The organism is Paractinoplanes durhamensis (assembly GCF_016862175.1).
Classification (GTDB): Bacteria; Actinomycetota; Actinomycetes; order Mycobacteriales; family Micromonosporaceae; genus Actinoplanes; species Actinoplanes durhamensis.
This window is the reverse complement of record NZ_BOML01000005.1, coordinates 1-57,671: the sequence shown is the minus strand read 5'-3', so window position 1 is coordinate 57,671 and position 57,671 is coordinate 1. Positions and strand designations below refer to the sequence as shown.

Here is a 57,671-nt window from a genome sequence, read left to right as displayed (position 1 = left end):
CCGGGACGGCGGCCTCGGAGCCGGCGCCGCCCTTCTGCACCATCACCGCGAAGGCCACGTCGCCCTGGTAACCGATGAACCAGGAGTGGGTGTCCTTGCTCGTGTCGTCGAACTCGGCGGTTCCGGTCTTGCCGAAGACCGGCTTGCCCTTGACGTCGCGCAGCGCCGTGCCGGTGCCACCGGTGACCACCTCGCGCATCATCGACCGCAGGGCGGCGACCGCCGCCGGGTCCAGCGGCGCGCCGTCCGCCGCGGCCTTGGCCGGCGCCGGGTCGAGCACGAGCTTGGGCTGCTTGAACTGCCCGCGGGCGACCGCGGCCGCGACCGATGCCATCGAGATCGGGCTGACCGCGGTGGCACCCTGGCCGAACGTGGCGGCGGCCAGCTCGGTCGGGGTGGCGGCGGCCGAGATCTTGCCGCTGAAGGCGTCGATGCCGAGGTCCCACTGGCCGCCGAGGCCGAGCGCGGTGGCCGCCTCGTTGAGCCCGGCCGCACCGAGCTTGGGTGCGAGCCCGACGAACGCCGTGTTGCACGACTTCGAGTAGTCCTCGTGGAACGGCACCGAGCCGAGCACCTCACCGCCGGAGTTCTTGAACTCGCGGCCGTCGACGGTGGCGGTCTTGGGGCAGGCGACCGGGGTGTCCGCGGTGACGGCCTTCTTCTGCAGCAGCCCGTACGCCGAAACGGTCTTGAAGGTGGAACCGGGCGGCACCTGCCCGGTGAGGGCGGTGTCGACCGTGCCGCCGTCCGGCCCGTTCGCCACCGCGAGCACCGAGCCGTCGCTGACCTTGATGGCGATCAGCGAGCTGGGCTGCTTCTGGGTGGCCAGGGCGACGTCGGCGGCGTTCTGGGTGGCGGTGTCGAGGCTGACCTTGATCGGCTTGCCGTCGACCGGCTTGGTGCTGAACAGCTGCGCGTCGCTGACCGTGCCGTCGGCGGCCTCGCGGGCGATCACCACCGAGATGCCGGAGGTGCCGCGCAGCGCGGTGTCGTACCGCTGCTGCAAGCCGCCGTGCCCGACGACGTCGCCCTGCGCAACCGCGTCGGGGTTGGCGTCGATGTCCTCGCGGGTGGCCTCGTCGGCGGTGCCGAGCAGCGCCCGGGCGAAGGCCCGGGTCGGCGCGAGGTTGCGGGTGCCCTCGTTGAAGACGGTGCCCTTCAGCGGCCGCACCGCGTTCCGGATCTTGAGATAGTCGGGGCGGCGCAGCGTTACCAGATCGATGAAGTCGGTCGGGTCGGCGTTCTTGACCCGGTCGGCGAGGTTGGACATGTCGACCGTGACCTTGATCGACTTGAAGGCGGTGTCCAGCGCCTTCTGCACCTGTGCCAAGTTTTCGATCTTCTGCGGTTCGAGGCCGACCGTGACCACGTCACGCGGCGTGACCAGCGCGGTGCCGGCGGCGTCCAGGATCGCGGCCCGTTTCGAGGCGATCCGGCGGACTTTCAGCTTGTCGCCGGTGGTCAGCTCGCTCTGCACGATGGCCGGCTCCCACACCACCCGCCAGCCCTTGGTGTTCTGCTTGGTGAGCCGGACCGTGCTGCTGTAGGACCAGGGCGTGCCGCCCGGCAGGGTCCAGTCCAGCTTGATCTCGGAGGAGGCGATGTCGCCGGTCGTCTTCGGGTTGCCCACCGTGGTCAGGACCAGCGACTGTTTGGCCAGGTCACCGGAGAGTTCCTGCAGCTGGGTCACCACGTCGTCGGCCGCGACCTTGCCGCCGTCCGCGCCCACGAAGCCGACCGAGCTGAGGTTGCCGCTGCGCCACCCGGCCAGGAAGTCTTTGATCGTGCCGTCCGGGCCATCCTTGGAGCAGGCTGCTAATCCGCCCGCGACCAGCGTCATCACGGCCACGAGAGCGACCGGACGGTAACGGGTCAGTTGCCGGCGGTGGAGCATAGGAACCCCTTTCCTGGGTACGCCTTGGGGCGACGCTACGGAACGGTAACTAAGAAGCGCACGTCCTGTGGACCCGCGGTGGGTGACGTGGAGCAAATTCGGCGACGATCGGCCCGAACCCACGACGCGTGTGATCCCGGCGGAGTTGTCCGCCGTAGGCTGTGGGCACAGGTTCGAACCCACAGTGCCGTGGGTGAGGGGAGCGCCATGTCTGTCGCCGACGAGGCTGCGACGGAGTCCGATCAGACCGTCGATGAGCTGGATCTGTCCCAAGGTCCCGGGCTGGCCCTGACCGGCCGGCTGGGCGCCTCCGAGGACGGTGAGATCGACGAGTCGCTGCCGAACGGTGAGCGCCTCGTCGCGCAGGCCGTCGAGGTAGCCGGTGCCGACCATGCGACGGCGTCGCTGGTCGGCCGATTCTGGCGGTTCGCGCCGGATGAGGAGCTGGTCGGGCTCGATCCGCAGGAGATGTTCGCCGCCGCGGTCGAGCACCGCGATCTCGCCACCGTGCGATTGCCCGGTGAGCTGAAGCTGGCGATCACCCCGCCGACCGGCGAGCAGTGCCATACCGTCGTGCAGATCGTCACCGACGACATGCCGTTCCTGGTCGACTCGGTGATAGCGCTGCTGACCGCGCACCAGTTGCAGGTGCACCTGATGGTGCACCCGTTGATCGTGGTGCGCCGGGAGCCGCTCGGTGCGATGGCCGAGCTGGCCGCCGATGTGGAGCCGGACGACGCGATCGACGGCGACCTGGTGGAGAGCTGGATCCGGATCGAGATCGACCCGATCCGCCGGGACGAGGCGCGCGAGCAGCTGCTCAACGAGGTGCGCCGGGTGCTCACCGACGTGCGCGAGGCGGTCGAGGACTGGCCGCGGATGCGCCAGCGGGCCCTGGTGATCGCCGACGAGCTGGCCACCGCGCGCGGCTCCGAGATCAAGCTGCCGGTGCCGGACAAGGACGTCACCGACTCGATCGAGCTGCTCAAGTGGCTCGCGCACGACCACTTCACGTTCCTGGGTTATCGGGAATACCGGCTGGACGCCGATGTGCTCAACGCGGTGCCGGGCACCGGCCTGGGCATCCTGCGCGGCGACTCGAACCCGCGCGAGCTGTCCACGATGACCCCGGAGGCCTACCAGCGGGCCCTGGAGAAGCGCCTGCTGGTGATCACCAAGGCCAACTCGCGGGCCACCGTGCACCGGTCGGCCTACCTCGACTACATCGGTGTGAAGCTCTTCGACGACCGCGGCCAGGTGATCGGCGAGCGCCGCTTCCTCGGCCTGTTCTCGTCCTCGGCCTATCGCACCAGCGTGCGCGAGCTGCCGGTGGTCAAGCGCAAGGTGATGGAGGTGCTGGACCGCTCCGGCCTGTCCCCGCGCGGGCACTCCGGCAAGGACCTTCTCCAGATCCTCGAGACGTACCCGCGGGACGAGCTCTTCCAGATCAAGACCGACGACCTCTACGAGGCCGTGATCGGCGTGCTCCGCATGGCGGGCCGTCGTCAGCTGCGGCTCTTCCTGCGCCGCGATGGGTACGGTCGTTTCATCTCCTGCCTCATCTACCTGCCGCGGGACCGCTTCACCACCGGTAACCGCCTGCGCATGCAGGAGATCCTGCTCCGCGAGCTGAACGGCATCGGCGTCGACTACACGACCCGGGTCACCGAGCGGATGCTCGCCCGGGTGCACTTCATCGTGCGCACCGACCCGGCCGACCCGCCCGGTCAGGTCGAGCCGAACGACCTGGCCGAGATGCTCGCCGACGCCACCCGGATGTGGGACGACGACTTCTCCCTGGTGCTGGAGCGCAAGCTGGGCGAGGAGCCGGCCCGCGACCTGTTCACCCGGTATTCGCACGCCTACCCGGACAGCTACAAGGACGGCCACACGCCGTACGAGGGCATGCAGGACCTGGCCAAGCTCGAGCTGCTCGAGGAGCCCGGTCAGCTGGAGATGCACCTCTACCGCAAGCGGCGCCCGGGCAAGACCGGCGAGCCGGAGCCGGACGACCACGACGTGCGGTTCAAGGTCTACCGGTACGGCGAGCCGATGATGCTGTCCGCCGTCCTGCCGGTGCTGCACTCGCTGGGTGTCCAGGTCGTCGACGAGCGGCCGTACGAGATTCGCCGCACCGACGGCACCGTCTACCTCTACGACTTCGGGCTGCTCCCGCCGGCCGCGCACCGCGAGCTGGCCGAGGTGCGGCCGCAGGTGGAAAACGCGTTCGCGGCGGCCTGGCGCGGCGAGGCCGAGGTGGACGGGTTCAACGAGCTGGTCCTGCGGGCGGGTCTGACCTGGCGTCAGGTGGTGGTGCTCCGGGCGTACGCCAAATATCAGCGACAGGCCGGCGGCGTCTTCTCGCAGCGTTACATCGAGTCGACCTTCATCGCCTACCCGGAGATCGCCCGCCTGATGGTGCGGCTCTTCGAGACCCGTTTCTCGCCCCGGCTGGAAGCCGGCGAGACGGAGCGAGGCCGGCTCGCCGGTGAGCTCGTCGACAAGATCACCGAGCTGCTGGACGGGGTGGACAGCCTCGACCAGGACCGCATCCTGCGCTCCTACCTGACGCTGATCCAGGCCACCCTGCGCACCAGCTTCTTCCAGCGTGGCCCGGACGGCCGGCCCAAGTCCTACGTGGCGTTCAAGCTCGACCCGCAGGCCATTCCCGACCTGCCGCAGCCGCGCCCGAAGTTCGAGATCTTCGTGTATTCGCCCCGGTTCGAGGGTGTGCACCTGCGCTTCGGCGCGGTCGCCCGCGGTGGACTGCGCTGGTCGGACCGGCGTGAGGACTTCCGCACCGAGGTGCTGGGCCTGGTCAAGGCGCAGATGGTGAAGAATGCGGTGATCGTTCCGGTCGGCGCGAAGGGCGGGTTCGTCCTCAAGCAGAAGCCGGGCGACCGCGACGAGGCGGTCGAGTGCTACAAGCGCTTCATCACCGCTCTGCTCGACGTCACCGACAACATCCTGGCCGGCAAGATCGTGCCGCCGCGGGACGTGGTGCGGCACGACCACGACGACCCCTACCTGGTGGTGGCGGCGGACAAGGGCACCGCGACGTTCAGCGACATCGCCAACGAGATCTCGGTCGGCAAGGACTTCTGGCTCGGCGACGCGTTCGCCAGCGGTGGCTCGGCCGGCTACGACCACAAGAAGATGGGCATCACCGCGAAGGGTGCCTGGGAGTCGGTCAAGAAGCACTTCCGCGACCTGGGCACCGACACCCAGACCGAAGACTTCACGGTGGTCGGCGTCGGCGACATGAGCGGCGACGTCTTCGGCAACGGGATGCTGCTCTCCCAGCACATCCGGCTGGTGGCCGCGTTCGACCACCGGCACATCTTCCTCGACCCCGACCCGGATGCGGCGACGTCGTTCACCGAACGGCGGCGCCTGTTCGACCTGCCGCGGTCGTCGTGGGCCGACTACAACGCCGCGCTGATCTCGGCCGGTGGCGGCATCTATCCGCGGTCGGCGAAGTCGATCCCGATCTCGGCCGAGGTGCGGGCCGCGCTCGACCTCGGCGACGCCACCGCGCTCAGCCCGACCGAGCTGATGCGGGCCATCCTGCGGGCCCCGGTCGACCTGCTGTTCAACGGCGGTATCGGCACCTACGTGAAGGCGACCGGCGAGACGCACGCCGACGTCGGCGACAAGACCAACGACGCGATCCGGATCAACGGGGCGCATCTGCGGGTCAAGGTGGTCGGCGAGGGCGGCAACCTGGGTCTCACCCAGCGCGGCCGGATCGAGTTCGCCCTGGCCGGTGGTCGGATCTACACCGACTTCATCGATAACACGGCCGGCGTCGACTGCTCCGACCACGAGGTCAACATCAAGATCCTGCTGGGCGGTGCGGTCACCGAGGGCGACCTGACCCTGCCGCAGCGGGACGAGTTGCTGGCCCAGATGACCGACGAGGTCGCCGCGCTGGTCCTGCGGGACAACTACGAGCAGGCGATGGCGCTCGGCAACGCCCGGGCGCAGGCCCACTCGCTGCTGCCGGTGCACCGGCGGATGCTCGACGAGCTGGAGGCGAGCGGACAGCTCAACCGCGAGCTGGAGGCCCTGCCGTCGGACGCCGAGCTGGCCGCGCGCTACGAGGCGGGCGACGGGCTGACCGCACCCGAGTTCGCGGTGCTCCTGTCGTACGTCAAGATCTCGCTGGAGCGTGAGGTCCTCGCCGACGAGCTGGTCGACGAGGCCTGGACCAGCGGCGTGCTGGCACGCTATTTCCCGACGCCGCTGCGCGAGCGCTTCGCCGGCCGGATGGCCGGCCACCGGCTGCGCCGGGAGATCATCTCGACGGCGCTGGTCAACGAGGTGGTCAACCGCGGGGGTACGTCGTTCGTCTTCCGGGCGATGGAGGAGAGCGGCGCGTCCGCGGCCGACGTCATGCGGGCGTACGTGGTGGTCCGCGACTCCTACGGGCTGGCCGAGATCTGGGCCGCGGCCGAGGCCCTGGACAACAAGGTGGCCACGGACGCGCAGACGCTCGTCTTCCTGGAGTCGCGGCGTCTGCTCGACCGGGCGGTCCGCTGGCTGGTCAGCACCCGCCGCTCGCCGATCGACGTGGCCGGCGAGGTCACCAAGCTGCAGCCCGGTGTCCGCGCACTGCTGCCCGAGCTGCCCGAGCTGCTGCGCGGCGTCGAGCGCCGCTCGATGGACGAGCACGTGGCCACGCTGATCGACAAGGGCGTGCCGCTCGACATCGCCGAGCCGGTGACCTGGTGCAACTACGGCTTCGGCCTGCTCGACGTGCTGTCCGCGGGTGCCCTGACCGGCCGGGACACGACCGAGGTGGCCAAGGTCTACTTCGTCCTGTCCGAGCGCTTCCAGATCGACCAGCTGCTGACCCACATCGCGCGGCTGCCGCGCGGCGACCGCTGGCAGACCCTGGCCCGGATGGCGTTGCGTTACGACCTGTACGCCGCGCTGGCCGCCCTCACCGTCGAGGTCCTGGAGTCGACCGAGTCGTCGACCCCGGCCCCCGACCGGGTGTCCCAGTGGGAGCACGTCAACGCGGCGTCGATCGCCCGGGCCTCGAACGCGATGGGCAACGTCGAGGACACCCCGGCCGAGCTGGCCGCGCTGTCGGTCCTGCTCCGCCAGATCCGCACCCTGGTCAAGACCTCGTCGGCGACCAGCTAGACCTGTTTTGTTCGCGCCGGCCCGATGCCGCATGCAGCGGGCCGGCGCGGATTTGCAGGAGGCCGGATCTCAGGACGTCGGTGCCCAGTCCCGCCCGAACCAGCGGCGGATCCGCTCGGTGCCGAACGTGTTCTTGTCGGCGGCCAGGTCCGGTGAAGGCCCCTGCAGGCCGCCGATCGGGCGCTGCCCCGAGACGAACGTGACCTCGACCTTCGCCACCTGGTCGCCGCCCATCTCCAGGTAGCAGACGCCGCGGCCGCCGTACTCCTCGTCGGCCGTCTCGCCCTTGATCGTGGCGACGACCCGGGCCGCCACCACGGCCGCCTGGCCCTCGGCGAAGACACCCGCCTTCGGCGTGCCGACGCTGGTCACGTCGCCCACCGCGTACACCTCGGGGAATGAAGTTTCCAAGGTCAGCGGGTCGACCGGGATCCAGCCGTCGACGGCCAGACCCGACTCGGCGACGACCTGCGGCACGCGGTGCACCGGGACGCCGAGGAACAGGTCGTACGGCATCTCGTCGCCGTCGCTGAGCACCGCGACCTTGCGCTCCGGGTCGAGCGAGCGAACCAGCTTCTCCGGGTGCCACCCGATGCCCCGCTCGGCGAACGCGGCCAGCACCGCCTTGGACGCGTCCGGCGACGGCGGGATCGGCGCGCCCAGCGGCATGACCAGCGAGATCTCCGAGGCGTCGCGCAGCCCGCGCTCGGTGAGGAACTCGTGCACGAGCAGCGCGGTCTCGCTCGGCGCCGGTGGGCACTTGAACGGCGTCGACGTGACCGCGACCAGGACCTTGCCGCCGGTGAAATCGTTCAGCGCGTCCCGCGCCGCGAACGCGCCCGGGATCGTGTAGAACTCGTTACCGCCCTCGACCAGGCCGGGCGTCGCCGCCGGGTGCAGGTCGGCGCCGAGCGCCACCACGAGGATGTCGGCCTCGAACGGCCCGGCGCTGGTCTCCACCCGTTTCGCGACCGGGTCGATCGCGGTGATCTCGGCGCCGACGAAGCGCACGCCCGGGTTGACCATGTCGGCGTATCGATGCAGCACATGCTCGGCGCCGACCCGCCCGAACATGACGTCCAGCTTCGAGAAGCCGAACACGAACCCTTCGCTCTTGTCGATCAAGGTCAGCTCGACCGCGTCGCCACATTCCTTGGCCACGACGGTCGCCAGCTCGAGCCCGCCGAAGCCGGCTCCCAGAACCACCACACGTGTCGTCACCTGCGAAGGCTATCCCGTTGATCTTGAAATAGGACTCCACCGAGGCGGTGCTGCGTTCTGTACCCCAGGGGGGTATAGACTGGATCCGTGCCTCAGGTTATTGAGCTGGAGATCGGCGGGATGACGTGCGCGTCGTGCGCGTCCCGCATCGAGAAGAAGCTGAACCGGCTCGACGGTGTGACGGCGACGGTCAACTACGCCACCGAGAAGGCGCGGGCCACCGTGCCCGCCTCGGTCACCGCGGCCGACCTGATCGCCGTGGTCGAGAAAACCGGGTATTCCGCTGCCGAGCCGACGCCGATTCCCGTCTCCGTCGTCGCCGCCCGTGATCCACTTCGCGATCGGCTTCTCATCTCGGTCGTGCTCAGCCTGCCGGTGATCGTGCTCGCCATGGTCCCGGCCTGGCAGTTCGACTACTGGCAGTGGCTGTCGCTGGTGCTGGCGTCGCCGGTCGTCGTCTACGGCGGCTGGCCGTTCCACCGCGCCGCCTTCGTCAACCTGCGGCACGGCGCGGCCACCATGGACACCCTCGTCTCGATCGGCACCCTCGCCGCGTTCGGCTGGTCGCTGTGGGCCCTCTTCCTCGGCGACGCCGGCATGCCCGGCATGACCCACCCGTTCTCCCTCACCGGGAGCGACGGCGACGCCATCTACCTCGAAGCGGCCGCCGGGGTGACCACGTTCCTGCTGGCCGGCCGCTACCTGGAGGCGCGGGCCAAGCGCCGCGCCGGCGACGCCCTGCGGGCGCTGCTCGAGTTGGGCGCGAAAACGGTCACGGTGCTGCGGGACGGCGCCGAGCGCGAGATCGCCGCGGCCGACCTGCGGGTGGGCGACCATTTTCTGGTACGCCCGGGGGAGAAGGTCGCCACCGACGGCGTGGTGCTCGACGGTTCCTCGGCCCTCGACATGAGCCTGCTGACCGGCGAATCGGTGCCGGTCGAGGTGCGCCCCGGCGACCCGGTGACCGGCGCGACCGTGAACGCCGGCGGCCGCCTGGTCGTACGCGCCACCAAGGTCGGCGCCGACACCCAGCTCGCCCAGATGGCCCGCCTGGTCGAGGACGCGCAGAACGGCAAGGCGGCCGTGCAGCGCCTGGCCGACCGCATCTCGGCGGTGTTCGTCCCGGTCGTGATCGCCCTGGCCATCGGCACCCTCGGCTTCTGGCTCGGCACCGGCCGCGGCGCCACGGGTGCCTTCACCGCCGCGGTCGCCGTGCTGATCATCGCCTGCCCCTGCGCCCTCGGCCTGGCCACCCCGACCGCGCTGCTGGTCGGCACCGGCCGCGGCGCCCAGCTCGGCATCCTGATCCGCGGCGTCGAGGCCCTCGAATCGACGAAGAAGGTCGACACGATCATCCTCGACAAGACCGGCACGGTGACCACCGGCCGGATGTCGGTGGTCGCGGTCGTCCCGGACGACGACGAACTCCTGCGCCTGGCCGGCGCGGTCGAGGCGGCCTCCGAGCACCCACTCGGCCGGGCCGTGGCGGCCGCGGCGCGTGATCGCGGCCCGCTGCCACCCGTGACTGACTTCCACGCGACCGCCGGCGTCGGGGTTCGCGGCCGGGTCGGCGACGTCCTGGTCGAGATCAGCGCGGGCACGCCGCCGCCTTCGGCCGATCTTCCGACCGTCCGGTTGTCGCATTCGGGGGCCGCGCCCGACCTTGCCACCGTGCGGCTGCCGCAGGCGCCCGCGACCGGCCTGCCGGCCGCGGCGACCTGGGTCGAGGTGCGAGTGGACGGTACGGCGCGGGGGTGGATCGCGCTTGCCGATGCGGTCCGCCCCACCAGCGCCGCCGCCATCGCCGACCTGCGGAAGCTGGGCCTCGAACCGATGCTCGTCACCGGTGACGCCGCCGCGGTGGCCGAGGCGGTGGCGGCCGAGGTCGGCATCGACCAGGTCTTCGCGGGCGTGCTCCCGGCCGGCAAGGTCGACGTGGTCAAGCGCCTGCAGGCGAACGGTCGCACGGTGGCCATGGTCGGCGACGGCGTGAACGACGCGGCCGCGCTGGCCCAGTCCGACCTGGGCCTGGCGATGGGCGCCGGCACCGACGTGGCCATCCAGGCCAGCGACCTGACCCTGGTCCGCGACGACCTGACCGCCGCGGTCGACGCGGTCCGGCTGTCCCGCCGCACCCTGTCGATCATCCGGGGCAATCTCTTCTGGGCATTCGCGTACAACGTGGCCGCCCTGCCACTGGCCGCCGCCGGCTTCCTCAACCCGATGATCGCCGGCGCCGCCATGGCCCTGAGCTCGATCTTCGTAGTCCTCAACAGCCTCCGCCTACGCCGCTTCACCCCACGCTGACGTTTCGAACCACCCGGCCGCTCTCAACGTGTGTAGGTAACAGGGGCAGAGAGTGATTGGCTCCATCGATATGATGGGAAGTCGCGGTTCGGGAACGGGGAGGAAACGTGGCCGGCGGAGTGCAGATAGACACCGACGGGGTCGGTGATTTCGGTACGGGTATGCAGAAGGAAGCAACCGACGGTTTCGCTGAGATCGCCGGACGCGGTGCCGACCTGCACCGGCAGGGCGTGGGCTTCGGTGCCCGGATGACGCCGAGCGACATCGTCACCCAGGCCAAGGTCCGTTACGCGGAGGCGTTGGCGCACAGCGAGGCCAACCTGCGCGCCTACCAGACCGCAGCCGCCGTGTTCGCCGAGGTGGCCGAGCAGATCGCGACCCAGTTCGCGGCCGTCGACGTCAACTCCGAGCAGGCACAGAAGCAGGTTCAATACCTGATGTCCCAGGCGGCCGACGCGGCCAACCGGGCGCTGTCGATCGACGTCCCGAGGGGCGCGGTCTGATGCCCGGGGCGAATTGGGAAAACTACAACCTGCCGGCGATCTGGGCGATGCTCGAGCCGGACAACGTCTGCACCGGCGCCGACAAGGTGCTTGCCTGGGATTCGCTGGCCACATCGGTGCAGGGTCAGCATGACCGGTTGAAGGCGGCCGGTCAGAAGCTGGCCGACGCGTGGCCGCCGGGCCAGAACGAATCAGCCAAGATTTTCCTCGGCCAGATCGACAAGCTGCTCGACTCCATGAAGGACACGCTGACCAGCGCGGAGAACACGCACGCCGGGTTGCGCGGTGTCATGGGGGCGATCAGTAAGGCGCAGGCTGACGTCCGGCAGTGGTCGGTGGACCGCGAAGGGGTCAGCACCGACCTGATGCCGCGATTCATCGACCACGCCGAGGACGAGTACGACGCCAAGGCGCAACAAACGATGCGGGAGATGGAAGCCGCGATCGCCGATCACAGCTCGCAGATCACCGCGCCCGCGCTCTACGAGTTGAAGGCCGAGTACCGCGGCGGCCCCGGCATTACGCCACAGGGCGGTGGCAACACTTCTCTGGACGGTTCTGGCTCTGTCGTCCGCGCAACGCCGACGCCGGTCCCGGTGCCGCATGACCCAGTCCTTCCCGATCCCATAACCGGCTCGGATCCCGGTGGTTCCGGTTCCGGCTCAGGGGTGGGTTCCGGGTCAGGCGTGGGTTCCGGGACAGGAACTGACCCGTCGCTGGGCATCGGCCCTGGTCTCAGCGGCGTCACCACCCCGCTGCCTGCCTCGTCGCCGCTTACCGGTCCGACTTCCACGCTGGGGTTGCCGACCGTCGCGGGACCGGGTAGCGGTGGCTTGCCCGGTGGGCTGCCCAGCGGATTGGGCCTGATTCCGGGCGGCGGTCTGGGCGCGGGCGGTGGCCTGGGTGCCGGCGGCCTCGGTATGCCCGGGATGCCGGGTGGCCGAGGTGGCGCGGGCGGCCGCAAGGCGGTGTCGATGCGCCGCGGCCTGCCGTCGGGCGCAGTGCTCGGCGAAGGCGGGCTGGGCGGCGGTCGTGGCGGTGCTGGTGCCGGTCGCGGTGGCGTGGGTGCCGGCGGTCGCGGCGCCGGCGCCGGACAGGCGCCGATGGGCGGCCAGGGGCGCCGTGAGCGTCGTGGGGAGAACGGGGAGTCGTTGATCAGCGGGGAAGCGGACGAGCAGTGGGAAACCGCCGAGGGCGTGGCGCCGGTGATCGCGCCGGACGACACCCCGGTGCGACACGATCCCGGCCCCGGTGTTCTTGGCTTCGGTCGATGATCGGACGTGCTCTGTTCGGCGCCGCGGCCGCTCTCACCATGGTGGGGGTGACCGCGGCGCCGGCCTTGGCCGACTCGACCCGCGATCAGCAGTGGTATCTGACGGATCTGAAGATCGCCGAAGCCCACAAGATCACCAAAGGGGCCGGCGTCATCGTTGCGCTGATCGACTCCGGTGTGGATCCCAAGCATCCCGACCTCGCCGGCGCACTGCTTCCGGGCCTGGACACCACCGAAAGCAACCTGGCCGGTCGTGAGGGCACCGAGGATACCGACGGCCACGGCACTGGAATGGCCGGCATCATCGCTGGGCGTGGACACGGTGCCGGCGCCGGAGTGCTCGGCATCGCTCCGGCGGCGAAGATCCTGCCTATCGCCACCGGCGGTACCGGGTTTCAGTCGTCCTCGTTCATGACCAAAGCCGTCGACTTCGCGATCAAGCAGCATGCCGGCGTGATCAACATGTCGTTCGGCGGGGCCGACGACGACACCGTGCATGACGCGATCCGCAAGGCTCAGGCCGCCGACATCGTGTTGGTAGCGGCCGCCGGCAATGACAACTCCATCGGCAACACGGCCGGTCAATACCCGGGCAGATACCCCGAGGTGCTGGCGGTCGGGGCGTACGGCAAGGACCGGAAGATCGCGTCGATCTCCATCACCGGACCGCACGTCGATCTCGTGGCTCCCGGCGATCAAATCATGAGCACGTCGATCTTCGATCGCGGCTACGAGGTGAGCGGCGGTACCAGCGATGCCACCGCCATGGTCAGCGGGGCGGCGGCGCTGCTGCGGGCCAAATATCCGGACATGAGTGCGGCCGAGGTCGTTCATCGGCTCACCGCTACCGCTGATGACGCCGGGCCGGCCGGACGTGACGACACCTACGGAAATGGGTTGTTGGACGTCGTCAAGGCGCTGACGGCGGATGTAGCGCCGCTGCCTGCGGCCGGAGCGTCGGCCGCTCCGTCGGATGACGCGGCGCAGGCGGCTCCGCCCGCCGCATCCGACTCCGATGATCTGCCCGAACCCGTTGGTGTGCTGGTGCCGGCGCTGATCGTGGCCGGTGTTGTGCTGCTGATCGGGGTGGTCGTGGTGGTGTTCATGATGCGGCGGCGTCGGTCCGGCTGACGCGTGGATCTCCTGGAACGGCGTGAGCCGGGCTGCGGCTGACTGCTCCCGAAGTCTGGCCGCGCCCGGCTCACCGTTTCTGTCGCCAGTGCTCGGGCTGGTCCCGTTAGCTCGAGTCCTCGCGACGTCCCCAGATCCACCTGCGAACATCACGCTACGTGCCGGCTTGGTGCGTTTGGAAGCGTTCCGTACCCGAATTGGCCGTTCGGCTAAGCCGATCTGGGCGACAGATCCGGAAATTACCGGACACCAGGGCCTTTAAACTGACTTGTGATTACGCAGGGTGATGGCGGGCTAGTGCTACCCGCGGTGATCAATCGTCTCTGCGGACGGAGTCGATCAGGGTCAGGATCTGGCGTAGGGCGGGGCGTAGGACGCGCAGGCGGGACAGGCTCACCAAGCGGTCGATCAGGGGCACGGCGCCGTCGATCAGGCGGCGGGTTCGGCGTTGGCCAGGAGATTTGTCGTAGACCCAGAACAGGATCACGCCCATCCAACCCAGCCACAGCAGCTCCGGCAGCTCCTTGCGCAGCTCGGGGTCGAGCTTGGCGGTCGAGCCCTCGAGCACGTCCCGGAAGATGGCGATCGACGCGTCCCGGGCCGGGGACGACTCTCTCGAAAAAGGGCTCAGCGGGGAGGACGGCTCGGCGGCCGTCTTGAAGAAGGTGGCGGCGAACGAGTGGTACGGCTCGTTCACGTCGATGCCGGCGTGCATCACGCCGCGCAACCGGGCCGCGAAGTCCTTTTCGTCGGCGAGGAGAGCCGTTGTCGCCAGTCGGTGTTCGTTCTGGTTGCGGTCGTAGAACCCCTGGATCAGGTGTTCCTTGGAGTCGAAGTAGTAGTAGGCGTTGCCGACCGCTACCCCGGCCTCCTTGGCGATCACCCGCATGGTCGTCTCCGCATATCCCCGCTCGCGGAACAACCGCAGTGCCGTCTCGAGGATCAGCTGCCGGGTCTGCTCGCCCCGGGCCCGCCGCACGGGACCGGGGGAGCCGGGTTCAGCGGCAGCGGTCGTCACATTGGTCACCGTAGTCCGCCGGGCCGGCCCGGTCCGGCCTTGGGGAGCGGGTCTGTTCACAGGTCGCCGGGGCGTCTCGGTCCGGCCCCGGGAAGTAGACCGCCGGATCCGTTTGGTCCGGCTCTGGGGACTGGGCCGCGGGGGCTGCTCCCCGCGGTCCTGGGGCGTGGGTCGCCGGGCCTGTTTGGTCCGGCTCTGGGGAGTAGGTCGCAGGGGCCGATCCCCACGGGCCTGGGGAGTAGGCCGACGGGACTGCTTGGTGCGGCCCAGGGGCGTAGGTCGCGGGGATTGCTCGGTTCGGTCCTGGGGAGCGGGTCTGGTCGCGGACTGCGGAGGCGGCTGCGATGAAACGGCGGGCGGCCGGCAGGAGTCGCGGGGAAGAGAAGCGTTCGGCGGTGGCTCGGTAGCCGTCCAGGGCCCACAGGCAAGCGAGCCAACCGGCGTCGCCCATGTAATAAGCGCCGTCGTCGGCGACCACGGTGAGATCGCGCAGCGTGGCCTCGTGGTCGAGGGTCGGAAAGCGCTCTCGCGCCTCGGGTGAACCGGCGGGGACGAAGGTCAGCGGCACCAACTGGGGACGGCCGGCCAGCCAGCGGCGGGCGGTGCGGCAGATCGGGCAGCCCTCGTCGAAGAGGACGGTGAAGGAACCGACCCGGCCGGCCCCGTGACCGGCCGGGTCGGAGAGTGGGCCGGTGGTCATGCCCGGACCGGGTGGATCGGCAGCCGGCCGGTCGGCGGCAGCGGCGGCTGGGGCTGCGGGTGCAGCTGGCGCAGCCGGCCGCGGCGGTAGCGGCCGAGGAAGAAGACGTTGCAGAAGTGCAGGATGCCGAGCACCAGCAGGACCAGGCCGATCTTGGTGGAGAGCGTTTCCAGGGCCTCGCTGGCGTCGGTGACCTGCGCGCCGGACCGCATCGCGAACGTCACGTAGCCGAGGTTGAGCAGGTAGAAACCCATCACCAGGAGCTGGTTGACGGCCTTGGCGAGCTTCTCGTCGGCGAAGACGTCGGCGAGGAAGACCAGCCCGTTGCGGGACAGCGTGGTCGCCACCCAGACGGTCAGCCCCACGCTGACCAGCAGGTAGACGAGGTACATCCAGACCTTCGGGTCCATCGGACCGCCTTTCTCGAACGTGTTCAACTTACGGGCTCAGAGTACGGCCCATAGTTGAACGCGTTCAAGAGATGTGACGAGCGAGTCAGATGAGGCCGAGAACCTCGGCGGCGACCCGTGCACTCGCCCGGCTCGCGCCGTAGGTGGTGACGAAGGCCCGGACGCCCGCCGGCCGCCACGACGAGGGCCAACCCATCTCGACCACTCCGACCGGAACGGCCGCGGCGAGGGCCTCGATCAGCGCCCGCTCCACCGCGAGCCGGTGCACACGGCGTCCGACCACCACGATCGGCCGTCCGCCGGCCCGAGCTACCAGCTCCGCCGCGCCGGCTGAGGCCGCGACCACCTCGATCTGCTCGGCCGTCGGCGGGGGAGATGCGGGCGGGGGAGACGCGAGCGGGGGAGATGCGAGCGGGGGAGATGCGAGCGGGGGAGATGCGGGCGGGGGAGACGCGGGCAGGAACGGTGCCAGGCCCCACGGCACTCGTCCCGCGGCGATCGAAGGCGTGGTGACCAGCTGTATCACCAGCGGTGATGCGAGATCGGCCGGATTTCCCTCGACCCGGAGGGCACGCCTGGCGGCGCCGATTCCCAAGCCTTCGTCGGGGTCGCGCGGGCTGCCGGGCGCCACGGCGCGGGACGCCATTCCGGCCGTACGGGAAAACGCTCTCGCCAAGCGCGAAAGCGCGAGTCGCCCGTCCCGGACCGCAAGAACGATCTCGGCCGCGATGGTTTCGACGAGCTCGCCGTTCACCCGGGCGCCGAGGCAGAGCAGGTCAGCGCCCGCGGCCAGGGAGCGCACCGCGGCTTGCGTGATCTCGCCGGCCCCCGCCATGTCCAGAGCGTCGGTGACGATGACTCCCTCGAAGCCGAGATCGCGCAGCAGTGCGAGCGCTCCCCGGCTGAAGGTGGCCGGATCGTTCCCGGTCAGCGCGGGCACCCGGATGTGCGCCGTCATCACCGCGTGGGCCCCGGCGGCGACCGTGGCCGCGAACGGCGGCAGGTCCCGTTCCCGCAGCACCGACAGCGGCACGTCCACGGTGGGCAGCTCGAGATGCGAGTCGGTGACGGTCGCGCCGTGCCCCGGGAAGTGCTTCGCGCAGGCCGAGACCCCGGCCTCCTGGAGGCCGGTCACGGCCGCCGCCGCGTGCCGCGCCACCAGCGCCGTCGACGCCCCGAACGACCGGGTTCCGATGATCGGGTTGTCGTCGGCGGTGTTCACGTCGACCACCGGGGCCAGATCGAGGGTGACCCCGGCCGCGACCAGATCCGCGCCGATCGCCGCGTACACCGCCCGGGTGAGATCGGGATCGTCGACCGCGCCGAGCGCCGCGTTCCCCGGATAGGGGCTGCCGGTCCGGTGGGCGAGGCGGGTGACGTCGCCGCCCTCCTCGTCGAGCGCGACCACCACGTCGGCCCGCACCGCGCGCAGGTCCGCGGTCAGCGCCGCGAGCTGTTCCGGCGCGTCGACGTTGCCGCCGAACAGGGTGAACCCGGCCAGGCCGTCGGCGAGCAGCGATCGGGCCCACGGCGGCGCGGCCGGCCCCGGAAACGCGGCCAGAAGGGTGCCGAGAGCGAGCCGGCGTAGCTCCTGATCGATGACCATGCTGTCCTTCCGACGACGCAAGGCTGGCTGATCGGCCCCGCGAGCTGCCATGATCGCTCCGAGTCGATGACGTGCACTGCGGACGGCGACGGTGCTGACCGTTACGCTGCGGCTACGACATCGGGGGCTCGGCAGTCCAACAGAAAATAATCCTTGATCAGTAGGGGACGTAGTCATGGCCGCTACCCGCCTTCCGGGCACGCCCCGGCTGCTGCGCGCACTCAACGACCGCGCGGCGCTGGAACTGCTGCTCGACCGGGGCCCGTTGACCCGCGCGCAGCTCGGCGAGATGACCGGACTGAGCAAGGTCACCGCTTCGCAGTTGGTGGAGCGGCTCGAGCAGCGGGGCCTGGTGCGCCGGGTCGGCGAGCAGGCCGGTGGTCGCGGCCCGAACGCTCAGCTCTACGCCGTCACTCCCGGTAGTGCCCACGTGATCGGTGTCGACGTCGGCCCGGAGCGGGTCGTGGCCGCCTGCGCCGACATCACCGGCGCCATCGTGAGCCGGGTCGAGCAGTCCACCAAGGACACCGACGACCCGGTCGGCGTGGTGCACAACGCGGTCGTGCAGGCCGCCACCGAGGCCGGCACCGACATGAGCTCGGTCCGCCGGGTCGTGCTCGGCACCCCCGGCCTGGTCGACCCGGAGAGCGGCGAGATCTCGTTCGCCTGGGACCTGCCCCGCTGGCACCGCGGGCTCCTCGACGACCTGCGCCGCGACCTGAGCACGCCGGTCGTCTTCGGCAACGACGTCAACCTGGCCGCGGTGGCCGAGCAGAGCACCGGTGCCGCCAAGGGCATGCGGGACTTCGTGCTGATCTGGATCGGCCGCGGCGTCGGCCTGGCCAGCGTCATCGACGGGCGGCTGCACCAGGGCTCGACCGGCGCGGCCGGCGAGATCGGCTACCTGCCGGTGGCCGGCGCCGAGGTGCCCCGGCACCAGTCGAAGCGGGCGCAGAAGGGCGGCGTGCGCGGCGCGTTCCAGAGCATCGCCGGTGCCGACGCGGTCCGGGCGATCGGCAAGAAGTACGGCTTCCGCGGCAACGAGGCGTCCGACGTGATCCGCGCCGCGGTGGAGGCGGGCGAGGCCGGCGAACAGGTCCTCGACGAGCTGGCCGAGAAGCTGGCCCTCGGCGTGGCCGCCACCTGCGTGGTCCTCGACCCGCCGCTGGTCGTGCTGGCCGGCGAGGTCAGCCAGGCGGGCGGCGCGGCGCTGGCCGAGCGGGTCGAGCGCGAGGTGGCGGCGATCACCCTGGTCACGCCGAAGGTGGTGATCACCGAGGTGGCCGAGGAGCCGGTTCTGCACGGTGCCCTGCACACCGCCCTGGACGCCGTACGGGACGAGGTCTTCGGGTCGACGACGGGGTGAGCCCGGCGGGGTGGGCGGGCGTGGAAGGATGAACACGTGCTCGAACCTGCCGTGCGTATCCCGCCTCACGACGACACCGTTATCGCGTTCGACCGGGTCAGTGTCATCCGTAATGGCAACTTCCTGGTCCGGGGATTGTCCTGGCAGGTGGAGCTGGACGAGCGCTGGGTGATCCTGGGCCCGAACGGCGCCGGCAAGACGACGCTGCTCAACCTGGCGTCCGGCCGGGTGCACCCGTCCCGCGGCGTGGCATACGTGCTGGGCGAGCGGCTCGGCCGCACCGACGTGAACGAGCTGCGGATGCGGATCGGGCTGTCCACCGGCCAGTTCGGCGAGCGGGTGCCGCCCGACGAGCGGGTCCTCGACGTGGTCGTCACCGCCGCCTGGTCGGTGGTCGGCCGCTGGCGGGAGACGTACGACCCGCAGGACGAGGGCCGCGCCCGCCAGCTGCTCGGCCAGCTCGGCATGGGTTCGCTGGTCGACCGCGAGTTCGGCACGCTGTCCGAGGGTGAGCGCAAGCGCACCCTGATCGCCCGCGCGCTGATGACCGACCCCGAGCTGATGCTGCTCGACGAGCCGTCGGCCGGCCTCGACCTGGGCGGCCGGGAGGATCTGATCGCCCGGCTCACCGAGCTGGCCCTCGACCCGGATTCGCCGGCCATGGTGCTGGTCACCCACCATGTCGAGGAAATCCCGCCCGGCTTCACCCACGCGATGCTGCTGCGCGAGGGCACGATCACCGCCGCCGGTCCGCTCGGCGAGGTGATGACCGCCGACAACCTGTCCAAGACCTTCGGCGTGCCGTTGACCGTCGACCGCTTCGGCGACCGCTTCACCGCCCGTGCGGCATGACCGCCTGCACCGAGCGGCACTCAGCCGCAGTTGCGGACGGCCTCGCCGGCGAGGGCCAGAAGGGCATGCCTGAGGAAGAGAGGGCCTGAGATGGCACCGCGGATCGTGGTGGCGGGCAGCGCCAACATGGACCTGGTCGGGCTGGCCGAGCGCCTGCCGCTGCCGGGCGAGACGGTGCTCGGCGACGACTTCGTGATGATGCCCGGCGGCAAGGGCGCCAACCAGGCGACCGCCGCGGCCCGGGCCGGCGGGCACGCCGTGTTCCTCGGCGCGATCGGCTCGGACGCGTTCGGGGTGACCCTCAACGCCCGGCTCAACGCGGCCGGCGTGGATGTCGGGCACGTGCGCACCAGCTACGGCGCCTCCGGCGTCGCGGTGATCATGGTGGACCGGGCCGGGGAAAACTCGATCCTGGTCTCGCCCGGCGCGAACAGCTCGTTCACCGACCTCACCGAGACCGAGGCGAAGGTGATCGCGGGCAGCGACGTGCTGCTCTGCCAGCTGGAGATCCCGGTCGACACGGTCATCGCGGCCTGCCGGGCGGCCCGGGCCGGCGGCACCCGCACGGTCCTGAACGCCGCCCCGGCCCGCGAGCTGCCGCCGGAGCTGCTGTCCGAGGTCGACCTGCTGGTGGTCAACGAGCTCGAGGCCCAGACGATCACCGGCTCCGCCCGGCCGGACATGGCCGGCCTGCTGGCCCTGGTGCCGCGGGTGGTGCTCACCCTGGGTGGCGCGGGTGCCCGCTACGCCGAGCGGGACGGCCGCGACGAGACCGTGCCCGCCTTCCGGGTGGAGGCCACCGACACCACGGCCGCCGGGGATGCGTTCACCGGCGCGCTCGCGGTGGCCTGGGGCGAGGGCCGCGACCTGATGGACGCGGTGCGCTGGGCCAACGCGGCCGGCGCGGCATGCGTACGCAAATTGGGCGCCTCTAACGCGTTGCCGAGCCGCAGCGAGATCGACGCGCTGGCCGCCAATTAGCGCTGCGGTCAGCTCTGCCGGGCCGTTTCCACGAAGCGGCTCACCTCGGAGCGCAGCACCTCGGCCAGCTGGGACAGGCCGTCCATGTCGTGGCTGCCCTCGATCGCGGTGGCGATGCCGTTGGTGAGGCCGCTCATCTCGCGGATGCTCTCGGTGACCGTCTCCAGCACGTGCACCGCGCCCGCGGCCGCGTCCTGGACCTTGGTGACCTGCCCCATGATCTCCCCGCTGGAGCCACTGGTCTCGTCGGCCAGGGTCTTGACCTCGCCGGCCACCACGCTGAAGCCGAGCCCGGCCTCGCCGGCCCGGGCGGCCTCGATGGTGGCGTTCAGCGCGAGCAGGCGGGTCTGCTTGGCCACCTGGTTGATCAGGTCGACGGCGGTGAGGATCTGGTCGGCGGCGGTGCGCAGCGAGTGCACGGTCTCCATGCCGTGCTCGGCCTCGGTGACCGCGGTCCGGGCGAAGTCGGCGAGCCCGTTCGCGGAGGCGCCCATCTCGGTGGCGGCCGTGGCCACCTGCTCGGAGACGCGCAGTACCGCGTGCTCCAGCTCGTCGGCGAGCGCCAGCCGGGCGTCAGTGGCCGCGGCGAGCCGTTCGGCGCTGCGGAACATCTCGTCGATCGAGTCGGAGATCTGCGAAGCCGCGCTGCGGAACCGGCCGCGCATGCCGGGGGTGAGGAAGCGCCGGTGAAAGCGGCCCTCGGCGGCCGCGGCCGAGGCGGCACCGGCCTCCCGGACGAACGCGTCGATGACGTCGAGCAGGTCGTTGAGGGCGGTGCGGCACTCGATCGCGGCGTCGGTCTCGCCGACCGACGGCAGCCGGGCCTCGAGGTCGCCGGCCGCGGCCCGGCGGCACACGTCGGCGATGGCCAGCATGACCTCGTCGCTCACGCGACCGGACCGTTCGTGATGCTCCAGACGAATTCGTCGTACGTCCGGGCGCCCAACTCTTCCTGCAGCTGCTTCCAACCGGCGTCGACGGCGCCCCGGGTGGTCGGGTGGCCGCGCTCGGTGTGCCGGATCCGGTCGTAGGTCTGCTTGACCGCGATCACCGAGTCGGGGTCGGGCCGGCGCCGGTTGGAGTGGTAGCCGACCAGCCGGCCGTCCGCCCCGAACGAGGGCGTGATGTGCGCGAACACCCAGTAGTGCGCGCCGTCGAGGGCCAGGTTCAGCACGTACGCGAAGATCTCCTCGCGCCGGCCGAGGGTGTCCCAGAGCAGCTTGAAGACGGCCCTCGGCATGTCCGGGTGCCGGATGATGTTGTGCGGCTGCCCGAGCGCCTCCGCCTCGGTCAGCGCCGAGATCCTCAGGAAGACGTCGTTCGCGTAGGTGATCAACCCGCGCGGGTCGGTCTTGGTCACGATGATCTCGTCGGCGCCGAACGTGCGCTCGACCCCGGTCGGGCGGGTCCGGATGGTTCGCATGATCTCTTGATGGTTCCGAACGAAACCTCGGATTGCGGGCGAAATGCGAGAATCAGCGCGCTACGCGGCGGGCCCAGGCGATCAGCGGCAGCTGCAGCGGGAGCCGGCCGAAGGCGATCGCCCGCTTGGCCGGCGACGCGTGCCGCCAGTCGACCGCCATCTTCACGTTGGCCGGGAAGACCCCGACGAACAGGGCGGCGGCGGCCAGGGCGCCGGCCCGGCGGGTCGGCGGGTACGCGACGGCGGCGGCCACCGCGAGCTCGGCCACCCCGCTGACGTACGTCCACGTGCGCGGCGACCCGGGCAACTGCCGCGGCACGATCGAGTCGAACGGCTTCGGCGCGACGAAGTGCAGTGTTCCCATGGCGGCCAGCATTCCGGCCAGCCCGATCGCCTGCTTGTCCATGATCGGAGCCTAACCTACTGGCGAGTAGCTCCCTGTGGTTCCAAGGCTCGCTGCAGGGCCCGGTAGATCCGGCCGAAGCGGGACGCGTCCTTGGTGTGCAGCAGCCGGACGTCGCCGGCCCGGGTGCGGGCCCAGATCTCCAGCTCCCGGCTGCCCCGGTCGTAGGAGCGGTCGACGTGCTCGAGCAGCAGGTCGGCGAGCGGCGCCGCGGCCAGCCCGACCAGGATGCCGCCGCCGATCAGCCCGATCGTCAGCGCGGTCGACGCGTCGATCACCAGCGCCACCCCGACCCCCAGCGCCCCCACCAGGATCGGCAGCACCATCGCCACGCCGATCGCGCCGCGCCCGGCGATCGTGCCCCATGACCTGCGCCCACGCCGATGCCACACCTGGCGCAGCTCGGCCAGGGCGAACTTCTGCCCGTCCATCCGGACGCCGGTCGACGTGATGACGACGTCGGAGTCGCGGTAGTAGGTGGTCATTCACTCTCCGTACCCGTCGTAGGCTCTGCCTTAACCAAGACTCAGGGAGGCGTGTTTCGTGGGCGAGTTCGTGAAGCTGGAAATCACCGACGGTATCGGCACCATTCGGCTGGACCGGCCCCCGATGAACCCACTCAACACGCAGGTACAGGAAGAGCTTAGAGAGGCGGCGCATTCCGCCGCCGGCTCCGATGTGGTCAAAGCAGTGGTGGTGTACGGCGGGGAGAAGGTCTTCGCCGCGGGCGCCGACATCACCGAGTTCACCACCCAGAGCTACCAGGACATGGTGTTGCGGGCCGGCGACCTGTCCAGCGCCTTCGACGCCGTGGCCCGCATCCCCAAGCCGGTGGTCGCCGCGATCACCGGTTACGCCCTCGGCGGCGGCTGCGAGCTGGCGCTGGCCTGCGACTGGCGGGTGGTGGCCGACGACGCCAAGCTCGGCCAGCCGGAGATCAAGCTCGGCCTGATCCCGGGCGCCGGCGGCACCCAGCGACTGGCCCGGCTGGTCGGCCCGGCGAAGGCGAAGGACCTGATCTTCTCGGGCCGGATGGTGGACGCCGAGGAGGCGCTGCGGATCGGCCTGGCCGACCGGGTGGTCCCGGCCGCCGAGGTCTACGCCACCGCGCTCGCTCTGGTCAAGCCGTTCGTCACCGGCCCGTCGCTGGCGCTGCGCGCGGCCAAGCAGGCGATCGACGGCGGGCTGAACACCGATCTCGCCTCCGGCCTGGCCCTGGAGTCGCAGTTGTTCGCCGCGCTGTTCGCCACGAATGACCGGATCGAGGGCACCACCGCGTTCGTGGCGAAGCGTAAGCCCACATTTACCGGGCGCTGATGCTCGCTTCCATCGATCGGGTGCCATAAAGTCCGAACGTGCGAGAGATACCCGCTACGCGCCCGGTGCGACGCACCGTGCGCGTAGCGGTTGCCCTTGTCATCGGGCAAGCATTGCTCTGCGCGTTGATCGGCTACCTGACCCTGGGCCGCTCCGGCGCCGCCGGCCGGTCGGTCGATCAGATGGCCGAGCCGCCGCTCGCCCCGCCGCCGACCGCGACCAGTAGCTACGCGTCGCCGTCCGCCTCGGCCCGCTCGTTGTCCGCGACGGCCACCAGCCGGCCCACCCACCGCGCGCGTGACCTGACCACCACCAGCACCCCGGCCGCCCCCGACCCGGCCCCGCCGGTGCCCCCGGAGCTGCCGCCGGACCCGCTGATCGGCACGTCGTCGCCGACGCCCGGTCCGGTGACCACCGCCACGCCACCGCCGGTCGCCGGCCTGATCCCGCCGCAGCCGCCGGCCGCTTCGCCGGTCACCGACGTGCAGGATCCGGTCACCATCGGTGATCGCTGCGCACCGGAATGGGCCTTCGGGCGGACCGCGGACGACACTCTGGTTCGCTGCCTGCGCACGGGTCGTCACGCGCCGCGCTGGAAGATCGCTTAGCGGCGGGCACCCCCTAGACTCACCGCATGGCCAACGACCCTGGGGGCCCGAAGCGGCACGCCCTCGGCGTGGACTTCGGCACGTCCAACACCGTCGCGGTGGCGCGCTGGCCCGACGGCCGCGCCCGCCCGATCCTGGTCGACGGATCGCCGCTGCTGCCCTCGGCCGTCTACGCCGAGCCCAGCGGCCTGCTCAACGTGGGCCGCGACGCCGTGCACAGCGCCCGCCTCGACCCGGCCCGCTTCGAGCCCAACCCGAAGCGGCGGATCGACGACGGCACGGTCCTGCTCGGCGATCAGGAGTTCCCGATCGTCGACCTGATCTCGGCCGTGCTGGCCCGGGTCGCCGAGGAGTGGCACCGCGCGGTCGGCCCGGTCCGGCCCGATGTCACGCTGACCTGCCCGGCCACCTGGGGTGCCGCCCGGCGCACGCTGCTCGCCGAGGCCGCGGCCCGGGCCGGGCTGGAGGGCGCCCGCCTGGTCGCCGAGCCGGTCGCCGCCGCCACCTACTTCGCCGAGGTGCTCGGCCGGGACGTGCCGATCGGCTCGGTCGTGGTGGTGCACGACTTCGGCGCCGGCACGTTCGACGCCAGCGTGGTGGCCCGCACCGCGTCCGGGTTCGAGGTGATGGCCGTCGACGGCCGGGACGACATCGGCGGTCTCGACATCGACGCCGCCATCGTCGAGCACCTGCGGACGGACGAGTGGCAGCGGCTGCTCGAACCGACGACGATCGAGGAGCGCCGGGCTCGTCGCCAGCTGTGGGACGACGTCCGCATCGCCAAGGAACGCCTGTCGCGGGCCCAGTCGGCCGACTTCGTGGTGCCGCTGCTCGACACCGAGGTCCACCTGACCCGCGACGAGCTGGAGAAACTCGCCCGTCCGGTGCTCGACCAGACGGTGCGCGTCACCCAGGGCCTGATCCGCTGGGCCGACCTGCCCGAGGGCCGGCTGGCCGGGGTGTTCCTGGTCGGCGGGGCCAGCCGGATCCCGCTGGTCGCGACGCTGCTGCACCGCGAGCTCGGCGAGGCTCCGGTGGTGATCGAACAGCCCGAGCTGGTGGTGGCCGAGGGCAGCATCCTGGCCGACGCGGCCCTGCTGACCACCGGGGCGGCCGCGCCGGGGCCAACGGCCGAGCTGCGTCTCGTGTCCACCCGCCGGGCGGAAAGCGCGACAGTGGTGGCGCCGGTCATGGCGCAGCGCATTCCGGGCACGACCGGGTTGCAGCCGGCGGTCGACCCGTGGCCCGATGCCGATCACGGGCACTGGGTTCCCGACCCGCAGGCCACGGTCGCCACCCCGCGATTCGAGAACCTCCCACCCGTACACCAGCCTCCTCCGCCGGATCCGACGCCGAGCCCGAGCCGGCCGATGTCGCCGGCGATGGCACCCACCCGGCCCGTTTCGCCCCCGCCGCAGGCGGCTCCGCGCAAGATGCCCGTCACCCGCTCGCAGCCGGTGACGCCCTTGCCGCCGCCGGCGAGGGTGGCCAAGGCCCGACCGGCCAGGGTGCCGAAGCCGAAGCGTCGGCGTGGCGGTTTCCTGCGCTTCCTGCAGCTGCTGTTCAGCTTCGTCGTGATGCTCGGCGTGCCGGTGGTCGCGCTGGTGCTCGCCTATGGGTATGGCAACGGCGAGTCGATTCAGGACAATGCGGTCGACCTGGTGCGCGACATCCTGGACCTCATCGGGATGTGAGTCCGATTCGTCTTGTCCGGGCCGGTAGCGTGCAGGCGACGGCACGGCGATGGAGGCGGGCATGGCAGAGGTGATCGAGGGGCACGGCGGCGATCTGGCGCTGGCCGCGCTGCGAGCGTTCGGGGTGAACGAGATGTTCACCCTCTCCGGCGGGCACGTGTTCCCGCTCTACGACGCCGCGCACAAGGCCGGGTTCCCGATCTACGACGTACGCCATGAGCAGTCCGCGGTTTTTGCCGCCGAGGCGGTCGCCAAGCTGCAGCGCCGGCCCGGCCTCGCGGTCCTCACCGCCGGCCCCGGCGTCACCAACGGGATCTCCGGGCTGACCAGTGCGTTCTTCAACGCCTCGCCGGTCCTCGTGCTCGGCGGCCGCGCGCCGCAGTTCCGCTGGGGCGCCGGCAGCCTGCAGGAATTCGACCACGTGCCGCTGGTCGCGCCGGTGACCAAATACGCCGGCACGGTCACCGAGACCGACCGCATCCCCGGCGAGATCCGGGCGGCGCTGACCGCCGCCCTCACCGCCCACCGCGGGCCCGCCTTCCTCGACCTGCCGTTGGAGATCGTCTTCTCCTCGGGCGAGGCGGTCGCCCCCGGCGCACCGGTCGTGCCCGGCCTCGAGGCCGACCCCGACGAGGTGGCGAAGGCCGGCGCGCTGCTGGCCGGCGCCCAGCGCCCGGTCATCATCGCCGGCTCCGACGTGTGGGGCGGCAACGCGATCGAGGAGCTGCGGGCGGCCGCCGAGGCGTTGCAGGTGCCGGTCTTCACCAACGGCATGGGCCGCGGCGCCCTGCCGCCCGGCCACCCGCTCGCCTTCGCCAAGGCGCGGCGCCCGGCGCTGAACGAGGCCGACGTGGTCTGCGTGATCGGCACCCCGCTCGACTTCCGGCTCGGCTTCGGCGAGTTCGGCGAGGCCCAGGTCGTGCACATCGTGGACGCGCCGACCCAGCGCGCCACCCACGTCACCCCGGCGGTGTCGCCGGCCGGTGACCTGCGCCGGATCCTGACCGCGCTCGCTGCGTACTCCGGGGCGCACCCCGAGTGGATCGAGGGGCTGCGGGCCGCCGAGGACGCCGGCAAGGCCCGCGACGCCGAGGCGATGGCGGCCGAGACCGACCCGATCAAGCCGGCCCGGATCTACGGCGAGCTCCGCAAGATCCTGGCCGCCGACGCGGTGACCATCGGCGACGGCGGCGACTTCGTCTCCTACGCCGGCCGCTACCTCGAACCGGCCCAGCCCGGCACCTGGCTCGACCCCGGCCCGTACGGCTGCCTCGGCACCGGCATGGGCTACGCGATGGGCGCCCGGGTCACCTACCCCGACCGGCAGATCTGTGTGCTGCTCGGCGACGGCGCGGCCGGCTTCTCGCTGATGGACGCGGAGTCGTTGGTGCGGCAGAAGCTGCCGGTCGTGATGGTGGTCGGCAACAACGGCATCTGGGGCCTGGAGAAGCACCCGATGAACGCGATGTACGGCTACGACGTGGCCGCCGACCTGCAGCCCGGCCTGCGCTACGACGACGTGGTGCGCGCACTCGGCGGTGCGGGGGAGACCGTGGAGAAGTCGGCCGACCTGGGCCCGGCCCTGGCCCGCGCCTTCGACGCCGGCGTCCCCTACCTGGTCAACGTGCTGACCGACCCGGCCGACGCCTACCCGCGCAGCTCCAACCTCGCGTAGCCGGTCATTCGCTCTCGTCGCGCTTCTTGAACTCCTTCTCCCACTGGGCGAGGGTCTCGCGGTCGCGTCGCGACTGTTCGTTGTCCATCCGGCGCAGGAAATCCGGATCGTCGTCCGGCGAGGACGGGCGCGACCCGCTCCGATGAGTGGGCGCGCCCTCCCGCGGCGCGGCCACCGGGCGGCCCCACAGGAAATAGGCGATCGCGCCCAGCAGCGGGACCAGAACGATGAGCAGCACCCAGACGGCACGCGGCGCATTGCGGACGCGATCGGCGGACAACACGCTGATCAGTGCCAGCACGAAGAGGACCAGCTGCACAGCAGCCAGGAAGATGAACACCCGCACCATGAGCCAATGATGACTCGGCCGCGGCGCTCCGGCGACGTCGGAGCACGACAAGGCATTCCTGGCGCACCTTTAGAGCATCACTACCAGCCCGCCGAGCGCGGCCAGGGCGGCGGTGATCAACGCGTAGGCGGGCACCGCCCGGCGGGCCGGCTGCGGCGGCATCCGGCGCAGGGCGGACGAGCGGCGATAGGCCAGGGCGATCAGGACCACCCAGGCGGCCATCGCCACGGCCGCGGCCAGCCAGGCGAGCGCCCCGGCCTCCGGCCGGAACGCCGGGCGGGCGCTGAGCAGCGCGACGACGGTGGCGGACAGGCCGGTGCGCCGCCAGGCGAGCCGGGTGCGCTCGGCCGAGGCGCCGGGGTCCGGGCTCATTTCATTGCCTTGATCACAACCGCGACGACCAGTAGCAGCGCGCCCGCCGAGACCACCAGGGCGAGGATCGCCGGGAATTTGGAGCCCGGCAGCTCGGTGCCCATCCGCATGGCCCGCTCGGTGCGGGCCCAGTGGTCGACCGCGCGCAGCGCCACCACCCCGCCCAGCAGGAGCAGCGCGATCGAGATCACCTCGCGCAGGTGCGCGACCGGCAGCGGGGGCAGGAACTGCGCGCAGGCCAGACCGCCGGCGATCAGTGCGAGGCCGGTGCGGATCCAGGCCAGGAAGGTGCGCTCGTTGGCGAGCGAGAACCGGTAGTCGGGGGTCCGGCCGACCGTTGGCTGCTTCTCGGGATCGAACCACTGCCCCAGGTCACCGAACACTGCTCGATTATCGACCTCTTGGGTCAAGAAGGTGCATCCACAGGCTGCGGACTTCGTCACTGACGCACGACTCGCGGGGCCGTCCGCAGCGGCACCACGGCGAGTCCGGGCCGCTTCGACCATGGGACTCCGTCGCGGCGCTGAGTGGTCGTGGTACAGAGTGGGGGACGGGCGGGCGAAACCCGTCCAGCAGTGGTGCGATTTGGCCGGACATATCGTGACACCTCCTCAGCTCATCATGGTGAGGTGTGTCACTCTGGGTGGCTATCACCCATAAGCTACTGGCGGGTAACCTTCCAGGAGGCGTCCGACCGCAACGGTGCGTTCATAACAGGAGGGTCGTAGAAGCGCGATGAACATTGTCGTTTTGGTGAAGCAGGTACCAGACTCCGGTGCCGAGCGCACCCTGAGCGCGAGCGACAACACCGTCGAGCGGGCCTCGGCGAGCAACGTCATCAACGAGATGGACGAGTACGCCATCGAAGAGGCGTTGAAGATCAAAGAGGCGCACGGCGGTGAGGTCACGGTGCTGACCATGGGCCCCGCCGGTGCCACCGAGTCCATCCGCAAGGCGCTCTCCATGGGCCCCGACAAGGCGGTCCACGTGACCGACGACGCTCTGCACGGCTCCTGCGCCGTGGCCACCAGCAAGGTTCTCGCCGCCGCCCTCGGCACCCTGAACGCCGACCTGATCATCGCCGGTGCCGAGAGCACCGACGGTCGCGTGCAGGTCCTGCCGCACATGCTGGCCGAGCGGCTCGGCATCGCGGCGCTGACCGGCGCCCGCAAGCTCACCGTCGACGGCTCCCAGCTGACCGCCGAGCGGCAGACCGACGAGGGCTACGAGGTCGTCACCGCGGCCACCCCGGCCGTCGTCAGCGTCTGGGACACCATCAACGAGCCGCGCTACCCGTCCTTCAAGGGCATCATGGCGGCCAAGAAGAAGCCGGTGCAGACCCTGTCCCTGGCCGACCTCGGGATCGCCGCGGACGAGGTGGGCACGGCCGGCGCGACCAGCACGGTGGTGGACTTCGCGCAGCGTCCGCCGCGCTCCGCCGGCACCAAGGTCACCGACGAGGGCGACGGCGGCGCACAGCTCGTCGCGTACCTCGCCACCGAGAAGTTCGTCTGAGAGGGAGGCTGTCATGGCAGAAGTTCTGGTTGTCGTAGAGGCCTCCGCATCGGCCGGGGTCAAGAAGGTCACGCTCGAGATGCTGACCATCGCGCGCGCTCTGGGTACGCCCAGCGCGGTCGTGCTCGGCGGTGCGGGCGCCGCTGCCGCCTTCGCGGAGAAGCTGGCCGAGTACGGCGCGGAGAAGATCTACGCCGGTGAGGGCGACGAGGTCGACGGCTACCTGGTGGCCCCGAAGGCCACCGTCGTCGCCGAACTGGTCAAGTCGGTCCAGCCGGCCGCCGTCCTGCTGGCCTCGACCCAGGAGGGCAAGGAGATCGCCGGCCGGCTGGCGGTCAAGCTGGACAACGGCCTGCTGACCGACGCGGTGGCCCTCGATGCGGACGGCACCGCCACCCAGGGGATCTTCGCCGGTTCCGCGGTGGTCAAGTCCAAGGTCACCAAGGGCCTGCCGATCGTCACCATCCGCCCCAACTCCACCACCCCGGTGGCCGCTCCGGCGGCCGGCACGGTCGAGCAGCTGACGGTGGCGGTCTCCGACACCGACAAGCTCACCAAGGTGGTCGAGCGGGTGGCCGAGAAGAAGGGCTCCCGCCCCGAGCTGACCGAGGCGTCGATCGTCGTCTCCGGCGGCCGCGGTGTGGCCAGCGCCGACAACTTCAAGCTGGTCGAGGAGTTCGCCGACCTGCTCGGCGGCGCGGTCGGTGCCTCCCGGGCAGCGGTCGACTCCGGCTTCTACCCGCACCAGTTCCAGGTGGGGCAGACCGGCAAGACGGTGTCCCCGCAGCTGTACGTCGCGCTCGGCATCTCCGGCGCGATCCAGCACCGGGCCGGCATGCAGACCTCGAAGACGATCGTGGCGGTCAACAAGGACCCCGAGGCCCCGATCTTCGAGCTGGCCGACTACGGCGTGGTGGGCGACCTGTTCAAGGTCGTACCCCAGGCCGCGGACGAGGTTCGCAAGCGCAAGTAGTCGATGCGACCCACGGCCGCCGGTCACCTGGCGGCCGCGGGTCGCGAAGACCACTCGTACGCAGAAGGGCCTTGTTCGTTTCAAGGCATAAGCTTGGCGACTGATGGCTTATCTGGATCACGCGGCGACCACCCCGATGCTCGAGGAAGCGCTGGAGGCTTACGTCTCCGCCTCCCGCTCGGTCGGTAACCCGTCTTCGCTGCACGCCGCCGGCCGGTGCGCCCGCCGGCTGGTCGAGGAGTCGCGCGAGCGCATCGCCGCCGCCCTCGCCGCCCGCCCCTCCGAGGTGGTCTTCACCAGCGGCGGCACCGAAAGCGACAATCTGGCGACCAAGGGCATCTTCTGGTCGCAGCGGGCGACGTCGCTCAACCGCACCCGGGTGATCGCCTCGGCGGTGGAGCACCACGCCGTGCTGGACGCCGTCGACTGGCTCAACACCCACGAGGGCGCCGCGGTGAGCCTGCTGCCGGTCGACGACCACGGCCGGGTCGACCCGGCCGAGCTGGCCGAGCTGATCGATCGCTACAAGGACGAGATCGCCGTGATCAGCGTCCAGTGGGCGAACAACGAGATCGGCACCGTCCAGCCCATCGCCGAGCTGGCCCGGCTGGCCGCCGAGGCCGGCATCCCGTTCCACACCGACGCCGTCCAGGCGGTCGGCCAGATCCCGGTCGACTTCGCCGCCAGCGGCGCCGCCGCGCTCACCGTGACCGGCCACAAGCTGGGCGGCCCGGTCGGCGTCGGCGCCCTGCTCCTGGGCCGGGACGTCGCCTGCACCCCGCTGCTGCACGGCGGCGGCCAGGAGCGCGACGTCCGCTCCGGCACGCTCGACACGGCCGGCGTCGCGGCCTTCGCGGTCGCCGTGGAGAGCGCGGTCAAGTCTCAGCAGGAGTCCGCGACCAGGGTCGGCGCCCTGCGCGACGAGCTGGTCAACCGGGTCCGGGCGGTCGTTCCCGACGCGATCCTCAACGGCGACCCGGCCGACCGGCTGCCGGGAAACGCCCACTTCAGCTTCCCCGGCTGCGAGGGCGACGCGCTGCTGCTGCTCCTCGACGCCCAGGGCATCTCCTGCTCCACCGGCTCGGCCTGCTCGGCGGGCGTGGCCCAGCCGAGCCACGTGCTGATCGCGATGGGCGCCGACGACGACCGGGCGCGTTCCTCGCTCCGCTTCACCCTCGGCCACACCAGCACGGTCGAGGATGTGGACGCGCTCCTGGCCGCGCTGCCCGGCGCCGTCGAGCGGGCCCGCCGCGCCACCGCGTGGAAGACACCTCGCTAGTAGTCTTGCGGCATGCGAGTTCTTGCGGCCATGTCCGGCGGTGTCGATTCCGCCGTTGCCGCCGCGCGCGCCCACGACGCCGGCCACGACGTCACCGGGGTGCACCTTGCGCTGGCGCGTAACCCCCAGACCTATCGGACGGGCGCGCGGGGTTGCTGCACGCTGGAAGACTCCCGGGACGCCCGTCGCGCCGCCGACGTGATCGGCATCCCCTTCTACGTCTGGGACATGGCCGACCAGTTCCACGAGAACGTGGTGGACGACTTCGTCGCGGAGTATGCGGCCGGCCGCACCCCCAACCCCTGCCTGCGCTGCAACGAGAAGATCAAGTTCGCCGCGGTGCTGGATCGGGCGGTCGCGCTCGGCTTCGACGCGGTCGTCACCGGCCACCACGCCCGGCTCGGCGCCGACGGCCTGCTGCGCCGCAGCGTCGACCTGCCGAAGGACCAGTCCTACGTGCTCGCCGTGCTCACCCGGGCCCAGCTCGACCGGGCGGTCTTCCCGCTGGGCGACTCGACCAAGGCCCAGGTCCGGGAGGAAGCCGCCGCGCGCGGGCTCGCCGTGGCCGACAAGCCCGATTCGCACGACATCTGTTTTATCGCCGATGGCGACACCAAGGGCTTTTTGGAGCGCAAGCTGGGCTCGGCGCCGGGTGACATCGTCGATTCGCGTACGGGCGAGAAGCTCGGCACCCACAACGGCGCGTACGCGTACACGATCGGCCAGCGCAAGGGTCTCGACCTGCGGGTGCCAGCGCCCGACGGCCGCCCCCGCTACGTCCTGTCGATCACGCCGAAGACCAACACGGTCACCGTCGGCGCCCGCGAGGAGCTCTCCGTCGACACGGTCACCGCGAGCCGGGTGATCTGGCACGACTCGGCCACGCCGGTCGAGTGCGAGGTGCAGCTGCGCGCGCACGGCGAGGTCGTCCCGGCCTCGGTGACGGTGGCCGACGACGCACTGACCGCCCGGCTGCACGAGACGGCCCGGGGGGTGGCGGCCGGCCAGGCGATCGTGGCCTACCGGCGCGACCCGGCCGGCGACATCGTGCTCGGCTCGGCGACCATCACGGCCGGCGTCGCGTCGGCCGACCTGCAAACCTCCGGCGGTGCTGCACGTGCCTGACTTCCCGTGGCCGACCGGCGCGGCCACCGGGATCGGGTCGCTGCCCGGCACCGACATCGTCGAGGCCCAGCGCTTGATCTTCGGCGAGCTGCCCGACCTGCCGCACCTTCCCGAGTTGCCGGACCGCGGGCCGGGCGCCGACATGATCGGCCGTGGCGCCGGGTTCCTGGTGGAGCTGCCGGTGCAGCTCTACGCCGGGCGCTGGCAGATGGCGCCCCGGCCGGGGCAGGATGCGCGGCGCACCGCCGACCTGCTCGAACGCGACCTCGACCAGATGACCGAGCAGGGCAGCGAGTTCGCCGGCACGTTCAAGGTGCAGGCGGCCGGGCCGTGGACCCTGGCGGCGAGCATCGACCTGCTGATCGGCGGGCGGCTGCTGCGTGATCCCGGGGCGGTGCGCGACCTCACCGACTCGCTGGCCGAGGGGCTGCGCCGGCACGTCGAGGACGTGCGTAAGCGGCTGCCGCGGGCGACCGTGCTGTTGCAGCTCGACGAGCCGTCGCTGCCGACCGTGCTGGCCGGGCGGGTGCCGACCGAGAGCGGGCTGGGCTCCTACCGGGCGGTCGACGGGCCCGGGGCGGCCACCGTGCTGCGGACGATCGTCGAGCGCGTGGGCGTACCCGTGGTGGCGCACTGCTGTGCTCCGGACGTACCCCTGCAGGTCTTTCGGGATGCCGGCGCCGCCGCCGTCGCGATCGACCTCTCGCTTGTCAAAGATCTTGATCCGCTCGGTGAGGCGATCGAGGCCGGGGTCGGCCTCTTCGTCGGCGCGGCGGCCACCGCCGGGCCGGCGCCGGACGGGAAGCGGGTGGCCGAGCGGGTGCGCAAGCTGTGGTCCCGGCTGGGGTTCCCGGCGTCCCGCCTGGGCGAACAGGTCGTGGTCACGCCGGCGTGCGGTCTGGCGGGAGCCTCCCCGGCGTACGTTCGGGCCGCGCTGACGGCGTGCCGGGAAGCCGGTCGGCGGCTCGCCGAGGTGTGACGCTGCACCCCTGAAAATGTCGTAGGTGGCGACTACCGTTCCTCCTAGCTCAAGCAGGAGGTTGCGGTGGCCGAGAAGCAGGATGACGTCGAGGAGATGGCCGCCGGCCGGCCGACCCCCGAGCAGGAGGCGGCCGCCGGCAAGGACCCGACGCCCTCGGCCAGCACTCGGCACGCCGAGCTGGCCGAGGAGCTGCGCGGCCACCAATACCGCTATTACGTTCTCGACTCGCCGACCATCTCCGACGCCGACTTCGACCGGATGCTGCGGGAGCTCTCCGCGCTGGAGGAGGAGTTCCCGGCGCTGCGCACCCCCGACTCACCCACCCAGAATGTCGGCGGCACGTTCTCCACGCTGTTCACCCCGGTCGAGCACGCCGAGCGCATGCTCTCGCTCGACAACGTCTTCGACGACGACGAACTGGCCGCCTGGACCGAGCGCACGATCCGCGACGCGGGCGGCCCCACGCCGTTCATCTGCGAGCTCAAGGTCGACGGCCTGGCGATCAACCTGACCTACGAAAAGGGCAAGCTGGTCCGCGGTGCGACCCGCGGCGACGGGCGCACCGGTGAGGACGTCACGTCCAACGTGCGCACCATCCGCGAGATCCCCGAGCGGCTGGCCGGCGACAACCCGCCCGACCTGCTCGAGGTGCGCGGCGAGATCTACTTCCCGGTGTCCGCGTTCGCCGACCTCAACGCGTCGCTGGTCGAGCAGGGCAAGGCGCCGTTCGCCAATCCGCGCAACGCCGCGGCCGGCAGCCTCCGGCAGAAAGACCCGCGGGTCACGGCGTCGCGCGGCCTGCGCATGGTGGTGCACGGCATCGGCGCGCGGGTCGGCTTCACCCCGACGTCCCAGTCGCACGCCTACGAGGCCTTGAAGGCGTGGGGCCTGCCGACGAGCGAGCGGTGGAAGCTGGTCGACGACCTGGCCGGCGTCCGCGACTACATCGCCTACTACGGCGAGCACCGCCACGCCGTCGAGCACGAGATCGACGGCGTGGTCATCAAGATCGACGCGGTGTCGATCCAGGGCCGGCTCGGCTCCACGTCGAGGGCGCCACGCTGGGCCATCGCCTACAAATACCCGCCCGAGGAAGTCACCACCAAGCTGCTCGACATCGCGGTCAATGTCGGGCGCACCGGCCGGGTCACCCCGTTCGCGATTCTCGAGCCGGTGAAGGTGGCCGGTTCCACGGTCGCCCAGGCCACCCTGCACAACGCCCGCGAGGTCGAGCGCAAGGGCGTCCTGATCGGCGACACGATCGTGCTGCGCAAGGCCGGCGACGTGATCCCCGAGGTGCTCGGCCCGGTGATCGACCTGCGCCCCGACGACGCCCGTGCGTTCGTGATGCCCACGCACTGTCCCTCCTGCGGCACCAGGCTGGCGCCGGCCAAGGAGAGCGACATCGACATCCGCTGCCCCAACACCCGCTCCTGCCCGTCCCAGCTGCGCGAGCGCGTGTTCCACCTGTCCAGCCGGGAGGCGCTCGACATCGAGGGCCTCGGCTACAAGGCCGGCCAGGCCCTCCTCGAATCCAAGGTGATCACCGACGAGGGCGACCTGTTCGCCCTGACCGAGGAGCAGCTGCGCCAGTCACCGTTCTTCGTCAACCAGGACGGCAGCCTGGGCAGCAACGCGGTGCGTCTGCTGGAAAACCTGGAGAAGGCCAAGGAACAGCCGCTGTGGCGAGTCCTGGTCGCACTGTCCATTCGCCACGTCGGCCCCACCGCGGCCCAGGCGCTGGCGCGAGAGTTCAGCGCGATGGAAGCCATCGAGCAGATCGTCCAGACCGCCCCGCCGGCAGCGCAGCCTCCCGCCACCGAGACCTCAGCAGAAGGGCTCACCCCTGCGGACGGGCCGATTTCTGAGGAGGCGCCCGCCGGGAAGGGTGCCGTCGCCGGACTCCCGCCCGAGGACGCGTCACTCGAAGAGCCTTCGTCCGGGGCCGCGGTGGTCGGCGTGGCCGGCTCTCCGGATGTTCCGGCCGGCGAGCCTGGTGGCGAAGGGGTTTCGGCCGGCGAAGCCTCGGCCAAGCCGGCGGCTGCGAAGCGTAAGCCGAAGGCCGAGCCCGACCCGCTCTCCTCGGTCGAGGGCGTCGGTCCGACGATCGCCGAGAGCCTGCGCGAGTGGTTCACCGTCGACTGGCATCGCGACATCGTGCGCAAGTGGCACGAGGCCGGCGTGCGGATGGCCGACGAGCGCGTCGACACCGGCCCGCGCCCGCTGGAGGGCATGACGCTCGTGGTCACCGGCACCCTGTCCACCCACTCCCGCGACCAGGCCACCGAGGCGGTGACCTCCCGCGGCGGCAAGGTGAGCGGCTCGGTCTCGAAGAAGACCGCCTTCGTGGTGGTCGGCGAGAACCCCGGCAGCAAATACGACAAGGCCCTGCAACTGAAGGTCCCGGTCCTCGACGAGCAGGGTTTCGCCGTCCTGCTGTCCGACGGCCCGGAGGCCGCCCGCGCGGTGGCGGAGCTGGCACCGGAGCCGACCCCCGAGAGCTGACGCCCACCGCCAAGGCCGAGGCGGCTGGTCCGCCGGCTCGCCGCTTCGGCCGCCGGCATGACCACTGGCGCCCGGCCTTCGATCCGGGGTGCCCGCTCTTTGGCGCCGGATTCTCCGCGCGGGACTTCTGGCTGGTTCGGTTTCGCGCGGGCACCCAGCTCTTTCGCACCGGATCCCCGCGTGGACTTTTGGCTGCTTTCCGCGGTGACTCTTCGGGGGGCCTTGTGTGGCTCTTCCGTGCTTGATATTCCGCGCGGTTGGGCGGAGGGCTGCTGCCGGATTTCCGCTTTCTGGATTGGTGGGGATTTCGGCGGCGATCGGGGGTCGTTTCGGCTTTTGTGCGCCAGCGCGGCCGGGATTGTGGGCGGAATTGTGGGGAATTTTGGGTCACTCGGGAGAGGTAATTTTTGGAGAATGAGCGTTTGGAGTCTTATGCCGATTTGATAACGCCCTAGCCGTTTCGCGGTCAGCGGTCAAAGCGGATCTAGGGTGAAAACCATCGGTTGATCCCGCCAATGTGGAGGTCGCATGGACGACGCACGCGGTCGCGGTCGCGTTGCGGGCGGGCGCGCCGAGAGCGGGCCCACGTCCGTCGGGCGGCGGCGGGCGCTTCTGGTCACCGTGGTGCTTACGGTGGTGGTCGATCTGGTGCTCTGGGGCTGTGCGCCGGGGACCTTCGCGGCGCTGCCGGGGGCCTTCTGGCTCATGGCCGCGCTGGCCGTCGTCGTCGACGCGCGGCCCTATGTGCTGGCTGATCGGCGGTCCAGCTCGGTCATCCTTCCCTCGATCTGCTTCACCTTTGCCATCGCGCTGGCCTGGGGAATCGTCCCGGCGCTGGCGGTGCAGCTGGCCGCCGTCACCGTCGCGGGGGTTCGGATGCGGCAGCCGGCCCGGCGCACGCTGCACCTCGCCGTGCAGCACTCGGTGGCGATCGGCGCGGCGGCGGTGGTCGCGGCCGTCGTGTCGCTGCGGATCGGGCCGCGTCCCGACTGGGACGACGCATTGCTCACCGTGGCCGCGGCCGCGGCCTGGATTCTGGCCCGCTACGGGCTGGCGGCCCTCGTCGCGCGGGCCGGGTCGCACCGGCGGCGCCGGCAGGCCCGCAAGCAGGGCGTCGAAGTGCTGGCCACCGGTGCGCTGCTGCTGCTCGGGCCGGTTGTGCTGGCCACCGCGCAGGTCGGGCTGGCGTTCGTGCCGCTGGTTCTGCTCGCCCTGCACGCGGTGCACCGGATGGTGCGCTCGGCGGGGGAGTCGGAGCGGGCCGCCCGGGTGGATGCGCTGACCGGGCTGCCCAACCGGCGGGCGTTGCAGTCGTCGGTCGGTGAAGGCGGGCGGGAGCGGGCGCTGCTGCTGCTCGATCTCGATCGGTTCCGGGCCGTCAACGACGCTCTCGGGCATCGGGTCGGGGACCGGCTGCTCGTCGAGGTGGGGCGACGGCTGTCCGACGTGGTGCCCGCCCACGACCTGGTGGTGCGGCTGGGCGGCGACGAGTTCGCGGTCCTCGCCAACCGGGTGGACGGAGCGCCCGAGGCCCGGCGGATCGCCTATCACCTGGCCGAGGCGCTGAACCGGCCGTTCGCGCTGGACGGGCTGCCGATCGACGTGACCGCCTCGATCGGCATCGCGCTGCAGAACGCCCCCGACGACGACTGCGCCACCCTGCTGCGTGAGGCCGAAGTGGCGATGTACGACGCCAAGCAGCGCGGCGACCAGGTCGCCGTCTACGGCCCGGATGCCGCCCATCACTCCCCGGACCGGCTGGCCCTGCTGGCCGACCTGCGCCGGGCGCTGCGCGAGGACTCGCCCGACGACGGGATCATGATCTTCTACCAGCCCCAGATCGCCATCGCGACCGGCGAGGTGGTCGGCGTGGAGGCACTGCTGCGCTGGCACCATCCCGAGCGCGGCCTGGTCGGCCCGGAGGAGCTGATCCGGGTGGCCGAGCCCACCCCGGTGATGCGCCTGCTGACCGGGCGGGTGCTGCAGAACGTGGTGGCCCAGCTGGCCACCTGGCGCGAGGCCGGCACCCCGCTGCGGGCGGCGGTCAACGTGAGCGCCCGCGACCTGCACGCCGGCGGCATCGCCGACCGGGTCGACGAGCTGCTGAACAAGTACGACGTCCCCGCCGACCTGCTCCAGCTGGAAATCACCGAGAGCGCCCTGATGGCCGACCCGCACCGGGTGCTCAACACGATCACCCGCCTGGACCGGATGGGCATCGCCATCTCCCTGGACGACTTCGGCACCGGCTACTCATCCCTGCAGCACCTGCGTCGCCTGCCGCTGGCCGAGGTCAAGATCGACCGCTCGTTCGTCCTGGGCATGGCAACCGACCGCGGCGACGCGGCGATCGTCCGCTCGGTGATCGACCTGGCCGAGGCCCTGGGCCTGCGAGCGGTGGCCGAGGGCGTGGAGGACGAACGCACCTGGCGCCTGTTGGCCGCGGCCGGCTGCCACGCCGCCCAGGGTTGGTTCCACGCCCGCCCGATGCCCCCGGCCGACCTGGCCAACTGGCTGGCTCGCTATCGCCCCATCCGCCCCGGCCCGCCCCCGTTGGCCTTGCCCAGCCCGACCCCGTGATCCGCCGAGCCCCACGGGCGGGAGTGGCGGTCGGTGCATGGCGCTGGGGTCCGGCATTCTGGTGTTGATCTTGAAGTTGGGGGGTGCCTGGGGGTGATGTCGCTGTCCCGGCGGGAGGGTGCGGCGGCGGGCGAAATAGACTCGCTCGGTCAGCTTCGGACTCCAGAAAGCAGGGGCATGATGGCCGCCATCTCCCGCGAAGAGGTTGCGCATCTCGCGCGCCTGTCGCGGCTCGCCGTGACCGAGCAGGAACTGGATCAGTTTGCGGGGCAGCTCGACGTGATCCTGCAGTCGGTCGCGCGGGTCGGCGAGGTGGCTGCGGATGACATTCCGCCCACCTCGCACTCGGTGCCGCTGACCAACGTGTACCGCGATGACGTTCCGGTGCCGTCGCTCACGCAGGAGGAGGCGCTGTCCGGCGCTCCCGACGCGTTCGAGGGGCGCTTCCGGGTGCCGCGGATCCTGGACGAGGAGGCCTGAGCATGTCCGATCTGACCAGGATGTCGGCGGTCGAGCTGGCCGGGCGCATCAAGAGCAAGGAAGTTTCGGCGGTTGAGGTGGCTCAGGCTCACCTCGATCGGATCTCTGCCGTCGATGAGCGCGTGCATGCGTTCCTGCACGTCGACGCCGAGGGGGCGCTGGCCGCCGCGGCGCGTGTCGACAAGGGCGAGGTCACCGGGCCGCTGGCCGGCGTGCCGGTTGCGGTCAAGGACGTGATCGCGACCAAGGGCGTGCCCACCACCGCCGCCTCCAAGATCCTTGAGGGATGGCGTCCGCCCTACAACGCGACGATCGTGGACCGGCTGCAGGCGGCCGGCACCGTGATGCTCGGCAAGACCAACATGGACGAGTTCGCCATGGGGTCGTCGACCGAATACTCGGCCTATGGGCCAACCAACAATCCGTGGGATCTCGGGCGCATCCCGGGCGGATCGGGCGGTGGCTCGGCCGCCGCGCTCGCCGCCTACGAGGCTCCGCTGGCGATCGGCACCGACACCGGTGGGTCGATCCGGCAGCCGGGCGCCGTCACCGGCACCGTGGGGGCCAAGCCGACCTACGGCGGCACCTCGCGTTACGGCCTGATCGCCTTCTCGTCGTCGCTGGACACGCCGGGTCCGTGCGCGCGCACCGTCGAGGACGCGGCCCTGCTGCACTCGGTGATCGCCGGGCACGATCCGCGGGACTCGACGTCCATCCCGCAGCCGGTGCCGGACGTGGTGGCCGCGGCCCGGCTCGGCGCCTCCGGCGACCTGACCGGGGTCAAGCTGGGCCTGGTCAAGGAGTTCGCCGGGGACGGCTCCGAGGCGGGCGTCACCGCGGCCTTCCGGGAGTCGCTCGAGGCGCTGGTCAAGCTCGGTGCCGAGGTCGTCGAGGTGTCGTGCCCGAACTTCGAGTACGCGCTGCCGGCCTACTACCTGATCGCGCCGTCCGAGTGCTCGTCCAACCTCGCGCGCTTCGACGGTGTCCGCTACGGGCAGCGGGTCGGCGACGACGGCAACCGGTCGCTCGAGGAGGTCATGTCGCTCACCCGCGACGCCGGCTTCGGGCCGGAGGTCAAGCGGCGCATCATCCTCGGGACGTACGCGCTGTCCAGCGGCTACTACGACGCCTACTACGGGCAGGCACAGAAGGTCCGCACGCTGATCACGCGGGACTTCCAGAAGTCGTTCGAGCAGGTCGACGTGCTGGTCTCGCCGACCACGCCGTTCGTGGCCTTCCCGTTCGGGTCGCGCACCTCCGACCCCTACCAGATGTATCTGGCCGACCTGTTCACCATCCCGACCAACCTCTACGGCGGGCCGGCGATCTCGGTGCCGTGCGGGCTGTCCGAGGGGCTGCCGGTCGGCTTCCAGATCATGGCGCCGACCATGGCCGACGACCGGATGTACCGGGTGGGGGCGGCGCTCGAGTCCGCGGTCGGGACTTTCTCGCCGCCTGCCCTCTGACGTATTGAAACAGGACGACGCCGGGGCCGTTATGGCTTCGGCGTCGTCTTGCTGTCCAGCCAGGTGTTGATCAGCTTGGTGAAGTCTTTGCCGGTCTGCTTGTTGACGAACGCGGTGAACGACGCCCGGGTCTGCTGGCTGCCCTTCTGCGTCTGCACCCAGGCCTTGGCCAGGGCGAAGAACTTGGCGTCACCGAGCGCGTCGTTGAGCTCCTTGAGCATCGCGGCCGGGCACATGTAGACGTTGCTCTCGGCGAAGTTGGCCGCCTTGGGATGGGCCGGCGGGCCGAGCGTCTTGCGGTATTTCGCGTCGTACCTACGTAGGTAGTCCTCGAGGGCCTGGTCGCTGAGGTGGTAGAGCTCCTGGTCCCAGAGGAACTGCGCGTAGGTTGCCCAGCCCTCGTTGAGCCACAGATCGTTCCAGTCGGTCGGCGTCACCGCGTCGCCGAACCACTGGTGGGCGTACTCGTGGAGCAGGTCTTCCTCGAAGGCCGCGGCGTCGAACTTGGTGACCTCCCGGCCCATCGTGATCATCTGCTGGGTCTCCATGCCGGAGGGCGAGTCGACCAGCACGATGCCGCCGGAGGGGAACGGGAACGGTCCGAATCGCTTCTCCAGGAAGGTCAGGAACTTCGGCGACTTCTTCAGCGAGGGCAGCATCCTGGCGTCGGTCTTGTCGCGGTACCAATACGTCAGCGGGATGCCGCGCGGGCCCGTCGCGGTCGCCTTCTTGTATTTTCCGACGGCCAGGGTCTGCAGGTAGGACGCCATCGGGTCGGCGCTGTGGTAGCTGAACGTGGTGCCCTGCTGGGTGGCGGGCGTGCCGGCGGCGATCGCCGACCAGCCGGCCGGGACGGTCACCGCGATGTCGTAGAGCGCCTTGTCGGAGGGCTGATCGTTCGCCGGGTACCACGTGAAGGCGCCGAACGGCTCCTGCATCGTGTAGAGGCCGCCCTCCTTGGTGATGGTCAGGCCGAGCGGCTCGGCGTCGCTGCGGTGCGACGGCATCGGCGTGGTGGCCGGCTTGCCGTGGTAGCCGACGGTGAGCGTGACCGGATTGTCCTTAGTCACCGGGACCGGCACAACGAGACGCTCGGCGGTCACCTTGGCGTCCGGCACGGCGGTGCCGTCGACCGCGACCTTGTCCAGCGTGAACGGCTTGAAGTCGAGATCGATCGAGGCGGCGTCGGCGGCCGGGCGGATCTGCAGCGTGGCCTCGCCGGTGAGGATCTTCGTGCTCGGGGCCCAGGAGAGCTTGAGGTCGTAGTGCAGCACGTCGAGGGCGGCGTTGCCGTGTGCCGGATAGAGCGGGTCCTTCACCGGGGTGGAGGTGCCCTTCGTCCAGGCGGCGTAGTCGATCTTCGGCTTCTCGGCCGCCGACGCTGCGGACGGCGCCGGGGTGCTGGTCGCGGCCGGCTTGTCGCTGCAGCCGGCGACCAGGACGGCCGCGGCCAGGGCTGCGGCCAGGAGCGGGGTGCGGTGCATGGGCCGGACGCTACCCAAATGATCACTCGCTGTGGGGGCAGCCCGAGGTCGGCGAAAATTCTGTCGGTGGGGGCCACTAGGCTTGAGCCCAGAAAGTCACCGGACCAGTCTGGGAGCTCACCGCATGACCACGATCGCCCTGCCGACGTATGAGGACGCCATCGCGCGCTACGAGCCGGTCATCGGCTTGGAGACGCACGTCGAGCTGGGCACACAGACCAAGATGTTCTGCGGCTGCCGCACCGAGTTCGGCGCGGAGCCCAACACCCAGGTCTGTCCGGTCTGCCTGGGCCTGCCCGGCGCGCTGCCGGTGGCCAACCGGGCCGGCATCGAGGCCACCATCCGCATCGGTCTCGCGCTCAACTGCGACATCGCCGCCTGGTGCCGGATGGCCCGGAAGAACTACTTCTACCCGGACATGCCGAAAAACTTCCAGACCTCGCAGTACGACGAGCCGCTGTGCGTCGAGGGCTACGTGGACGTGCAGGTCGACGGCAAGCCCTACCGGATCGGCATCGAGCGGGTCCACCTCGAGGAGGACACCGGCAAGTCGCTGCACGTCGGCGGCGCCACCGGCCGGATCCAGGGCGCGACCGAGTCGCTCGTCGACTACAACCGGGCCGGCATCCCGCTCGTCGAGATCGTCACCAAGCCGGTGCCCGGGCTGGGCGAGCTCGCCCCCGAGGTGGCCAAGGCCTACGTGACCGAGCTGCGCGACATCATCCGCTCGCTCGGCGTCTCCGACGTGCGGATGGAGCAGGGCTCGCTGCGCTGCGACGTCAACACCTCGCTCAACAAGGCGGGCGAGGAGTGGGGCACCCGCACCGAGACGAAGAACGTGAACTCGCTGCGCTCGGTCGAGCGCGCGGTCCGTTCCGAGATCATCCGGCAGGCCGGCCTGCTCGACGTGGGCACCCGCATCATCCAGGAGACCCGGCACTTCCACGAGGACCGCGGCGACACCAGCGCCGGCCGCTCGAAGGAGGAGGCGACCGACTACCGCTACTTCCCCGAGCCCGACCTGGTGCCGATCGCGCCCGACCCGGCGTGGGTGGCCGAGCTCAAGGCGTCCCTGCCGGAGCGGCCGAGCAGCAAGCGGGCCCGGCTGCGTGAGGAGTGGGGGATCAGCGAGACCGACATGCAGTCCGTGGCCAACGCGGGCGCCGTCGAGCTGATCGAGGAGACCATCGCGGCCGGTGCCTCGGCGGCCGGTGCGCGTAAGTGGTGGATGGGCGAGCTGGCCCGCCGCGCCAACGAGACCGGCACCGAGCTCTCGGCCATCGGCGCGACCCCGGCGCAGGTCGCCCAGCTGCAGAAACTGGTCGACGCCGGCAAGATCAACGACAAGCTGGCCCGGCAGGTGCTCGAGGGCGTGGTGGCCGGCGAGGGTGACCCGGCGACGGTCATGGCGGCGCGCGGCCTCGAGGTGGTCAACGACGAGGGTGCGCTGACCGCGGCCGTCGACGAGGCCATCGCGGCCAACCCCGAGATCGCCGCGAAGATCCGCGAGGGCAAGGTGGCGGCGGCGGGTGCGCTGGTCGGCGCGGTCATGAAGACCACGCGAGGCCAGGCGGATGCCAAGGCCGTCCGCGACCTGATCTTGGCGCGCCTTTCCTGACGCAGGGGGCGACGGCTAGCGGCTGGGCTCGGCTGCGGCCGGCGTTGACGGGGTTTCGATGACCTCCGGCTTGGCGCCGACCACGTTTCGCTGCATCTCCACGTTGGATTGGCCGGTGCCGCCCAGCTGGATGTCGTCGTACGCCTTGAGCTGATGATTCTCGTCGAAGTAGAGGACCGACAGGCTCAGCGGCGTCGGATCCTCCTTCTGCAGCCCGCGCAGCCCGGCACCGCCGGTCGAACCCTCCACCATGAGCCGGGTCTGGATCGGTGCCTGGACCGCGGACTGCCCGACCGGCACCGACGGCGACGGGGTCGGTGAGGCCGACGTCTCCGGCTCCGGGGTCGGCTCGGGCAGCAGGCTCACCTCGCGCTTGTGCAGGTGCCCGGCCAGCACCAGCGGCACCACCCCGGACAGCGGCTGCGCCATCGCCGGGTCGTGCACCATCGCGATGTCCACCGGCTTGCCGTGCTGCTCGATCGTGCCGGCCAGCTGATCGCCGGCCATCAGCAGCGGGCTGGTGCTCGGATTCTCGCCGTCTTGCGCGGCCGGGGTCTCGCTCTTGTCCGGGGTGAACTCGGGGTCGCCGATCCCGGCGATGGTCAGCCCTTCGACGGTGATGACCTTGTTGTCCAGGACGATGGCGTTCTTCTGCCGGGCGACCGCGTCCTGGATGGCGGTCGAGTCGTGGTTGCCGCGCACGTAGATGTAGGGCACCCCGACCGACGGGATCGAACTGACGTATCCGGTCTCGGCGCTGCTGCCCCAGTCGACCATGTCGCCGGTGTCGACCACCGCGTCGATTTCGAAGGTCTGCACCACGGTGCGGATCAGGCCCCACGACGACGGGTTGAGGTGCAGATCGCTGACGTGCAGGATGCGGGTGGTGTTGCCGGCCGGCTCGTAGACCGGCAGCGTCGACACCGTGGTGTAGAGGCGGCTCACGTTGCTGACGATCTGTTGCAGCTGGTCCGCGTACCGTCCGTAGTTGTCGGCGATCCGGCGGGCGTCACCGACCACGGCCGGCGCGTTGACCAGCAGGCCTTCGTATCGGGGCTCGGCGATCGAGTCGGGCCGCAGGGTGCCGGCCGCCAGGCCGAGGCTGCCGAGGGTGACGCCGAGCGCGGTCAGCATGGCGCCGGCGACGCGGCGGACGTTCCGGAAGATCAGCGCGGACAGGATCATCGCGCTGAGCACGGCGATGCCCAGCGAGCGCAGGCCGAGCCGCAGGACGCCGCTGCGGACGTCGTCGACCGCATTTTCGCCGGCCGAGCTGATCGCGGCCGGGTCGTCGATCAGGGCTTCGGTGCGGTTCTGGTCGAGCGAGGCCAGGTTGACCTTGAGGTGGATCGGGCCGTCGTGGCTGTCCAGATGCAGCGAGCCGAGCGGTGGGATGTCCACCTCGGTGCCGCCGAAGATCGAGGGGCTGATCGACATCTCGGCCCGGAACGGCCCGACGGCGAGGTCGGCGTGCCCGAACAGCATCGTCCCGATGATCACGCCGCCGATGCTGACCAGGCCGACCGAGGACGCGATGCGCACCCGGGTGGTCCAGCGATGGCGGTAGAAGCGACCGGTGGCCGCGGCGGCGGTGCTCGTGCGCCGACGGACGGTGGACCAGCCGTCGTGGAGACGGCGCGTCCACTGGTGATCGGTCATCGGTGGATCACCTGCCCCATCCCGGCATTCATCAAACGGCTCCGACGTCTCAGCTGCGGCCGGCGCCGCCGGCCGAGAAGACCAGCCGGATGATGCGGTCGTCGTCCGGCCCCGGCTCGCCCCCGTCCTCCTTGTTCGACGTGCTCGCCCACAGCGAGCCGTCCGGAGCCAGGACCAGCGCGCGCAGCCGGCCGTACTCGCCGGCCAGCAGGGACTGCGGGGTGCCCAGGACGGTGCCGTTGGCGGTGACGTTGAGCAGCCAGAGCCGGCGGCCGAGCAGGCAGGCGGTGGCCACCGACTGCTCGACCGGCGCCACGCCCGCGCAGTACGAGTCGGGGATCGGCCAGGTCTGCAGCGGGTTGGTGAACTTCGGGTCGGTGCCGGCCCCGTCGACCTTGGCCCAGCCGTAGTTCTTGCCCTTTTCGATCACGTTGAGCTCGCCGAACTTCGGTTGGCCGTTGTCCGACGCGTACATCCGCTTGGCGCTGTTCCACATCATGCCCTGCACGTTGCGGAACCCGGAGGCCCAGACCAGGGAGTCCTTCACCGGATTGTCCGGGACGGCCTTGCCGGCCGTGGTCATCCGCAGGATCTTGCCGCCCAGGCTCTTCGGATTTTGCGCGAGCGTGCCGTTGGTGGCGTCGCCGGTGCCGGCGTAGAGGTAGCCGTCCGGACCGAAGGCCAGCGCGCCGCCGTTGTCGTCGCGGGAGCGCGGGATGCCGGTCACGATCGGCGTCAGCGCGCCCTTGAGCACCAGCTTGCCGATCCGGTTGTCCTTCGCGGTCGAGTAATACACGAAGACGGTCTTGTCGGTGTCGTATTTCGGGGAGACGGCGATGCCGAGCAGTCCGCCGTCGCCGGACGGCTGCACCTCGGCCAGCTTCTGCACCTCGGTGACGGCCGGGCCGTTCGCGTCGGTCGTCGGGCCGACCTGCAGGATCCGGCCGGTGTCCCGCTCGGTGACCAGGGCGCCGCCGCCGGGCAGGAACGCCATGCCCCACGGGATCGCCAGGCCCTTCGCGATCACGGTGACCGCGACCTCCTGATCGCCCTCGCTCTGGCTCGGGAACGACAGCGACGGGGTCGGCAGGTTGGGCGGGCTGCCCTGCTGGTCGGGATCGGGCGGTCCGAAGCTGCACGCCGTGGTGAGCGCCAGCACGGCACCGAGCGACACGGCCATGGCCCGGGCCCGGCGGGAACGCACGATCACGCGACCTCCTCGTTCTGACGCCCCCAGGGTAGCGGCGCTACCTGGAAACCCTCGGGAGATCACTCCGGGTTGGTGATCTCCTGTTTTCCGGCGGCGAGGACGCGCGGGAGATTGGCCTTGGTCACGCCGGTCAGCCGGATCATGTTGCCGTTGTCGAGCAGCGCCGAGACCTGCCCGGACGGGTCGGGCGCCAGCTCGGAGATCCGCTGCCAGGGCACCCGGGTGCTGCCGACCAGAGCCTTGACCCGCAGCTCGTCGGCGTAGACGTCGGTGCCGGCCCGCCACGCCCAGACGAACGCGGCGGTCGGCAGCAGCAGGACCGGGGTCCACTCCCACCCGGCGCCGGCGAGCGGAACCGTGCCGACGAACGCGATCACGGCGGCGACCAGGAGTGCGCCGGTCTTGCGGACGCGAAGGAGGGGCTTGTTACTCACCCGGGCATTGTCCCATCCATGCTCTGAGCGGCCGGGGCAGGTAACGGTTGTCCACAGGCGACGATCTGTTCGTGCAGCGGCACCGGCCCGGCCGTAACCTGTTCGAGGGACGGTCGTTGATCCGAGGCAACACTCCCTGTTCAGCTGTTCACCCCTGTCCGAATGGCTCAAAGGATCCGTCGACGTGGCTGTGCAACCCCCCGTGCACGCCCGGCCCACCGACCGGGCAACCTTTCTCGGCGTCCCCGCGGTCGCGGTGGTCGTGCTGCTCGCGGGCGTCCTCGGCTGGACCCCGCCGGCGGTCGCGCTGGCCATCGGCATCGGCGGCACCGGCCTGTGGGCCGGCATCCACCTGATTCGCGCCGCCTACGAGATCCACCACCACGACGGCACGGTCGTCGCCTGCCGCGGCGCCGGGTTCGTCGGCCTCGGCTCGCTGGCCACCGCCCTCACCGCGATGGTCCCGCTCTGGGGCCCGCCGTCGATGGGCGTCTGGGCCACATCGGCGTACGCCGTGGTGGTCGTCCTCTTCTCCGCGGGCGTGCTGTTCCTCCCCGGCCGGCCCGACAAGTGGCAGGTGCGCATCCGGCGGGCCTTCGACGGCGCCGGCCTGGGCGTGAGCCTGGCCTTCGCGGGCTACCTGATCCCGGTCGTCAGCCACCCGCACCTGGTCATCCTGCCGGCCATCCTGGTCGGTGCGGTCGGCATCTCGATCACCGTGGTGGCGGTGCTGCGCGGCCGCCCGCATCGGCTGCCCTCGGTGCGCTGCGGGGTCGGCGTGGTGATCGCGCTGCTGGCCCTCGGGGTGATCGTCGCGATGGCCACGCTCGGCGCGGGCGGCACCGCGCTGCCGGTGATCGGCCTGCCGATCGTGGCCGGGCTGACCGCGATGGCCGACGGCGGCAGCCGCCGTGGCCTGCCGCCGGCCCCGGCCGAGCCGCGTAACCCCGACCAATATCTCGCGAGCTACCCGCTGCTGGCCGTCCCGGCCGGGGTGGGCGTGGTGGCCGCGCTCTGGCACCTGATCACCGTGCGCGCCTTCGACACCACCGGCGTCATCCTCGGCATCGGCATGGTCGCCGTGCTGGTCATGCGCGAGCTGCTGGTGGTCCGGGACATCCGGCGCTACGCGGGCCAGCTGCAGACCGCCGAGGCGCACTTCCGCTCGCTGGTGGCCGGCGCGACCGACCTGACCCTGGTGCTCGACGAACGGCTGCGCATCCGCTGGCAGTCGCCGGCCGCGTCCCGGCTGTTCGGCCTCACCGACGACGAGGTGGTGGGCCGGGCGTTCCGCGACCTCATCCACCCCGACGACGTGGCCGACGCCCAGGCGACGATCGACTCGGTGCTGGCCGGCGAGCACGGGGCCGGCGAGCACGGGGCCGGCGAGCACGGGGCCGGCGATCCTGCGGCCGGCGAGCATGCGGTCGGGCCGCCCGCGCTGATCAGCGCCCGGTTGCGGGACGGCGCCGAGCTGTGGCGCGACACCGAGTCGACGATCTCCGACCAGCGCTCGGTGCCCGAGGTGGCGGCGCTGGTGGTGCACGTGCGCGACGTCGGCGAGCGCCGGCATCTGGAGCGCGCGCTGCACAAGTTGTCGTACACGGATCAGCTCACCGGCCTGGCCAACCGGCGGGCGCTGATGCGTGACCTGCTGGCCCACCGGCGCCGGGCCGGCCAGCAGGGCACCCTGCTGGTGATCGACCTGCACGGGCTGGCCGAGATCAACGACAGCCGCGGCCGGGAGGTCGGCGACACGGTGCTGGTCGAGGTGGGCCGCCGGATCAAGACCCTGCTGCGGGACGAGGATGTGGCGGCCCGGCTGGGCGGCGACGAGTTCGCGGTCCTGACCGCGGACGGCGCGGTGCAGGCCTATGCGATGGCCATCCGGATCGCCGGGTCGATCGCCGAGCCGCACCAACTGCCGGGCGCGATCGTCGAGGTGCACACCAGCATCGGGCTGGCCGAGCTGGCCGGCGGGGGCGACTCGGACGAGGTGCTGCGGCACGCCGACCTGGCCCGTAAGCGGGCCCGCCAGCTGGGCCTCGACCGGGTGGAGTGGTACGACCCGGATGTCGAGATGAAGCTCAACCGCCGGATGGAGCTGGAGCAGCAGCTGCTCGGCGCGATCGAGCGCGGCGAGCTCGACCTGGTCTTCCAGCCGGTGGTCGACCTGCGCGACGACCAGCCGGTCGGGGTCGAGGCGCTGCTGCGCTGGCGGCACCCCGATCTCGGCACGATACTGCCGGCCGAGCTGCTGCCGATCGCCCGCGCGGTGGGCATCACCGCCGAGATCGACGAGTGGGTGCTCGATGCCGCGTGCAAGCACCTGACCGCCTGGTCGACCGGGGAGAACGGCTTCTGGCTGTCGGTCAACGTGTCGCCGCGCGAGCTGCTCACGGCCCGTTTCCCGGACCGGGTGGCGGCGGCCCTGCGGCGGTATGGTCTGGCGCCGGAGCGGCTGGTGGTCGAGGTGGCCGAGGACTGGATCGCCGAGGACGTGCCGGCGATCGTGGCGTCGCTGTCCGGGCTGCGCAAGCTGGGGGTGCGGGCCGCGCTCGACGACTTCGGCGCCGGCCAGGCGTCGCTGTCCCACCTGCGCCGTCTGCCGGTCGACATGCTCAAGCTGGACGCCTCCCTGGTCAACACGTCGTCGGAGGCATCGGCCGGCGGTCCCGCGATCATCGACGTGGTGGTCAGCCTGGGCCGGCGCCTCGGGTTGGAGATCGTCGCCAAGGGCCTGGAGTCGCGGGAGCAGTGCCACCGGGCCGCGAAGGCGGGCTGCCTCTACGGCCAGGGTTTCGCGCTGGGCCGCCCGGCGCCGGCCGAGCGCATCGAGGCCTATCTGGAGAGCCACCGCGCCTGACTGTGCGTGACGACCGATGAGCCTGATTACCGAACGTCAGCGCGGTGGGGCGGTGCTTCCGCGGGGTGTCAGGTGGGCGGTGCCGGCCTCGACGTTGGTGACCTGCTTGCCGTCGATGGAGGCGAGCAGCTCGCGGGCGGCGTGCGCGCCGTATTCCGCGATGTCGCGGGTCAGGGCGGTCAGCGGCGGGTGCACGAGACTGCACAGCGGTGAGTCGTCCCAGGCCACGATGGACAGATCGCCCGGCACGGCCAGGCCCATCTCCTGCGCAACGGCCAGACCGGCCACCGCCATCACGTCGTTGTCGTAGATGATCGCGGTCGGCCGGGCGGTGTCGATGAGCAGCCGGCGGGTGGCCCGGCTGCCCTCCTCGCCGGTGTAGTCGGACGGGATGGTGACCGCCTCGAGCCCGAGCGAGTCGCAGATGTCGTTGAACGCCCGGGTGCGGGTCTGGGTGTGCAGCAGGCCGGGCAGGCCACTGACCCGGGCGATCCGCCGGTGACCGAGCGCAACCAGATAGCGCACCGCCTCGGTGATCGCGCCGGCGTCGTCGGACCAGATCTGGGCGATGTCGCCGGTCTCGCCGGGGCCGCCGATCACCACCGCGGGCAGCTGCAGCTGTTGCAGGACCGGGATGCGGATGTCGTTTTCCCGGAGGTCGGTGACGATCACGCCGTCGATCCGGCGCTCGCCCCACCACCGGCGGTAGACCTCCACCTCGAGCTCGGGGGTGGCCACCACCTGCAGGGTCAACGCGTACGACCGGGCCGAGAGCTCGGCCTCGAAACCGCTGATCAGGCCCATGAACCAGGGCTCGATGCCGAGGATGCGGGCCGGCCGGCACAGGGTGAGCCCGACGGCTCGTGCACTGGCACCGGACAGCGCCCGAGCAGCACTGTTCGGGTTGAATCCGATTTCCTGGGCGATGGCAACGATGCGCTGCCGCGTCGCTTCGGAGACTCCGGGCTGTCCGTTCAGCGCGTACGAGACGGCGCCCTTGGACACGCCCGCCCGCCGCGCGATGTCGGCGATCGTGGGCCGCTTCACTCGGTCTCCCTCTGACTTTCCGGCTGAAGCTTACCGGCCGACCAAATCGGTAGAGCGCTCTCACACAGCCGCGCCGCGAACTGAACAAGCGTCGATGGGGTGGCTTGATCGGTTAAGTGTTACGGGACACATGGCAGTTTGTAAACGCCGATCGCCATCAAAGTCCGATTCGTCCTACTTAACGGTCACTGACAACGTTGGGAAATCAACCCTGTAACACGCTATTGACAGTCATCGAGGTGGGGCTTAGCGTCACCACAACTTACCCGGTTCAGTAAATTCTCTCCTCTGTGGAGGCGTCATGAAAAACCTTGCCAAGGGCGGCCTGGCGGCAGCGGCCGCGGCAGCGCTGCTCGTCAGCGGCTGTAGCGGACAGAGCCTGGAGGGCGGCGGCGACAAGGGCGCGTCGGCCGGCACCGTGACCCTGAAGATCGCGTTCTGGGGCGACATGGGCCTGGACAAGCTCAAGACCCAGTACGAGGCGGCGCATCCCAACGTCAAGATCGTGCTCAACTCGGGCGAGTACAACGCTCAGCACGAGGACCTGCAGAAGAAGCTGGTGGCCGGCTCCGGCGCCCCGGACATCTCGGCCATCGACGAGGGCTTCATCGTTCAGTTCCGCAGCCAGGCCGACAAGTTTGTCAACCTCCTCGACAAGGGTGGCGCGGAGTACGAGTCGAAGTACCTGCCCTGGAAGTGGAAGCAGTCGATGTCCGCCGACGGCAAGCAGATCGGCCTCGGCACCGACGTCGGCGGCCTGGCCATGTGCTACCGCACCGACCTGTTCCAGAAGGCCGGCCTGCCCACCGACCCCGCCGCGGTCAGCAAGCTCTGGCCCGACTGGAACTCGTTCATCGACGTCGGCAAGCAGTACGTCGCCAAGAGCGGCGGCAAGAAGTTCGTCGACTCCGGCACGAACCTGTTCAACCCGGTGATCGCCCAGCAGCCGGTCGGCTTCTACGACGAGTCCGAGAAGCTGCAGATGGACGGCGGCCCCAAGGTCGCGTTTGACGTCGCGACCAAGGCGATCGACGCCGGCCTCTCCGCCAACCTGGCCAGCTTCCAGCCGAACTGGGACCAGGGCTTCAAGAAGGACCAGTTCGCGGTCCTGGCCTGCCCGGCGTGGATGCTCGGCCACATCCAGGACACCGCGCCCGAGCAGAAGGGCAAGTGGAACATCGCGGCCATCCCCGGCGGCGGCGGTAACTGGGGCGGTTCGTGGTGGACCATCCCGTCGCAGGGCAAGAACGTCGACGCCGCGGCCGACTTCGTGAAGTGGCTGGTCGCGCCGGAGCAGCAGATCGAGGTCTTCAAGACCGTCGGCAACCTGCCGTCGCAGCCGGCCCTCTACAAGGACCCGGCGGTGCTGGACTACAAGAAGGAGTTCTTCACCAACGCGCCGACCGGTCAGATCTTCGCGGCCACCGCGGAGAGCCTGAAGCCGCAGTACCTCGGCAAGAAGGCCGGCCCGACCCGCGTCGCGGTGGAGAGCGTGATCACCCAGGTTCAGCAGGGCAAGCTGAAGTCCGCCGACGCCTGGGCGGCAGCGGTCAAGGAAGCCGAGAAGGCTGCCAACTCCTAATTTTCCGAACGCATGACGGCGGGGCGGCGTATGCCGCCCCGCCCTTCCACCGTAGGAGTGGCCGTGTCCCTCACCCAGCTCAGGCCGCCGCCGCAGCACGCGGCGCCGTCGCCCAAACCGAGCCGGGCCAAGCTGTGGCTCTACCGGTTCGACACGAAGGCAACCCCGTACGTTTTCATCGCGCCGTTCTTCATCATCTTCACGATCTTCGGGCTGTTCCCGATCGTCTACAACGGCGTCGTCTCGCTGCGGACCTGGCGGCTGACCGAGCCGGACAAGGACGGCTGGGCCGGCTTCGCGAACTTCAGCCGGCTGTTCAGTGACTCCGACTTCTGGAACGCGCTCTACAACACGTTCGGCATCTTCGTCCTGTCGACCGTGCCGCAGCTGCTCGCGGCGCTGATCATCGCCAACCTGCTGAACCGCAAACTGCGCGGGCAGGCGTTCTGGCGGATCGGCATCCTGCTGCCGTACCTGACCCCGGTGGTTGCCTCGACGCTGGTGTTCGCGGTGTTCTTCTCTCGGGACAGCGGCATGGCCAACTGGTTCCTCTCGCTGGTCGGTTTCGGTCAGGAGCAGCCGCTCGACTGGCGCGCGGCGAAGTGGAGCAGCTGGATCGCCATCGCCACCATGGTCAACTGGAAGTGGATCGGCTACAACGCGCTGCTCTACCTGTCCGCGATGCAGTCGATCCCGAAGGACATCTACGAGGCGGCGTCGGTCGACGGCGCCGGGCCGTGGCGTCAGCTCTGGCGGATCACCGTGCCGATGATCCAGCCGGTCGTGGTGTTCACCGTGATCCTGTCGACCATCGGCGGGCTACAGCTGTTCAACGAGCCGATGATGTTCGACGAGAACCCGCAGTCGGCCGGTGGCGGCTCCGCACACCAGTTTCAGACCATCGCCCAGCTGATCTACAAGGTCGGCTGGAAGGACCTCAACCTCGGGTACGCCGCCGCGATGTCCTGGGCCCTGTTCCTGATCATTCTGATCGTCGCCGGCATCAACGCCCTGCTCACCAAGCGCATCGGAGGGGACCGGTGACCACGTTCGTGAACCGGGCGCCACAGGACACCCGTGGCAACTGGAAGACGTACCTCGGCCTCTCGCTGGTTTTGATCTTCTCGGCGTTCCCGGTCTACTGGATGTTCGTCATCGCGACGAGTACCGATGCGGCCGTCACGCAGATCCCGCCGTCGGTGATCCCCGGCGGCGAGCTGTTGAACAACCTGAACGAAGTCTTCACCATGAATGACGTCTACTTCACGGCGTCGCTGATCAACAGCTTCGTCGTGTCCTCGGTGATCACCGCGTCGACGCTGTTCTTCTGCTCGCTGGCCGGCTTCGCCTTCGCGAAGCTGCGCTTCCCGGCCCGCAACGCGCTGATGTTCGTGGTGATCCTGACCCTCACCGTGCCCAACCAGCTCGGCGTGGTCGCCCTCTACATCCTGATGGGCAAGATCGGCTGGAACGGCACCCTGCTCGCGGTCATCGCCCCCGGCCTGGTCAGCGCGTTCGGCGTCTTCTACATGCGGCAGTTCATCGGGCACGCGGTGCCGGACGAGCTGGTCGAGTCGGCCCGGATCGACGGCGCGATGACCCTGCGGGTCTACTGGAGCATCGTGCTGCCGGCGATCCGCCCGGCCCTCGCGGTGCTCGGCCTGCTCACCTTCGTGATGGCCTGGAACGACTTCCAGTGGCCGTTGATCACGCTGAACGGCACCGATTTCCCGACATCGATGGTCGCGCTGAGTGACCTGGCCAGCGGCAACTATGTGATCTACCGCCGAGTGCTGGCCGGCGCCTTTGTGGCTACCGTTCCCTTGATCGTTCTGCTGCTCATCGGCGGCCGGCAGATCGTCCGAGGGATCATGGAAGGCGCAGTCAAGTCCTGATTTTCCGTTTTTAAGGGAGCAAAGTGAACCACCTGCACAACGGCTGGACCATCTCCGGCGGCGATGTCAGCGACCTGCCGGCGAACGTGCCCGGGTGTGTGCACACCGCCCTGCTCGCGGCCGGCCGGATCGAAGATCCGTACCTGGACGAGAACGAGACGAAGCTGGCCTGGATCGGGCGCACGTCGTGGGAGTACGCGACGACGTTCACGCCCGAGCTCGGCGCGCCGCGGATCGACCTCGTCTGCGCCGGCCTCGACACGGTCGCCACGATCGAGCTGAACGGCCGGGAAGTCGGCCGCACCGCCAACATGCACCGCGGCTACCGCTTCGACGTGCGCCCGTTCCTCACCGAGGGCACCAACTCCCTGAAGATCAAATTCGACAGTCCTTATGTGTACGCCGAGGACGTGCGCTCCCACCTGGGTGACCGGCCGAACGCGTACGCCGAGCCGTTCAACTTCATCCGGAAGCAGGCCTGCAACTTCGGCTGGGACTGGGGTCCGACCCTGGTCACGTCCGGGATCTGGCAGCCGATCGGCCTGCACTCGTGGTCGGTGGCCCGGCTGGCCGAGGTCCGCCCCCAGGCGACGGTGGCGGCCGACGGGACCGGCCGGGTCGAGGTGCGGGTGCGACTCGAGCGGGCGGCCGAGGAACCGGTGACCATCACCGCCTCGGTCGCCGGTCGGCGCGCCCAGGCCACCGTCGACGGCATCGAGGCCCTGCTCATCCTCACCGTCGACGACCCGGAACTGTGGTGGCCGCGCGGCTTCGGCGACGCGGTGCTGCACGACCTCGACGTGGCGGTGTCCACGGCCGGCGGCGAGCAGCTCGACTCGTGGCACCGGCGGATCGGGTTCCGCAAGGTGCGGGTCGACACCGCCGGCGACGCGTTCACCCTGTTCGTCAACGACGTGCCGATCTTCGTGCGCGGGGTCAACTGGATCCCCGACGACGTCTTCGCCGACCGGATCACCCGCGCCCGCCTGCACGACCGTTTCGTCCAGGCGGCCGACGCCAACGTCAACTTCCTCCGGGTGTGGGGCGGTGGCCGCTACGAATCCGAGGACTTCTACGAGCTCGCCGACGAGATGGGCTTCCTGGTCGGGCAGGACTTCCTGTTCGCCTGCGCGGCCTACCCGGAAGAGGAGCCACTGGCCGCCGAGGTCGAGGCCGAGGCCCGGGAGAACGTGGTCCGGCTCAGCTCGCACCCGAGCCTGGTGCTGTGGACCGGCAACAACGAGAACATCTGGGGTCACGAGGACTGGGACTGGAAGGCGCCGCTGGCCGGCCGCACCTGGGGTGCCGGTTACTACTTCGACCTGCTGCCCCGGATCGTCGCCGAGCTCGACCCGTCCCGTCCGTACTGGCCGGGCAGCCCGTACTCCGGTGACCAGAACCGGCACCCGAACGACCCGGCCGCCGGGACGACCCACATCTGGGACGTGTGGAACACCGACGACTACACGAAGTACGCCGCGTACCGGCCGCGGTTCGTCGCCGAGTTCGGCTTCCAGGCCCCACCGGCGTACGCGACATTGAAGCGCGCCCTCTCCGACCACCCGCTCGCCCCCGACTCACCCGGGATGGCGCACCACCAGAAGGCGATCGGCGGCGACCAGAAACTCGAACGCGGTCTCGCCAACCACCTGCCGGCCCCCGGCGACTTCGACGACTGGCACTACCTGACCCAGCTCAACCAGGCGCGCGCGGTCGCGTTCGGCATCGAGCACTTCCGGTCGCTGCGTCCACTGTGCATGGGCAGCATCATGTGGCAGCTGAACGACTGCTGGCCGGTCACGTCGTGGGCGGCGGTCGACGGCGACGCGCGCAAGAAGCCGCTGTGGTACGCCATGCGCGACGCGTACGCGGATCGCCTGCTGACCCTGCAGCCCCGCGCCGCCGCCGCGCCGGTCGCCGGCGGCCCCGACCCGGTCGACCAGGGCGAGATCTTCACCGCGCCCGGCGCCCCGGCCCTGATCGCGGTCAACGACGGCCGCACGCCGTGGGCCGTCGACGCGACCGTGACCCGCCGCAACCTGAACGGCGACGTCCTGGCCGCGTCGTTCCTGACCGCCACGGTCGCCCCGGGCAGCGCGGTGACCATCCCGCTCCCCACCGACCTGACCACCCCCGGCGACCCGGCGACCGAGCTGGTGGTGGCCGAGTCCGGCGACGACCGCACGTGGTGGTTCTTCGCCGAGGACAAGGACATCGCCTGGCCGGCCCCGGCCTTCACCACCGAGGTGACCGAGGAGGACGGGTCCACCAAGGTCGCGGTGACGGCCACGTCGATCCTGCGCGCGCTGACCCTCTACCCGGACCGCCTCGACCCGTCGGCCGAGACGGACCGGGCCGGCGTGACACTGCTGCCGGGCGACACGGTGACCTTCACCGTGACGTCCGACCGCCCGCTCGACGAGAAGGCCCTGACCACCCGGCCGGTGCTGCGCTGCGTCAACGACATCACGAATTGACCAACCCGTCCGCCTGTCCCGCCCGCCTTGTCCCGTCCGCCTGTCCCGTCCGCAACGGCTCCACCCCGCGCTCGGTCGCAAGAGCCGCCCAATTTCCAGAGAGCCGGGCACTCCGACGATCTCGGAAGCCCCGCATTTCTTGAAATTGGGCCAGCACGGCCGGCCTGGGCCAGCACGGCCGGCCTGGGCCAGCACGGCCGGCCTGGGCCAGCACGGCCGGCCTGGGCCAGCACGGCCGGC

At 70.7% G+C, this 57,671-nt stretch carries 45 protein-coding genes (1 of these 45 running past the window's edge); 27 read left to right on the top strand and 18 right to left on the bottom strand.

Annotation, left to right across the window (positions count from 1 at the left end; all coding sequences use genetic code 11):
- Window positions 1-1,894: the 5' portion of a penicillin-binding transpeptidase domain-containing protein gene (locus Adu01nite_RS02160; protein ID WP_203724499.1), read on the bottom strand. The gene continues 35 nt to the left of window position 1, outside the view; 1,894 of the gene's 1,929 nt are visible here — the first part of the coding sequence; its start codon is at window positions 1,892-1,894; the stop codon falls past the left edge of the window.
- 207 nt (window positions 1,895-2,101) lie between these two features.
- Here Adu01nite_RS02160 and Adu01nite_RS02155 point away from each other — a divergent pair, with 207 nt between their 5' ends.
- The gene (locus tag Adu01nite_RS02155; RefSeq protein ID WP_203724498.1) at window positions 2,102-7,045 is read left to right on the top strand and encodes an NAD-glutamate dehydrogenase; all 4,944 of its coding nucleotides are present in this window, start codon (window positions 2,102-2,104) and stop codon (window positions 7,043-7,045) included.
- Window positions 7,046-7,114: 69 nt separating this feature from the next.
- Here Adu01nite_RS02155 and Adu01nite_RS02150 read toward each other — a convergent pair whose 3' ends face one another.
- Window positions 7,115-8,266 (bottom strand): NAD(P)/FAD-dependent oxidoreductase, encoded by a 1,152-nt coding sequence (locus tag Adu01nite_RS02150; protein WP_239132071.1) that lies wholly within the window; start codon window positions 8,264-8,266, stop codon window positions 7,115-7,117.
- 120 nt (window positions 8,267-8,386) lie between these two features.
- Between Adu01nite_RS02150 and Adu01nite_RS02145 the strand changes: the two genes are divergently transcribed.
- From Adu01nite_RS02145 to mycP, 4 genes are all read left to right on the top strand, one after another.
- Entirely contained in the window at window positions 8,387-10,573 is a 2,187-nt protein-coding gene (locus tag Adu01nite_RS02145; RefSeq protein ID WP_203724634.1) for a heavy metal translocating P-type ATPase, read from the top strand.
- A 161-nt stretch (window positions 10,574-10,734) separates the two neighbouring features.
- Complete coding sequence (locus Adu01nite_RS02140) at window positions 10,735-11,076, top strand: hypothetical protein (RefSeq protein WP_203724497.1); 342 nt, start codon at window positions 10,735-10,737, stop codon at window positions 11,074-11,076.
- Window positions 11,076-12,350: a hypothetical protein gene (locus tag Adu01nite_RS02135; protein WP_203724496.1), complete on the top strand. Its 1,275-nt coding sequence runs from the start codon at window positions 11,076-11,078 to the stop codon at window positions 12,348-12,350. The genes Adu01nite_RS02140 and Adu01nite_RS02135 overlap by 1 nt, the downstream gene beginning before the upstream one ends.
- A gap of 47 nt (window positions 12,351-12,397) precedes the next feature.
- On the top strand, window positions 12,398-13,480 hold the full coding sequence (mycP, locus tag Adu01nite_RS02130; protein WP_203724495.1) for a type VII secretion-associated serine protease mycosin: 1,083 nt from the start codon (window positions 12,398-12,400) through the stop codon (window positions 13,478-13,480).
- A gap of 313 nt (window positions 13,481-13,793) precedes the next feature.
- On the opposite strand, the gene Adu01nite_RS02125 is transcribed toward mycP, so the two are convergent.
- The 4 genes from Adu01nite_RS02125 to Adu01nite_RS02110 form a co-directional block, all read right to left on the bottom strand.
- Window positions 13,794-14,498: a TetR/AcrR family transcriptional regulator gene (locus Adu01nite_RS02125; RefSeq protein WP_203724494.1), complete on the bottom strand. Its 705-nt coding sequence runs from the start codon at window positions 14,496-14,498 to the stop codon at window positions 13,794-13,796.
- Entirely contained in the window at window positions 14,479-15,198 is a 720-nt protein-coding gene (locus Adu01nite_RS47510; protein WP_239132070.1) for a thiol-disulfide oxidoreductase DCC family protein, read from the bottom strand. Before Adu01nite_RS47510 ends, Adu01nite_RS02125 begins: the two co-directional genes overlap by 20 nt.
- Window positions 15,195-15,608, bottom strand: coding sequence for a hypothetical protein (locus Adu01nite_RS02115; RefSeq protein WP_203724493.1), 414 nt, complete (start codon window positions 15,606-15,608; stop codon window positions 15,195-15,197). Before Adu01nite_RS02115 ends, Adu01nite_RS47510 begins: the two co-directional genes overlap by 4 nt.
- 85 nt (window positions 15,609-15,693) lie before the next feature.
- Window positions 15,694-17,214 (bottom strand): glycoside hydrolase family 3 N-terminal domain-containing protein, encoded by a 1,521-nt coding sequence (locus Adu01nite_RS02110; RefSeq protein ID WP_203724492.1) that lies wholly within the window; start codon window positions 17,212-17,214, stop codon window positions 15,694-15,696.
- 175 nt (window positions 17,215-17,389) lie between these two features.
- Here Adu01nite_RS02110 and Adu01nite_RS02105 point away from each other — a divergent pair, with 175 nt between their 5' ends.
- The 3 genes from Adu01nite_RS02105 (at window position 17,390) to Adu01nite_RS02095 (ending at window position 20,413) form a co-directional block, all read left to right on the top strand.
- Window positions 17,390-18,580 carry an ROK family transcriptional regulator gene (locus Adu01nite_RS02105; RefSeq protein WP_203724491.1) on the top strand — a complete coding sequence of 397 codons (1,191 nt, stop codon included), beginning with the start codon at window positions 17,390-17,392 and terminating at the stop codon, window positions 18,578-18,580.
- A 36-nt stretch (window positions 18,581-18,616) separates the two neighbouring features.
- Window positions 18,617-19,432 (top strand): ABC transporter ATP-binding protein, encoded by an 816-nt coding sequence (locus tag Adu01nite_RS02100; protein ID WP_239132069.1) that lies wholly within the window; start codon window positions 18,617-18,619, stop codon window positions 19,430-19,432.
- Between the two features lie 90 nt (window positions 19,433-19,522).
- On the top strand, window positions 19,523-20,413 hold the full coding sequence (locus Adu01nite_RS02095) for a ribokinase (protein WP_203724490.1): 891 nt from the start codon (window positions 19,523-19,525) through the stop codon (window positions 20,411-20,413).
- An 8-nt stretch (window positions 20,414-20,421) separates the two neighbouring features.
- Here Adu01nite_RS02095 and Adu01nite_RS02090 read toward each other — a convergent pair whose 3' ends face one another.
- From Adu01nite_RS02090 to Adu01nite_RS02075, 4 genes are read right to left on the bottom strand one after another with little or no spacing between them, the layout of a single operon-like run.
- Window positions 20,422-21,303: a methyl-accepting chemotaxis protein gene (locus Adu01nite_RS02090; RefSeq protein WP_239132068.1), complete on the bottom strand. Its 882-nt coding sequence runs from the start codon at window positions 21,301-21,303 to the stop codon at window positions 20,422-20,424.
- The gene (locus Adu01nite_RS02085; protein ID WP_203724489.1) at window positions 21,300-21,836 is read right to left on the bottom strand and encodes a PAS domain-containing protein; all 537 of its coding nucleotides are present in this window, start codon (window positions 21,834-21,836) and stop codon (window positions 21,300-21,302) included. The genes Adu01nite_RS02090 and Adu01nite_RS02085 overlap by 4 nt, the downstream gene beginning before the upstream one ends.
- A gap of 52 nt (window positions 21,837-21,888) precedes the next feature.
- On the bottom strand, window positions 21,889-22,242 hold the full coding sequence (locus Adu01nite_RS02080) for a DoxX family protein (protein WP_203724488.1): 354 nt from the start codon (window positions 22,240-22,242) through the stop codon (window positions 21,889-21,891).
- Window positions 22,243-22,256: 14 nt separating this feature from the next.
- Window positions 22,257-22,724: a DUF6232 family protein gene (locus Adu01nite_RS02075; protein WP_203724487.1), complete on the bottom strand. Its 468-nt coding sequence runs from the start codon at window positions 22,722-22,724 to the stop codon at window positions 22,257-22,259.
- A gap of 58 nt (window positions 22,725-22,782) precedes the next feature.
- Here Adu01nite_RS02075 and Adu01nite_RS02070 point away from each other — a divergent pair, with 58 nt between their 5' ends.
- The 4 genes from Adu01nite_RS02070 to Adu01nite_RS02055 all read left to right on the top strand — a co-directional run bounded on the left by Adu01nite_RS02070 (window position 22,783) and on the right by Adu01nite_RS02055 (window position 27,533).
- Window positions 22,783-23,556 carry an enoyl-CoA hydratase/isomerase family protein gene (locus Adu01nite_RS02070; protein ID WP_203724486.1) on the top strand — a complete coding sequence of 258 codons (774 nt, stop codon included), beginning with the start codon at window positions 22,783-22,785 and terminating at the stop codon, window positions 23,554-23,556.
- 38 nt (window positions 23,557-23,594) lie between these two features.
- Entirely contained in the window at window positions 23,595-24,164 is a 570-nt protein-coding gene (locus Adu01nite_RS02065) for a hypothetical protein (protein ID WP_203724485.1), read from the top strand.
- 26 nt (window positions 24,165-24,190) lie between these two features.
- On the top strand, window positions 24,191-25,858 hold the full coding sequence (locus tag Adu01nite_RS02060; protein ID WP_203724484.1) for an Hsp70 family protein: 1,668 nt from the start codon (window positions 24,191-24,193) through the stop codon (window positions 25,856-25,858).
- Between the two features lie 61 nt (window positions 25,859-25,919).
- Window positions 25,920-27,533, top strand: coding sequence for an acetolactate synthase (locus tag Adu01nite_RS02055; protein WP_203724483.1), 1,614 nt, complete (start codon window positions 25,920-25,922; stop codon window positions 27,531-27,533).
- A 4-nt stretch (window positions 27,534-27,537) separates the two neighbouring features.
- Here Adu01nite_RS02055 and Adu01nite_RS02050 read toward each other — a convergent pair whose 3' ends face one another.
- The 3 genes from Adu01nite_RS02050 to Adu01nite_RS02040 all read right to left on the bottom strand — a co-directional run bounded on the left by Adu01nite_RS02050 (window position 27,538) and on the right by Adu01nite_RS02040 (window position 28,637).
- Complete coding sequence (locus Adu01nite_RS02050) at window positions 27,538-27,882, bottom strand: PLDc N-terminal domain-containing protein (protein ID WP_203724482.1); 345 nt, start codon at window positions 27,880-27,882, stop codon at window positions 27,538-27,540.
- A gap of 69 nt (window positions 27,883-27,951) precedes the next feature.
- On the bottom strand, window positions 27,952-28,254 hold the full coding sequence (locus tag Adu01nite_RS02045) for a DUF202 domain-containing protein (RefSeq protein WP_203724481.1): 303 nt from the start codon (window positions 28,252-28,254) through the stop codon (window positions 27,952-27,954).
- Complete coding sequence (locus Adu01nite_RS02040) at window positions 28,251-28,637, bottom strand: YidH family protein (protein ID WP_239132067.1); 387 nt, start codon at window positions 28,635-28,637, stop codon at window positions 28,251-28,253. The genes Adu01nite_RS02045 and Adu01nite_RS02040 overlap by 4 nt, the downstream gene beginning before the upstream one ends.
- 352 nt (window positions 28,638-28,989) lie before the next feature.
- Between Adu01nite_RS02040 and Adu01nite_RS02035 the strand changes: the two genes are divergently transcribed.
- The 9 genes from Adu01nite_RS02035 (at window position 28,990) to gatA (ending at window position 41,159) form a co-directional block, all read left to right on the top strand.
- Window positions 28,990-29,769, top strand: a complete 780-nt coding sequence (locus Adu01nite_RS02035; RefSeq protein ID WP_203724479.1) for an electron transfer flavoprotein subunit beta/FixA family protein — start codon at window positions 28,990-28,992, stop codon at window positions 29,767-29,769.
- Window positions 29,770-29,782: 13 nt separating this feature from the next.
- Entirely contained in the window at window positions 29,783-30,742 is a 960-nt protein-coding gene (locus tag Adu01nite_RS02030) for an electron transfer flavoprotein subunit alpha/FixB family protein (RefSeq protein ID WP_203724478.1), read from the top strand.
- A 103-nt stretch (window positions 30,743-30,845) separates the two neighbouring features.
- The gene (locus Adu01nite_RS02025) at window positions 30,846-32,021 is read left to right on the top strand and encodes a cysteine desulfurase family protein (RefSeq protein ID WP_203724477.1); all 1,176 of its coding nucleotides are present in this window, start codon (window positions 30,846-30,848) and stop codon (window positions 32,019-32,021) included.
- Between the two features lie 12 nt (window positions 32,022-32,033).
- A complete protein-coding gene (gene mnmA, locus Adu01nite_RS02020) occupies window positions 32,034-33,146 on the top strand; it encodes a tRNA 2-thiouridine(34) synthase MnmA (protein ID WP_203724476.1) in 1,113 nt (370 codons plus the stop codon).
- Window positions 33,139-34,125: a methionine synthase gene (locus Adu01nite_RS02015; RefSeq protein WP_203724475.1), complete on the top strand. Its 987-nt coding sequence runs from the start codon at window positions 33,139-33,141 to the stop codon at window positions 34,123-34,125. The genes mnmA and Adu01nite_RS02015 overlap by 8 nt, the downstream gene beginning before the upstream one ends.
- Before the next feature lie 96 nt (window positions 34,126-34,221).
- Window positions 34,222-36,633: an NAD-dependent DNA ligase LigA gene (gene ligA / locus Adu01nite_RS02010; protein ID WP_203724631.1), complete on the top strand. Its 2,412-nt coding sequence runs from the start codon at window positions 34,222-34,224 to the stop codon at window positions 36,631-36,633.
- A 528-nt stretch (window positions 36,634-37,161) separates the two neighbouring features.
- A complete protein-coding gene (locus tag Adu01nite_RS02005; protein WP_203724474.1) occupies window positions 37,162-39,213 on the top strand; it encodes a putative bifunctional diguanylate cyclase/phosphodiesterase in 2,052 nt (683 codons plus the stop codon).
- 180 nt (window positions 39,214-39,393) lie between these two features.
- Window positions 39,394-39,693, top strand: coding sequence for an Asp-tRNA(Asn)/Glu-tRNA(Gln) amidotransferase subunit GatC (gatC, locus tag Adu01nite_RS02000; protein ID WP_203724630.1), 300 nt, complete (start codon window positions 39,394-39,396; stop codon window positions 39,691-39,693).
- Window positions 39,694-39,695: 2 nt separating this feature from the next.
- Entirely contained in the window at window positions 39,696-41,159 is a 1,464-nt protein-coding gene (gatA, locus tag Adu01nite_RS01995) for an Asp-tRNA(Asn)/Glu-tRNA(Gln) amidotransferase subunit GatA (RefSeq protein ID WP_203724473.1), read from the top strand.
- Window positions 41,160-41,188: 29 nt separating this feature from the next.
- Here gatA and Adu01nite_RS01990 read toward each other — a convergent pair whose 3' ends face one another.
- The gene (locus tag Adu01nite_RS01990) at window positions 41,189-42,643 is read right to left on the bottom strand and encodes a M1 family metallopeptidase (RefSeq protein WP_203724472.1); all 1,455 of its coding nucleotides are present in this window, start codon (window positions 42,641-42,643) and stop codon (window positions 41,189-41,191) included.
- Window positions 42,644-42,767: 124 nt separating this feature from the next.
- Between Adu01nite_RS01990 and gatB the strand changes: the two genes are divergently transcribed.
- Complete coding sequence (gatB, locus tag Adu01nite_RS01985; RefSeq protein ID WP_203724471.1) at window positions 42,768-44,261, top strand: Asp-tRNA(Asn)/Glu-tRNA(Gln) amidotransferase subunit GatB; 1,494 nt, start codon at window positions 42,768-42,770, stop codon at window positions 44,259-44,261.
- Between the two features lie 15 nt (window positions 44,262-44,276).
- Here the strand turns inward: gatB and Adu01nite_RS01980 are convergent, their stop codons facing one another.
- The 3 genes from Adu01nite_RS01980 to Adu01nite_RS01970 all read right to left on the bottom strand — a co-directional run bounded on the left by Adu01nite_RS01980 (window position 44,277) and on the right by Adu01nite_RS01970 (window position 47,564).
- Window positions 44,277-45,920 carry a metallophosphoesterase family protein gene (locus Adu01nite_RS01980; protein WP_203724470.1) on the bottom strand — a complete coding sequence of 548 codons (1,644 nt, stop codon included), beginning with the start codon at window positions 45,918-45,920 and terminating at the stop codon, window positions 44,277-44,279.
- Window positions 45,921-45,969: 49 nt separating this feature from the next.
- Window positions 45,970-47,100 (bottom strand): PQQ-dependent sugar dehydrogenase, encoded by a 1,131-nt coding sequence (locus Adu01nite_RS01975; RefSeq protein WP_203724629.1) that lies wholly within the window; start codon window positions 47,098-47,100, stop codon window positions 45,970-45,972.
- 89 nt (window positions 47,101-47,189) lie between these two features.
- The gene (locus Adu01nite_RS01970; RefSeq protein ID WP_203724469.1) at window positions 47,190-47,564 is read right to left on the bottom strand and encodes a PH domain-containing protein; all 375 of its coding nucleotides are present in this window, start codon (window positions 47,562-47,564) and stop codon (window positions 47,190-47,192) included.
- 184 nt (window positions 47,565-47,748) lie between these two features.
- Between Adu01nite_RS01970 and Adu01nite_RS01965 the strand changes: the two genes are divergently transcribed.
- A complete protein-coding gene (locus tag Adu01nite_RS01965; protein ID WP_239132066.1) occupies window positions 47,749-50,430 on the top strand; it encodes a putative bifunctional diguanylate cyclase/phosphodiesterase in 2,682 nt (893 codons plus the stop codon).
- A gap of 36 nt (window positions 50,431-50,466) precedes the next feature.
- Here Adu01nite_RS01965 and Adu01nite_RS01960 read toward each other — a convergent pair whose 3' ends face one another.
- Window positions 50,467-51,477, bottom strand: coding sequence for a LacI family DNA-binding transcriptional regulator (locus Adu01nite_RS01960; protein WP_203724468.1), 1,011 nt, complete (start codon window positions 51,475-51,477; stop codon window positions 50,467-50,469).
- Window positions 51,478-51,778: 301 nt separating this feature from the next.
- On the opposite strand from Adu01nite_RS01960, the gene Adu01nite_RS01955 reads away from it, so the two are divergent.
- The 4 genes from Adu01nite_RS01955 (at window position 51,779) to Adu01nite_RS01940 (ending at window position 57,431) form a co-directional block, all read left to right on the top strand.
- Window positions 51,779-53,059, top strand: coding sequence for an ABC transporter substrate-binding protein (locus tag Adu01nite_RS01955; RefSeq protein ID WP_203724467.1), 1,281 nt, complete (start codon window positions 51,779-51,781; stop codon window positions 53,057-53,059).
- Window positions 53,060-53,122: 63 nt separating this feature from the next.
- A complete protein-coding gene (locus tag Adu01nite_RS01950) occupies window positions 53,123-54,103 on the top strand; it encodes a carbohydrate ABC transporter permease (RefSeq protein WP_203724466.1) in 981 nt (326 codons plus the stop codon).
- Complete coding sequence (locus tag Adu01nite_RS01945; protein WP_203724465.1) at window positions 54,100-54,954, top strand: carbohydrate ABC transporter permease; 855 nt, start codon at window positions 54,100-54,102, stop codon at window positions 54,952-54,954. Before Adu01nite_RS01950 ends, Adu01nite_RS01945 begins: the two co-directional genes overlap by 4 nt.
- A gap of 23 nt (window positions 54,955-54,977) precedes the next feature.
- Window positions 54,978-57,431 carry a glycoside hydrolase family 2 protein gene (locus Adu01nite_RS01940; protein WP_203724464.1) on the top strand — a complete coding sequence of 818 codons (2,454 nt, stop codon included), beginning with the start codon at window positions 54,978-54,980 and terminating at the stop codon, window positions 57,429-57,431.
- The last annotated feature ends 240 nt before the right edge of the window (window positions 57,432-57,671 follow it).

Excerpts from the sequence above, each read along its gene's own strand:
- Adu01nite_RS02005 (WP_203724474.1), top strand. The coding sequence starts at position 37,162 with ATGGACGACGCACGCGGTCGCGGTCGCGTTGCGGGCGGGCGCGCCGAG.
- Adu01nite_RS02080 (WP_203724488.1), bottom strand. The coding sequence starts at position 22,242 with ATGGACAAGCAGGCGATCGGGCTGGCCGGAATGCTGGCCGCCATGGGA.
- Adu01nite_RS02110 (WP_203724492.1), bottom strand. The coding sequence starts at position 17,214 with ATGGTCATCGATCAGGAGCTACGCCGGCTCGCTCTCGGCACCCTTCTG.
- mnmA (WP_203724476.1), top strand. The coding sequence starts at position 32,034 with ATGCGAGTTCTTGCGGCCATGTCCGGCGGTGTCGATTCCGCCGTTGCC.
- Adu01nite_RS02095 (WP_203724490.1), top strand. The coding sequence starts at position 19,523 with ATGGCACCGCGGATCGTGGTGGCGGGCAGCGCCAACATGGACCTGGTC.
- Adu01nite_RS01955 (WP_203724467.1), top strand. The coding sequence starts at position 51,779 with ATGAAAAACCTTGCCAAGGGCGGCCTGGCGGCAGCGGCCGCGGCAGCG.
- Adu01nite_RS02085 (WP_203724489.1), bottom strand. The coding sequence starts at position 21,836 with ATGCGAACCATCCGGACCCGCCCGACCGGGGTCGAGCGCACGTTCGGC.
- Adu01nite_RS02055 (WP_203724483.1), top strand. The coding sequence starts at position 25,920 with ATGGCAGAGGTGATCGAGGGGCACGGCGGCGATCTGGCGCTGGCCGCG.
- gatB (WP_203724471.1), top strand. The coding sequence starts at position 42,768 with ATGACCACGATCGCCCTGCCGACGTATGAGGACGCCATCGCGCGCTAC.
- Adu01nite_RS47510 (WP_239132070.1), bottom strand. The coding sequence starts at position 15,198 with ATGACCACCGGCCCACTCTCCGACCCGGCCGGTCACGGGGCCGGCCGG.
- Adu01nite_RS02140 (WP_203724497.1), top strand. The coding sequence starts at position 10,735 with ATGCAGAAGGAAGCAACCGACGGTTTCGCTGAGATCGCCGGACGCGGT.
- Adu01nite_RS01990 (WP_203724472.1), bottom strand. The coding sequence starts at position 42,643 with ATGCACCGCACCCCGCTCCTGGCCGCAGCCCTGGCCGCGGCCGTCCTG.
- Adu01nite_RS02025 (WP_203724477.1), top strand. The coding sequence starts at position 30,846 with ATGGCTTATCTGGATCACGCGGCGACCACCCCGATGCTCGAGGAAGCG.
- Adu01nite_RS02035 (WP_203724479.1), top strand. The coding sequence starts at position 28,990 with ATGAACATTGTCGTTTTGGTGAAGCAGGTACCAGACTCCGGTGCCGAG.
- Adu01nite_RS02050 (WP_203724482.1), bottom strand. The coding sequence starts at position 27,882 with ATGGTGCGGGTGTTCATCTTCCTGGCTGCTGTGCAGCTGGTCCTCTTC.
- ligA (WP_203724631.1), top strand. The coding sequence starts at position 34,222 with ATGGCCGCCGGCCGGCCGACCCCCGAGCAGGAGGCGGCCGCCGGCAAG.
- Adu01nite_RS02135 (WP_203724496.1), top strand. The coding sequence starts at position 11,076 with ATGCCCGGGGCGAATTGGGAAAACTACAACCTGCCGGCGATCTGGGCG.
- Adu01nite_RS02145 (WP_203724634.1), top strand. The coding sequence starts at position 8,387 with ATGACGTGCGCGTCGTGCGCGTCCCGCATCGAGAAGAAGCTGAACCGG.
- Adu01nite_RS02115 (WP_203724493.1), bottom strand. The coding sequence starts at position 15,608 with ATGGACCCGAAGGTCTGGATGTACCTCGTCTACCTGCTGGTCAGCGTG.
- Adu01nite_RS01975 (WP_203724629.1), bottom strand. The coding sequence starts at position 47,100 with ATGGCCGTGTCGCTCGGTGCCGTGCTGGCGCTCACCACGGCGTGCAGC.
- Adu01nite_RS02105 (WP_203724491.1), top strand. The coding sequence starts at position 17,390 with ATGGCCGCTACCCGCCTTCCGGGCACGCCCCGGCTGCTGCGCGCACTC.
- Adu01nite_RS02060 (WP_203724484.1), top strand. The coding sequence starts at position 24,191 with ATGGCCAACGACCCTGGGGGCCCGAAGCGGCACGCCCTCGGCGTGGAC.
- Adu01nite_RS02155 (WP_203724498.1), top strand. The coding sequence starts at position 2,102 with ATGTCTGTCGCCGACGAGGCTGCGACGGAGTCCGATCAGACCGTCGAT.
- Adu01nite_RS02045 (WP_203724481.1), bottom strand. The coding sequence starts at position 28,254 with ATGAGCCCGGACCCCGGCGCCTCGGCCGAGCGCACCCGGCTCGCCTGG.
- Adu01nite_RS01980 (WP_203724470.1), bottom strand. The coding sequence starts at position 45,920 with ATGACCGATCACCAGTGGACGCGCCGTCTCCACGACGGCTGGTCCACC.
- gatA (WP_203724473.1), top strand. The coding sequence starts at position 39,696 with ATGTCCGATCTGACCAGGATGTCGGCGGTCGAGCTGGCCGGGCGCATC.
- gatC (WP_203724630.1), top strand. The coding sequence starts at position 39,394 with ATGGCCGCCATCTCCCGCGAAGAGGTTGCGCATCTCGCGCGCCTGTCG.
- Adu01nite_RS02075 (WP_203724487.1), bottom strand. The coding sequence starts at position 22,724 with ATGACCACCTACTACCGCGACTCCGACGTCGTCATCACGTCGACCGGC.
- Adu01nite_RS02030 (WP_203724478.1), top strand. The coding sequence starts at position 29,783 with ATGGCAGAAGTTCTGGTTGTCGTAGAGGCCTCCGCATCGGCCGGGGTC.